This is a genomic window from Streptomyces sp. LUP47B (genome assembly GCF_001746295.1).
In the GTDB taxonomy this organism is placed as follows: domain Bacteria; phylum Actinomycetota; class Actinomycetes; order Streptomycetales; family Streptomycetaceae; genus Streptomyces.
This window is the reverse complement of sequence record NZ_MJAH01000033.1, coordinates 1-57,671: the sequence shown is the minus strand read 5'-3', so window position 1 is coordinate 57,671 and position 57,671 is coordinate 1. Positions and strand designations below refer to the sequence as shown.

General features: G+C 72.4%; 38 protein-coding genes and 1 pseudogene (1 of these 39 running past the window's edge). 16 read left to right on the top strand and 23 right to left on the bottom strand.

Annotation, left to right across the window (positions count from 1 at the left end):
- The 11 genes from BFN33_RS47735 to zapE all read right to left on the bottom strand — a co-directional run.
- A protein-coding gene (locus BFN33_RS47735; protein WP_069766492.1) for a peptidyl-tRNA hydrolase crosses the window boundary here: on the bottom strand, positions 1-606 show its 5' portion. It extends 111 nt beyond the left edge of the window; 606 of the gene's 717 nt are visible here — the first part of the coding sequence; it begins with the start codon at positions 604-606; its stop codon lies off the left edge, out of view.
- Positions 607-622: 16 nt separating this feature from the next.
- Positions 623-802 (bottom strand): hypothetical protein, encoded by a 180-nt coding sequence (locus tag BFN33_RS47730; RefSeq protein ID WP_069766491.1) that lies wholly within the window; start codon positions 800-802, stop codon positions 623-625.
- 212 nt (positions 803-1,014) lie between these two features.
- Entirely contained in the window at positions 1,015-1,836 is an 822-nt protein-coding gene (locus BFN33_RS47725) for a polysaccharide deacetylase family protein (protein WP_069766490.1), read from the bottom strand.
- Between the two features lie 60 nt (positions 1,837-1,896).
- Complete coding sequence (locus BFN33_RS47720) at positions 1,897-3,414, bottom strand: FAD-dependent oxidoreductase (RefSeq protein ID WP_069766489.1); 1,518 nt, start codon at positions 3,412-3,414, stop codon at positions 1,897-1,899.
- A 21-nt stretch (positions 3,415-3,435) separates the two neighbouring features.
- Positions 3,436-4,332: a PPK2 family polyphosphate kinase gene (locus tag BFN33_RS47715; protein ID WP_069766488.1), complete on the bottom strand. Its 897-nt coding sequence runs from the start codon at positions 4,330-4,332 to the stop codon at positions 3,436-3,438.
- An 86-nt stretch (positions 4,333-4,418) separates the two neighbouring features.
- A complete protein-coding gene (locus BFN33_RS47710) occupies positions 4,419-5,786 on the bottom strand; it encodes a PhoX family protein (protein WP_069766487.1) in 1,368 nt (455 codons plus the stop codon).
- Between the two features lie 100 nt (positions 5,787-5,886).
- Complete coding sequence (locus BFN33_RS47705) at positions 5,887-6,663, bottom strand: slipin family protein (protein ID WP_069766486.1); 777 nt, start codon at positions 6,661-6,663, stop codon at positions 5,887-5,889.
- A 100-nt stretch (positions 6,664-6,763) separates the two neighbouring features.
- Entirely contained in the window at positions 6,764-8,254 is a 1,491-nt protein-coding gene (locus BFN33_RS47700; protein ID WP_069766485.1) for a SulP family inorganic anion transporter, read from the bottom strand.
- Positions 8,251-8,829: a carbonic anhydrase gene (locus tag BFN33_RS47695; protein ID WP_069766484.1), complete on the bottom strand. Its 579-nt coding sequence runs from the start codon at positions 8,827-8,829 to the stop codon at positions 8,251-8,253. The genes BFN33_RS47700 and BFN33_RS47695 overlap by 4 nt, the downstream gene beginning before the upstream one ends.
- Positions 8,830-8,931: 102 nt before the next feature.
- Positions 8,932-9,324, bottom strand: a complete 393-nt coding sequence (locus BFN33_RS47690; RefSeq protein WP_069766483.1) for a hypothetical protein — start codon at positions 9,322-9,324, stop codon at positions 8,932-8,934.
- Between the two features lie 193 nt (positions 9,325-9,517).
- A complete protein-coding gene (zapE, locus tag BFN33_RS47685; protein WP_069766482.1) occupies positions 9,518-10,600 on the bottom strand; it encodes a cell division protein ZapE in 1,083 nt (360 codons plus the stop codon).
- A 73-nt stretch (positions 10,601-10,673) separates the two neighbouring features.
- On the opposite strand from zapE, the gene BFN33_RS47680 reads away from it, so the two are divergent.
- The 7 genes from BFN33_RS47680 (at position 10,674) to BFN33_RS47650 (ending at position 25,691) form a co-directional block, all read left to right on the top strand.
- Entirely contained in the window at positions 10,674-11,468 is a 795-nt protein-coding gene (locus BFN33_RS47680) for a pyrimidine reductase family protein (protein WP_069766498.1), read from the top strand.
- A gap of 154 nt (positions 11,469-11,622) precedes the next feature.
- Entirely contained in the window at positions 11,623-12,096 is a 474-nt protein-coding gene (locus BFN33_RS47675) for an indole-3-glycerol phosphate synthase (protein WP_176742660.1), read from the top strand.
- Between the two features lie 71 nt (positions 12,097-12,167).
- Complete coding sequence (gene murC / locus BFN33_RS47670) at positions 12,168-13,559, top strand: UDP-N-acetylmuramate--L-alanine ligase (RefSeq protein ID WP_069766481.1); 1,392 nt, start codon at positions 12,168-12,170, stop codon at positions 13,557-13,559.
- A gap of 13 nt (positions 13,560-13,572) precedes the next feature.
- Positions 13,573-13,980, top strand: coding sequence for a peptide-methionine (R)-S-oxide reductase MsrB (msrB, locus tag BFN33_RS47665; protein WP_069766480.1), 408 nt, complete (start codon positions 13,573-13,575; stop codon positions 13,978-13,980).
- Between the two features lie 207 nt (positions 13,981-14,187).
- Positions 14,188-22,272, top strand: a complete 8,085-nt coding sequence (locus BFN33_RS47660) for a type I polyketide synthase (RefSeq protein ID WP_069766479.1) — start codon at positions 14,188-14,190, stop codon at positions 22,270-22,272.
- Between the two features lie 392 nt (positions 22,273-22,664).
- On the top strand, positions 22,665-24,140 hold the full coding sequence (locus BFN33_RS47655; protein WP_069766478.1) for a tryptophan 7-halogenase: 1,476 nt from the start codon (positions 22,665-22,667) through the stop codon (positions 24,138-24,140).
- A 78-nt stretch (positions 24,141-24,218) separates the two neighbouring features.
- Positions 24,219-25,691: a glycoside hydrolase family 3 N-terminal domain-containing protein gene (locus BFN33_RS47650; protein WP_069766477.1), complete on the top strand. Its 1,473-nt coding sequence runs from the start codon at positions 24,219-24,221 to the stop codon at positions 25,689-25,691.
- 87 nt (positions 25,692-25,778) lie between these two features.
- Here BFN33_RS47650 and BFN33_RS47645 read toward each other — a convergent pair whose 3' ends face one another.
- Positions 25,779-27,041, bottom strand: coding sequence for a cellulase family glycosylhydrolase (locus BFN33_RS47645; RefSeq protein ID WP_088245545.1), 1,263 nt, complete (start codon positions 27,039-27,041; stop codon positions 25,779-25,781).
- 15 nt (positions 27,042-27,056) lie between these two features.
- Here BFN33_RS47645 and BFN33_RS47640 point away from each other — a divergent pair, with 15 nt between their 5' ends.
- Together BFN33_RS47640 and BFN33_RS47635 are read left to right on the top strand one after the other, a co-directional pair.
- Entirely contained in the window at positions 27,057-28,133 is a 1,077-nt protein-coding gene (locus BFN33_RS47640) for an N-acetylglucosamine kinase (RefSeq protein ID WP_069766476.1), read from the top strand.
- Positions 28,130-30,346, top strand: coding sequence for a glycoside hydrolase family 3 N-terminal domain-containing protein (locus BFN33_RS47635; protein WP_069766475.1), 2,217 nt, complete (start codon positions 28,130-28,132; stop codon positions 30,344-30,346). Before BFN33_RS47640 ends, BFN33_RS47635 begins: the two co-directional genes overlap by 4 nt.
- On the opposite strand, the gene BFN33_RS47630 is transcribed toward BFN33_RS47635, so the two are convergent.
- The 6 genes from BFN33_RS47630 to BFN33_RS47605 all read right to left on the bottom strand — a co-directional run bounded on the left by BFN33_RS47630 (position 30,310) and on the right by BFN33_RS47605 (position 39,566).
- Positions 30,310-31,191 carry a carbohydrate ABC transporter permease gene (locus BFN33_RS47630; RefSeq protein WP_069766474.1) on the bottom strand — a complete coding sequence of 294 codons (882 nt, stop codon included), beginning with the start codon at positions 31,189-31,191 and terminating at the stop codon, positions 30,310-30,312. The genes BFN33_RS47635 and BFN33_RS47630 overlap by 37 nt on opposite strands.
- Complete coding sequence (locus tag BFN33_RS47625) at positions 31,188-32,210, bottom strand: carbohydrate ABC transporter permease (protein ID WP_069766473.1); 1,023 nt, start codon at positions 32,208-32,210, stop codon at positions 31,188-31,190. Before BFN33_RS47625 ends, BFN33_RS47630 begins: the two co-directional genes overlap by 4 nt.
- Positions 32,210-33,583: an extracellular solute-binding protein gene (locus tag BFN33_RS47620; protein WP_069766472.1), complete on the bottom strand. Its 1,374-nt coding sequence runs from the start codon at positions 33,581-33,583 to the stop codon at positions 32,210-32,212. Before BFN33_RS47620 ends, BFN33_RS47625 begins: the two co-directional genes overlap by 1 nt.
- A gap of 117 nt (positions 33,584-33,700) precedes the next feature.
- On the bottom strand, positions 33,701-34,360 hold the full coding sequence (locus tag BFN33_RS47615; protein WP_069766471.1) for a malonyl CoA-ACP transacylase: 660 nt from the start codon (positions 34,358-34,360) through the stop codon (positions 33,701-33,703).
- Positions 34,357-38,571 carry an NEW3 domain-containing protein gene (locus BFN33_RS47610; protein WP_069766470.1) on the bottom strand — a complete coding sequence of 1,405 codons (4,215 nt, stop codon included), beginning with the start codon at positions 38,569-38,571 and terminating at the stop codon, positions 34,357-34,359. The genes BFN33_RS47615 and BFN33_RS47610 overlap by 4 nt, the downstream gene beginning before the upstream one ends.
- A 110-nt stretch (positions 38,572-38,681) precedes the next feature.
- Positions 38,682-39,566: a MurR/RpiR family transcriptional regulator gene (locus BFN33_RS47605; protein ID WP_069766469.1), complete on the bottom strand. Its 885-nt coding sequence runs from the start codon at positions 39,564-39,566 to the stop codon at positions 38,682-38,684.
- Positions 39,567-39,685: 119 nt separating this feature from the next.
- Between BFN33_RS47605 and BFN33_RS47600 the strand changes: the two genes are divergently transcribed.
- Positions 39,686-40,450, top strand: coding sequence for a sugar isomerase domain-containing protein (locus tag BFN33_RS47600; protein ID WP_069766468.1), 765 nt, complete (start codon positions 39,686-39,688; stop codon positions 40,448-40,450).
- 96 nt (positions 40,451-40,546) lie between these two features.
- On the opposite strand, the gene BFN33_RS47595 is transcribed toward BFN33_RS47600, so the two are convergent.
- Both BFN33_RS47595 and BFN33_RS47590 read right to left on the bottom strand, forming a co-directional pair.
- Positions 40,547-43,606, bottom strand: coding sequence for a beta-N-acetylglucosaminidase domain-containing protein (locus BFN33_RS47595; protein WP_069766467.1), 3,060 nt, complete (start codon positions 43,604-43,606; stop codon positions 40,547-40,549).
- A 47-nt stretch (positions 43,607-43,653) separates the two neighbouring features.
- Positions 43,654-44,694 (bottom strand): lysylphosphatidylglycerol synthase transmembrane domain-containing protein, encoded by a 1,041-nt coding sequence (locus tag BFN33_RS47590; RefSeq protein ID WP_069766466.1) that lies wholly within the window; start codon positions 44,692-44,694, stop codon positions 43,654-43,656.
- A 495-nt stretch (positions 44,695-45,189) separates the two neighbouring features.
- Between BFN33_RS47590 and BFN33_RS47585 the strand changes: the two genes are divergently transcribed.
- From BFN33_RS47585 to BFN33_RS47560, 6 genes are all read left to right on the top strand, one after another.
- Complete coding sequence (locus tag BFN33_RS47585; RefSeq protein ID WP_069766465.1) at positions 45,190-48,516, top strand: BTAD domain-containing putative transcriptional regulator; 3,327 nt, start codon at positions 45,190-45,192, stop codon at positions 48,514-48,516.
- 140 nt (positions 48,517-48,656) lie between these two features.
- The gene (locus BFN33_RS47580) at positions 48,657-49,322 is read left to right on the top strand and encodes a M15 family metallopeptidase (RefSeq protein ID WP_069766464.1); all 666 of its coding nucleotides are present in this window, start codon (positions 48,657-48,659) and stop codon (positions 49,320-49,322) included.
- Positions 49,323-49,408: 86 nt separating this feature from the next.
- Positions 49,409-49,978: an RNA polymerase sigma factor gene (locus BFN33_RS47575; protein WP_069766463.1), complete on the top strand. Its 570-nt coding sequence runs from the start codon at positions 49,409-49,411 to the stop codon at positions 49,976-49,978.
- Positions 49,979-50,102: 124 nt separating this feature from the next.
- On the top strand, positions 50,103-51,239 hold the full coding sequence (locus BFN33_RS47570; RefSeq protein WP_069766462.1) for a C40 family peptidase: 1,137 nt from the start codon (positions 50,103-50,105) through the stop codon (positions 51,237-51,239).
- A gap of 140 nt (positions 51,240-51,379) precedes the next feature.
- Positions 51,380-54,244 carry a SpoIIE family protein phosphatase gene (locus BFN33_RS47565; RefSeq protein ID WP_069766461.1) on the top strand — a complete coding sequence of 955 codons (2,865 nt, stop codon included), beginning with the start codon at positions 51,380-51,382 and terminating at the stop codon, positions 54,242-54,244.
- A 169-nt stretch (positions 54,245-54,413) separates the two neighbouring features.
- Positions 54,414-55,640 (top strand): molybdopterin-dependent oxidoreductase, encoded by a 1,227-nt coding sequence (locus tag BFN33_RS47560; protein WP_079141424.1) that lies wholly within the window; start codon positions 54,414-54,416, stop codon positions 55,638-55,640.
- 292 nt (positions 55,641-55,932) lie between these two features.
- On the opposite strand, the gene BFN33_RS47555 is transcribed toward BFN33_RS47560, so the two are convergent.
- From BFN33_RS47555 to BFN33_RS47545, 3 genes and pseudogenes are all read right to left on the bottom strand, one after another.
- Positions 55,933-56,700, bottom strand: a complete 768-nt coding sequence (locus tag BFN33_RS47555) for a bifunctional 2-polyprenyl-6-hydroxyphenol methylase/3-demethylubiquinol 3-O-methyltransferase UbiG (RefSeq protein ID WP_069766496.1) — start codon at positions 56,698-56,700, stop codon at positions 55,933-55,935.
- 68 nt (positions 56,701-56,768) lie between these two features.
- Positions 56,769-57,377: a DUF2064 domain-containing protein gene (locus tag BFN33_RS47550; RefSeq protein WP_069766459.1), complete on the bottom strand. Its 609-nt coding sequence runs from the start codon at positions 57,375-57,377 to the stop codon at positions 56,769-56,771.
- A pseudogene (locus tag BFN33_RS47545) lies at positions 57,374-57,671 on the bottom strand (glycosyltransferase); the annotation flags it as partial. The pseudogene BFN33_RS47545 and the gene BFN33_RS47550, both read right to left, overlap by 4 nt.

Here is a 57,671-nt window from a genome sequence, read left to right as displayed (position 1 = left end):
CGCGGGATCCGCGGCCCGTACGGCGAGCGGGAACCCGGCGTCCCGCCAGGCGGCCCGCTCCTCGTCCGACAGTTCCCACCAGGCCAGTTGGGCGCCGTGACCGGCCTGAGCCATCGCCTTGCCCGCCGACATGTCGAGGTCCGGATTGAGCCACAGGACGGGGGCCGTCAAGTCCGCGGCCGCCGGCGGTTCGGGGTCGTCGAGGTCGGTGCCGGAGACCTGGAGCCTGGCCAGATCCTTCGGCCAGCCGTCGAGCGGCACCGGCGGGAACACCCGTACCTCCGCCGACTTCCCCGTCACGGTGATGCCGGGCAATCCCTCGGCCCGCCGCCATTCGGCGCCCCGGGCCCGTCGTACGACCTTCCGGATCCGGGCGTCCTGCCAGTCCCGCACCACCTCGGCCCACTCCCCGTCGCCGACGGAACGCTCGTCGCTGAGCAGGACGAGAACGGCGCGGGCGGCGGTCTCGAGAGCGTCGGTGCGAGCGGGCGGATCCGACTTTTCGATGCGGACGACCAGGGGCAGCACGAACTGGGGTGCCTGGTCGCGCGCGGTCGGCTCGGAACGGAAGGGGCTGTCGGTCGAGGGCGTCACGTCGTGGCTCACCCGGACAACCCTAAGCTCACCCGGAGCAGGCCGTGCGCTGAGCCTCCTGCCACTCGCAGACCGGGCACAGGGTGATCCCCTTGAACGACTCCGGATACTCCGTCGGCTTCCGGCACAGCACGCATTCCGCGTACGGCGGCCCGTCGGTGACCGGGGGCTTCGGCACGTTGCCGATCGTGCAGTAGTCCTCGCTCATACCTCCAGCCTAGGCCCTCTCGTTTGGATCAGCTCGGCGTCGCGGGCCCTGGCACGCACTCCCCAGAGGGGGTGCCCCCAGCGGCGTTGTCGTCGGTCGCCGACGCTCCGCGTCGACTCCCTCCTCCGCCTTGTAGTTGCACGCACCAGACCCCGCTCGGGTCGGCCCGCAACGCACCGCCCCTCGTAGCCGACCGATCCAAACGACAGGCCCTAGGACCCGATCAGCTCGGACACCTTCACGAACCGGAACCCCCGCGCACGCAGCTCCGGCACCACCGCCCGTACCACCCGCTCCGTCGTCGGCGCGGCACTGCGCGTGCAGTGCATGACCACGACCGACCCCGGCCGCACCCCCTCAAGCACCTGTCGGGTCACGGCCTCCGCGTCCGTCGCGAACGCGTCCCCGCTCACCACGTCCCACTGGACGGCGGTCACCCCGACCGGGGTCAGCGCCTTCAGTGCCCGCCGGTCGTAGCACCCGCCGGGAAAGCGGAAATACGGTCGCGCGTCCAGCACCCCCACCCTCCGGAACGCCGCGTACGCCCGCTCCACATCCGCCCGCATCCGGTCTCCGGAGACCGTCGGCAGCCCGTAGCAGTCGTCCGTGAAGGCGTAGTGGCTGTAGGAGTGGTTGGCGACCTCGAAGAGCGGGTCCCGACCGAGGGAACGGGCCTGCTCCGGATACTGCTCGGCCCACCGCCCGGTCATGAACACGGTGGCCGGCACCTTCAGTGCGCGCAGGGCCGCGATCAGCCCGGGGTTGTCGAAGTGCTCGCCTGCTGCCGCCCGCGCCCCCTGGTCCGCCGTCATGTCGGCGTCGAAGGTGAGCGCGACGGTCCTGCCGTGGGTACGGGAGCCGTTCTTGAAGACGGGGGTCAGACCGCCGGGGCCGGGGGCGAGAGTCGGGGGCGCCGAAGGAGCCGTGATGGTCGCGGAAGGTGCCGGGCGGACGGGCTGTGCGGAGGCGGCGCAGGCTGCGAGGGCGGCGCCGAGGGCACACGCGGCGGTGATTCGTCGTACAAGAGTGATCACCGTATGAAAATAGGGCGAACTGTCCTATTTACGTCTCACCCCGGCCGCAACGTCACCCGCTCAGATGTCCCGCTGCTCCAGCGGCTTGGTCGCCGGCCCCTGGATGACCTTGCCGTTCGTGTCGAAGCGGGAGCCGTGGCAGGGGCACTCCCAGGCGTCCTCGGCCCCGTTGAAGGAGACCAGGCAGCCGAGGTGGGTGCAGCGCGGGGAGACGGCGTGCAGGGCGCCCTCGTTGTCCCGGTACACCGCGAGACGGTCGCCGTTCACCCGGACGACCGCGCCCTCGCCGGGCGGGAGCGACTCCAGCGGGGGTGAGGGGCGCAGCCGGTCGCCGACGAAGTGGCCTGCCACCTTTGCCTGTGTCTTGAGGAAGGACGGGGCCTCGCGGACCGTCGAGCGCAGGCGGCGCGGGTCGTACAGTTCGCTCCACGCGCACTTCTCGCCGTTGATCTGGGCCGTGAGCAGACGGCTCGCCATGATCCCGCCGCTGATGCCCCAGCCGCCGAAGCCGGTGGCGACGTAGGTGTGCTTGGCACCCGGGTGCAGGGGGCCGACGAGCGGCACAGTGTCCGTGGGGTCGTTGTCCTGGGTGGCCCAGGCGTGGCTGAGGTCCACGTCGGGGAAGTGCCGGGAAGCCCAGGCACCCAGGTGGTCGAAACGGCTCCGGGTGTCGCCCGTGCCGGGCGTGAAGTGCTCGCCCGTGACGATGAGCAGGCGCCGGTCGGCGTCCCAGGGAGCCGTACGGACCGAGCGGGTGCCCTCCTCCGGTGTGATGTACATACCGTCCGGATCCCGTTCCCCGTCGATCGTCCCGGCGACGACCAGCTCGCGGCGCGGGGAGAGCCGGGTGAACAGCAGGGCACGGTCGAAGATCGGGTAATGCGTGGCGACCACGACGTCCCGGGCGGTCACCGTGGCCCGCGTGTCGGTCGTCAGGCGGCACGGCTCGCCCTCTTCGAGGCCCAGGACGGCGGTGTGCTCGTGGACGGCCGCGCCCGAGGCGACGAGGTCCTCGGCCAGGGCCAGCAGGTACTTGCGCGGATGGAACTGTGCCTGCCCGGTCACCCGCACCGCGCCCGCCACGGGGAACGGCAGCCCGGTCTCCGTCACGAACGAAGCCGGCAGCCCCGCCTCCCGGGCGGCGGCCGCCTCGGCCCGCAGTTCGTCGACGCGGCTCGGGTCACAGACGTAGGTGTAGGCACTGCGCTCTTCCCAGTCGCAGTCGACGCCCAGCTCCTCCGCGATCCCGGCGGCCCGCTCGATCGCCTCGCTCTGTGAGCGGGCGTACAGCCGGGCGCCCTCCGGGCCGCGGGTGCGGCGCAGCTTGTCGTAGATCAGCGTGTGCAGGGCGGTCAGTTTGGCGGTGGTGTGCCCGGTGACCCCCGCGGCCACCTGCCCGGCCTCCAGGACCACCACCCGGCGCCCGGCCCGCGTCAGTTCCCACGCCGTGCTCAGCCCGGCGATGCCGGCGCCGATCACGGCCACGTCGACGTCGAGGTTTTCGGTCAGCGGCGGCCGGGATCCGCCGGGTGCCGTCTCCAGCCAGTACGAGCCCTTGACGTGTCTGTTCTCGGTCATGCGCCCCGAGTACCCCGGGATTCACGGTTCGAGCAGCCGCCTGCGGGCTTCCTCCACGTCGAAGTCCGCCTTCGGATAGCGCGGGTCCAGCTCCGACAGGTGTTCGAGGAGGAGTCGGCTGACCGCCCAGTTGCGATACCACTTGCGGTCGGCGGGGATCAGGTACCACGGGGCGTGCGGTGTCGAGCAGCGTTCCAGTGCCAACTCGTACGCCTGCCGGTAGGCGGGCCACAGGGCGCGCTCGTCGATGTCCGAGACGTGGAACTTCCAGTGCTTGTCCGGGCGGTCGAGGCGCTTGAGCAGGCGGTCGCGCTGTTCGTCGTACGAGATGTGCAGGAAGCACTTGATCACGGTGACGCCGTCGCGGGCGAGGGACTTCTCGAAGCGGTTGATCTCGTCGTAGCGGCGCTCGATCTCCTCGGCCGGGGCGAGGGCGCGGACGCGGGCGATGAGGACGTCCTCGTAGTGCGAGCGGTCGAAGATGCCCAGCTCACCGGCTTGTGGGAGGGCCTTCTTGATGCGCCAGAGGAAGTGGTGCGCGCGTTCCCTGGGGGTCGGTGCCTTGAAGGCGTGGATGCGGCAGCCGGACGGGTTGAACAGGCCGATGACGTGCTTGACCGTGCCGCCCTTGCCGCTGGTGTCCATGCCCTGCAGCACCAGCAGGACGCGGCGCCGGTCGCCCGCCGTGCTCGCCGCCCACAGGCGTTCCTGCAGGTCGGCGAGCGGGGTGGCCAGATCGGTCATCGCGGTCAGGCCCGTCTGCTTGTCACGGGGGCCGGCCGGGACCTGCCGGGTGTCGTAGGAGGTGAGGTCCATCGGCTTGCCGCCGGGTACCCGCAGCAGCTCACGCAGGGCGAGGTCGTCGCCGGTCGTGGAGCCCTTCACCGGCCTACGGCCCTTCGAGTCCTTCTTCGGCATGGGGCACCCCTTCCGGTCCGGGTCCGGGTCCGGCCCCTCGATCCTGCGCCGGGGGACCGGGGCGCGCCAGCCGTCGTGCGGGGCGGCTACCGGCGCCAGGGGCCCGTCACCGCGAAGGTCGTCCCGGGCGTGTAGCAGTTGACGTACATCGTCTGCCCGTCGGGGGAGAAGGTGACGCCCGCGAACTCGCCCCACTCCGGCGCCTCGGGCGTACCGATGTTCTGCCGGCCGCGGGCCATGGCGTACACCTCGCCGTGCCGCGTCACGCCGAACACGTGCTGGGCGCCGCTGCCGTCCTCGCACACCATCAGACCGCCGCTGGGCGCGAGGCAGATGTTGTCCGGGGACTCGCCGGGCAGCTGGACGTCGGTGTCCGGGCCGAAGACGATCACCAGGGTGAGCCGGCGCGCCGAGGGATCGTAGCGCCAGATCTGCCCGAAGTGGTCGGCGGCCGAACCGTCGGCGCTGTGCGCGAACGACGAGACGAAGTAGACGCTCGTCCCGCCCCAGTAGCAGCCCTCCAGCTTCTGGGCATGGGTGATGCCCTTCGGGCCGAAGTCCTGGAGCCGGACGGGCGTTTCGCCGGCCAGCGGGTCCGGTACGTCGACCCACTCGATGCCCTCGAAGCAGGCGCCGGTCTCCTGGATCGCGGACAGGTCGGGCACGCCGGGCACCCGCATCGCCTGGAGCCGGCCGCCTGCGCGCAGCGAACCGAGGCCGCCCTCGGGCCGGTTGGGCAGGAAGCGGTAGAAGAGGCCGAAGGGCTTGAGGAAGGCGTCCTCGGTCTCGTAGACGATGCCGCGCTTCGGGTCGATCGCGATGGCCTCGTGCTGGAAGCGGCCCATCGCGGTCAGCGGTACGGCCCCGGAGCGGTGCGGGTCGACGGGGTCGACCTCGAAGATGAAGCCGTGGTCCTTGGTGTAGCCGTTGGTGCCGGCCTTGTCCTCGGTCTCCTCGCAGGTCAGCCAGGTTCCCCAAGGGGTGTGGCCGCCCGCGCAGTTGACGGCGGTGCCGGCGATGGCGACCCGCTCCGACAGCACGTCGTTGCGGGAGTCCAGCGTGAGGGCCGTACAGCCGCCCTTGCCCGCCGGGTCGTAGGTGAGGCCCTCGACGGTGGGGACGGCGATGGCCGCGGTGGGGCGGTTCTCGTGGTTGCGGACCAGGTGGACGCGCCCGTGTCTGCCGGGCAGGGCGGTCATGCCGTCGTGGTTGGAGGGGACCTTGCCCTCGCCGGAGCGGAGCGGGTCGCCCTCGCGGGACAGGACCTTGTAGCGGAAGCCCTTCGGCAGGTCCAGCAGGCCCTTCGGGTCCGGGACGAGGGGGCCGTAGCCGGTGTGGCCGAGGGACTGGGCGGCGGCGGTGCCGGCGAAGAGCTCGGAGAGGGCGCCGGTGAAGGCGATGCCCACACCCAAGGCGCCGGAGCGGGCCAGGACCTGACGTCGTGTTGCGGACATGGCGGAGCAACCTTCCTGCTGGCGGACAGGACTGTGACTTCGCTGTGTCTATCACCTGGGTCGGCCCGCGGGAACCACGCGCGTAGCGTGTCCCCGCCCGTCACTTGCCGATCGGGCGCTCCTGCGCCCTCTCCAGGAAGCGCAGCAGCTCCACCGGGAAGGGCAGGACGAGCGTCGAGTTCTTCTCGGCGGCCACCGCCACGACCGTCTGCAGCAGCCTGAGCTGGAGCGCGGCGGGCTGCTCCGACATCTGCTCGGCGGCCTCCGCGAGCTTCTTCGAGGCCTGGAGTTCGGCGTCGGCGTTGATGATCCGGGCCCGACGCTCACGGTCGGCCTCGGCCTGCCGGGCCATCGACCGCTTCATCGCGTCCGGCAGCGACACGTCCTTGATCTCCACGCGGTCCACCTGCACGCCCCAGCCGACGGCCGGGCTGTCGATCATCAGCTCCAGGCCCTCGTTGAGTTTCTCGCGGTTGGACAGCAGGTCGTCCAGCTCGCTCTTGCCGATGATCGAACGGAGCGAGGTCTGGGCCATCTGGGAGACGGCGAACTTGTAGTCCTCGACCTTGACCAGGGCGCTCGCGGCGTCGACGACCCGGAAGTAGACGACCGCGTCCACGCGCACCGTCACGTTGTCCCGGGTGATGCCCTCCTGGCCCGGCACCGGCATCGTGACGATCTGCATGTTCACCTTGTGCAGCCGGTCCACGAACGGCACGACCACCGTGAACCCGGGCTCGCGCACCTCACCCGCGAGCCGCCCGAGGCGGAAGACCACCCCGCGCTCGTACTGCTTGACGACCCGGGCCGCCGCCGTGAGGTAGACGAACCCCGCGGCACCGGCCGCCACGGCCGCCGTCAACAGTTCCTGGAGCATTCCGACCTCCTCGTCCAGAGGTCCGTATGTCTGCTCCTGCAACGATATGCCCGGTACCTGGTCCGGGGCCACGATCGGCCCCGGACCAGGCGGGGGAGTGCTACGGAGCGGTGGCCTTCACCAGCACGGGCTCGGTGACCCGGACCGGTTCGGTGCCGACCGCGCTGTGCCGCTCGGCCCAGTTCTCCAGCGCCGTACGGCAGGCGTGGTCCAGGTGGTGCAGACCGGAGAGGTCCAGCTCCACGGGCCGGTCCTGGGGCAGCGACTCCAGGCTGTCGAGGATCTTCGGCAGCCGAAGGAAGGTCGCGTTGCCCGACAGATGCGCCTGGATGGGGCCCGCGCCCTTGTCGACGATCTCCAGCTTGAGGTGCGAGGCCTCCCAGGCGGTCTTGACGACCGACAGGGCCAGACCGATCAGGACGCCCTCGAACATGTTCACCGCGACGATCGAGACCGCCGTGACCACCAGGATCAGCGCCTCACCGCGGTGGCCCCGCCACAGCGACACGATCTCCCGGAAGGGGATCAGCTTGAAGCCCGCGTGGACCAGGATGCCGGCGAGCGCGGGCAGCGGGATCAGCGCCAGCGTCGAGGGCAGCAGGGCCGCGAACAGCAGCAGCCACACGCCGTGCATGACCCGGGAGGCCTTGGTCCTCGCGCCCGCCTGGACATTGGCGGAGCTGCGCACGATCACCGCGGTCATGGGCAGGGCGCCGAGCGCGCCGCAGACCGCGTTGCCCGCGCCCTGGGCCATGAGCTCCTTGTCGTACTCGGTGCGCGGGCCGTCGTGCAGCCGGTCCACCGCGGCGGCGCTGAACAGGCTCTCGGCGGAGGCGATCAGGGTGAAGGCGATGATCGTGCCGAAGATGGCGGGGTTGGCCAGTTCGCCGAAGGCGTCCATCCCGGGCGGCTGGATGGAGCCCAGCAGGCCGTTCACCTCGACGGTGGCGATCGACAGGCCGAAGACCTGGGTGACCAGGGTGGCCAGAAGGACCGCGGCGAGCGCGCCCGGCACGGTCTGCGCCTTCTTGGGCAGCTTCTTCCACAGCACGAGCACCGCGACGGTGCCCGCCCCGACGGCGAGCGAGGCGAGCGCCGTGGTGCTGCCGAGCGCGTCGACGGCGGCCCCGGGCAGCCCCAGGATCTTGTCGATGCCGGTGGTGGGCGCCTTCAGCCCGGCGGCCGAGTACAACTGGCCGGCTATGAGCACGAGGCCGATGCCGGCCAGCATGCCCTCGACGACCGAGACGGATATCGCCCGGAACCAGCGCCCCAGCCTCAGGGCGCCCATGGCGAGCTGGATCAGTCCGGCGGCCAGCACGATCACACCGAGGGCGGGCAGCCCGAACTCCTGCACCGCCTCGAAGACCAGAACGGTCAGACCGGCGGCGGGACCGGACACCTGCAGGCTGCTGCCCCGCATGAATCCGGTGACGATGCCGCCGACTATGCCGGTGACCAGGCCGAGTTCGGCCGGAACACCGGAGGCGACGGCCACGCCCACGCAGAGCGGGAGCGCGACAAGGAAGACGACCAGGGAGGCGGCGAAGTCCTGCCGCAGGTGAGGGAATTTGGTTATCACGGCGATCACAGGCCCTCGAACGCGTCGGACTCGGTGCGGTGAACGCGGACCGCGCCCGTGTGCACCTCGTAGTACCAGGCGTGCAGGGTCAGTTGTTCTTCCGCCAGCTTCTTGTCGATGAAGGGGTACGACCGCAGGCGCAGTACCTGGGCGAGGACGTGGCTCTGCACGCCCTCGGTGACGGCCGGGTCCTCGGCCGCGCCCATGGGACGGGGGGTGGCGTGATGGAGCCAGTCGCGCACGGCGGGTACGGCGTCCAGGTCGTCGCCGCGCACCAGGGCGCCGACGGCACCGCAGTGCGAGTGTCCGCAGACCACGATGTCGCGGACGCCCAGCACCTCCACGGCGTACTCGATGGTGGCCGCCTCGCTGGTGGGGTGCTCGGAGGCGTACGGGGGGACGATGTTGCCCGCGGTGCGAAGCTCGAAGAGCTCGCCCGGGCGGGCCCCGGTGATCAGGGCCGGCACGACCCTGGAGTCCGAGCAGGTGATGAACAGGACCTGGGGGGACTGGCCTTCGGCCAGCCTGGCGAACTCCTCAGGGCGCTGTCCGAACGTACGGGCGTTGTCGATGAGGGGCTGCATGTGGTGACTCCTCCTGGCGCGCAATGGGGACGCGTCGGGCTTACCTGGCGCGCAATGGGGTGCGCGTCGGCTTACATGACAGGTGGGGGAACTGCTCTGCCGTCAGCAGCGGAACACTTGAAGTGCCGCCGGAGCGTGGGCTGTCGAGGGTCTCGACAGGGGGAAATCGCCGGTTGCGGCCCGCTCGGGCGCGGCCGCCGGCTCCTGAGCCGACAGCGGACGCTCGGGCCCCTCGGGGGCGAAGTCGACGGCGCGGTGCCGGTCGCGGGTGCGCAGGGGACCGGTCGGGTCCCCGACGTGGTTGCAGTGTCGCTTGCCCGAGGCTTCGGCGCGGGCCGCCTTGCCGGAGAGCGTGGTTCCGGTCTGGGCTTTGGCCTTGGTCTGACGGACCGTGTGCGCGGTTGCGAATTCCTCGGTAGACGCGAAGAAGGGGAGCGCGAGAAGGACGGCGGTGAGGACCGCCAGCGCGGCCCGTACCGTCGCACCTCGGAACATGCGCCCCCCTCTCGGCAGTTCAAACTTCTAGTCCAGACCAACCATTGGTCAACGACTGGTCAAGAAACACCTTAGCCCGGCAAAGTTGTTTGCTGGGTTAACTTAGCGTTTCCGGCTGAAGAGAGGCTGAAGCGCGGCGGGTCGTGGCGCGAACCGGCTCTTGATCTTGCGTATTCGAGGCGTTAGAAGCGCCTCAGGCGCCTTCGACCAGGCCCTTCGCGTCCCGCGCCAGCGCGGTGAGCCGGGATATCGCACGGAAGTACTTCTTGCGGTAGCCGCCGTTCAGCATCTCCTCGCTGAACAGCCGGTCGAAGGGCAGCCCGGAGGCCAGCACCGGCACCTCGCGGTCGTAGAGGCGGTCCGCGAGCACCACGAGCCGAAGTGCCGTCGACTGGTCCGGGACCGGCTGGACGTCCGTGAGGCACACCGCCTTCAGGCCGTCGGTCAGGGCGCCGTAGCGGCTCGGGTGGACCTTGGCGAGATGCGCCAGCAGGCTCGGGAAGTCGTCGAGCGAGGCGCCCTCGGTGGCGTACGCCGCCTTGCGGACCTCCTCGTCGGCGAACGGCGCCGGCGCCTCGGGCAGCCCGCGGTGGCGGTAGTCCTCGCCGTCGATGCGCAGCGGGTGGAAGCGGGCGGCGAGGCCCTGGATCTCGCGCAGGAAGTCGGCGGCCGCGAACCGGCCCTCGCCGAGCTTGCCCGGCAAGGTGTTGGAGGTGGCGGCGAGCGCCACGCCCGCGTCGACCAGCTTGCCGAGCAGGGTGGAGACCAGGACCGTGTCGCCCGGGTCGTCCAGCTCGAACTCGTCGATGCACAGGAGGCGGTGGCCGGAGAGCGTCTGGACCGTCTTCTGGAAGCCGAGGGCGCCGACCAGGTTGGTCAGCTCGACGAAGGTGCCGAAGGCCTTGAGGGAGGGTTCGGCGGGGGTGGCGTGCCAGAGCGAGGCCAGCAGGTGGGTCTTGCCGACGCCGTAGCCGCCGTCGAGGTAGACGCCGCGCGGGCCTGCCGGGGTCTTGGCCTCCTTGCCCTTCCCGAACGCCTTTCCGAGACCGAGGAAGCCGCGCTTGCCGCCGCCGACCGCGTGTGCGCCGGACAGGCCCGCCGCGAAGCCCGCGAGGACCCGGACGGCCTCGGTCTGGCTGGGCTGGTTCGGGTCCGGGATGTACGTGTCGAAACGCACCGAGTCGAACCGCGGCGGCGGCACCATCTCGGCGACCAGCCGGTCCGCGGGGACGTGCGGCTCACGGTCGCACAGGGAGAGCGGGGCGGTGTCGGCCATGGAGCCGAACCCGGACGCGGCGGGGGAAGTAGACACGGTTCACCATGCTAAGGGCCGTGCCACACTGCACGACATGCGACGCCTGTTCCCTGTGACCGACGAGACAGCGACCCGGAGCCCTCAGGGGGCCGACCACGAGTGGGGCCTCGCCGAGCTGGCCGCCGCCTACGCGTATCCCGAACTCGGACCCGGCCCCGCGACCCCGGAGGTGTGGCTGCGCGCCAACATGGTCTCCACGATCGACGGGGCCGCCCAGCACGACGGCCGTTCGCAGCCCATCTCCACCGCGACCGACATGCGGATCTTCGGGACGCTGCGGGCACTGGCGGACGTGGTGATCGCCGGTGCCGAAACGGTCCGCCAGGAGGGGTACCGGCCCGCACGCGTGCGGGACGAGTTCGCGGAGCTGCGCGAGGCGGCAGGGCAGGGCCCGGTCCCGGCGATCGCGGTGGTCACCGCGAGCCTGGACCTGGACTTCTCCCTCCCGCTGTACACCTCGCCCCTGGTGCCCACGCTGATCCTCACGGGCGCCGCGGCCGCCCCGGACAAGATCGCCGCGGCCGAGAAGGCGGGCGCGCGCGTGGTGATCGCCGGGGACGGCGTCGGCGTGGACCCCGCGCGCGCGGTACGGGCGCTCGCCGAGCTGGGACACACCCGGCTGCTGACCGAGGGCGGCCCCCGGCTGCTCGGCCAGCTGGTGGCCGCCGGAGTGCTCGACGAGCTCTGTCTGACCCTGTCCCCGATGCTCACCGCGGGGGACGCGCAGCGGATCGCCGGGGGGCCGTCGGTGGCGGTGCCGGCGCGGTTCGCACTGGACTCCCTGCTGGAGGAGGACGGGTTCCTCTACAGCAGGTACCGCAGGGCTTGACCGCCCGGATGCGGATTCGACCGGTACCGCTGATGTCGCCATCGGTGGAACCTGTCGTTCCGCTTGGCTTTCCGACGGGCACACTGAATCCGGCAGTACCCGTGCGATCGCGGGGCAGGATGGTTTCCGCAGAGGACAGAGAAGGGGACGCCCGGTGTTCACAAGCGTTTTGATGATCGAGAAGGCCCTGACCTCCGCAGACGTGGAGTTCGTCACCACCTTGCACGGTGACGAGTCGGTCGCGTTCCATGTGCTGCTCCAGCCGCGGGGTGATCAGGCCGACCGCCTGCTGCGGGCCATCGACGACGTGGCGCTGGGCGAGCTGGACGAGGCTGTACGGGAGCGGGAGACGCCCGAGGGTGAGGCCGCGAAGGGCGTGGGGGAGCGGGCCCTGGAGGTCTCCCTGCAGGCGCTCAGGGCATCCGGGAGCGAGGCGGAGGGGCGGCTCATCGAGGACCACCCCCTGGACGCGCTGAAGTCCCTGGTCGACGAGATCGGCGCGGACGAGGTGATCGTGCTCACCGATCCCCACTACGTGGAGGAGTTCTTCCACCGGGACTGGGCGTCGAGAGCGCGGCACAAGGTGGGCGTGCCGGTGCTGAAGCTGTTCTCCCACAGCAAGGAGTAGGCGGTGGGCGCGGTCGCCGTAGGCAATAAGCTGGGGCCTTCGCCGTAGCCGTACGCACAGGGAGACACCACATGGCCCCCGGCCTTCCTACCGCCATGGACCGACCGCACTTCATCGGGATCGGTGGGGCCGGGATGTCGGGGATCGCGAAGATCCTCGCGCAGCGCGGCGCGAAGGTGGCCGGCAGTGACGCCAAGGAGTCCCCGACCGCCGAGGCGCTGCGGGCGCTGGGCGCGACCGTGCACATCGGGCACGCGGCGGAACACCTGGCGTCCGACGCCACCTGTGTGGTCGTGTCGTCGGCGATCCGGGCCGACAACCCGGAGCTGGCGCGGGCGGCCGAGCTCGGCATCCCCGTGGTGCACCGGTCCGACGCCCTCGCCTCGCTGATGGACGGCCTGCGGCCGATCGCGGTCGCGGGGACGCACGGCAAGACGACCACGACCTCGATGCTGGCGGTCTCCCTGTCCGAGCTGGGCCTGAAGCCGTCGTACGCGATCGGCGGCGACCTGGACGCGCCCGGCTCGAACGCCCTGCACGGCGAGGGCGAGATCTTCGTCGCCGAGGCGGACGAATCCGACCGCAGCTTCCACAAGTACGCCCCCGAGGTCGCGATCGTCCTCAACGTCGAGCTCGACCATCACGCCAACTACGCGTCGATGGACGAGATCTACGCCTCCTTCGAGACCTTCGTGGACCGCGTCACCGAGGGCGGCACGCTGGTGATCTCGGCCGATCACGAGGGCGCGCGGGAGCTGACCCGGCGCGTCACCGCGGGTGACGTGAGGGTGGTGACCTACGGCGACGCCGAGGACGCCGACGTGCGTGTGCTGTCGGTCGTCCCGCAGGGGCTGAAGAGCGAGGTCACCGTCGAGCTGGACGGCTCGCCGCTCACCTTCACCGTGTCCGTGCCCGGCCGCCACTACGCGCACAACGCGGTGGCCGCGCTGGCGGCCGGCGTCGCGCTCGGTGTCCCGGCCGCCGAGCTGGCTCCCGCGCTGGCCGCGTACACGGGCGTCAAGCGGCGCCTGCAGCTCAAGGGCGAGGCGGCCGGGGTGCAGGTCATCGACTCCTACGCCCACCACCCCACCGAGATGACGGCGGACCTGGAGGCCATGCGGGCGGCGGCCGGTGACGCCCGCATCCTGGTCGTCTTCCAGCCCCATCTGTTCTCGCGGACGCAGGAGCTCGGCAGGGAGATGGGCGAGGCGCTCGCGGCGGCGGACGGTTCGCTGGTCCTGGACATCTACCCGGCCCGCGAGGACCCGATCCCCGGGGTGACGAGCGAGCTGATCATCGACGCGGCGCGGGCCGCGGGCGCGGACGTGACGCCGGTCCACGACAAGGCGGACGTGGCGTCGGTGGTCGCGGGAATGGCGAAGGCCGGTGATCTCGTTCTCACCATGGGCGCGGGTGACGTGACGGACCTCGGCCCGCTGATTCTGGACCGTCTCGCCAAGTAAGGGGCTGAGCTTCATGTCGTACGACGTCGAAAAGCCGGACGAGCAGTGGCGTGCGGAGCTGACCCCGGCCGAGTACGCCGTACTCCGCCAGGCCGGCACGGAGCCCGCCTTCACCGGCGAGTACACCAACAGCAAGACCACGGGCGTGTACTCCTGTCGCGCCTGCGGGGCCGAGCTCTTCACCTCCACCACGAAGTTCGAGTCCCACTGCGGCTGGCCGTCCTTCTACGACCCGAAGGACACCGACGCGGTCGAACTGATCCAGGACCGTTCCCACGGCATGGTCCGCACCGAGGTCCGCTGCGCCCGCTGCGGCTCGCACCTCGGGCACGTGTTCGAGGGTGAGGGATATCCGACGCCCACCGACCAGCGGTACTGCATCAACAGCATCTCGTTGCGGTTGACGGCGGACGAGGACTGACCGAGCGGTTCCGGTCAGGTTCCCTCCGGACGCGCCACCGGGCGGTGGGGGCCGCCCGGGGTGACGCCGCTCGTGGTGGGTCTGTCGGCTGCTCGCGTTCGCGGGACGCCGACCGATCAACTCCGGCCACCTGGGCCCTCTTTGTGATGCGGTGCCGGGCACGCGGGCGGGATAGCGTGCGGATTCGGTGATCCAGAGGGAGGCCCGATGCGCGTCGGGGGAGTGGCCGAGGTCCGGCCGGTGGTGGAGTTGCTGGTCGGGAACTCCTCACGATACGGCGGGAAGCTCGCGTTCGCCGACGACCGGCGGGCGGTGAGCTGGGCCGAACTCGAGCTCCGCACAAGGCGGTTGGCGGGTGCCCTGGACGTCGGGCGCGGGGCCAGGGTGGCGTTCTGTCTCGACAACAGCGTGGAGCTGGTCGAGGGATTGCTCGCGACGGTCCGAGCCGCCGCCGTGGGTGTGCCGTTGAACCCGCGCGGCACCCACGCCGAACTCGCGGCGCTGCTCGCGGACTGCGATCCGGAGGTACTGGTCGTGGACCGGCGGCAGTTGGCGCGGATCGCCAGTGTGGTCGGGGAGCGGTCGCCGCGACTGGTGGTGACCGGGGAGGGGCCGGTGCCGGAGGGTGTCGCGCACTTCGACGACCTCGTGGCGGACGGCCGGTCACCCGAACCGCGCGACGATCTCGGTCTGGACGAGCCCGCCTGGCTGCTCTACACCTCCGGCACCTCGGGCACCCCCAGGGCCGCCGTCGCCAGCCAGCGGTCCGCGCTCTGGTCGCCGGTCGCCTGCTATGTGCCCCGGCTGGGGCTGGCGGCGGACGACCGGCTGCTGTGGCCGTTGCCGCTCGCGCACACCTACGCCCACTCGCTCTGTGTGCTCGGTACGACCGTGGCGGGCGGCAGCGCGCGGATCACCGCGGTGCGGGAACCGGCCGCGCTGTTACGGCTCATCGACGAGTTCGCTCCGACGGTGCTGGGCGGAGTGCCGCTCACCTACCAGCAGCTGCTCGACGCCGGACTCGGCGAGGTGCCCTCGCTGCGGGTGTGCGTCACCGCCGGGGCGCCGAGCGAACCGGAGCTGCGGGAGCGGGTGGAGCGGCGGCTCGGGGCGCCCCTGCTCGACGGGTACGGCAGCACCGAGACCTGCGGCAAGATCGCCATGGAGTCGCTGGCGGGGCCGCGGGTGCGGGGGAGCAGCGGGGCGGTGCTGCCCGGCATGGAGGTGCGGCTCACCGACCCCGGGACCGGGGAGGAGGCCGTCGGCGCCGAGGGCGAGATCTGGGTGCGCGGGCCCGGCGTCATGCTCGGGTACCACGACGGGGGCGCGGTGGCCGGGGAGGGCTGGTACCGCACCGGTGACCTGGGACGGTTCGGTGAGCACGGATACCTGACCGTCAGGGGACGCGTGAACGACCGGATCGTCCGCGGCGGCGAGAACGTCGATCCCGTCGAGGTCGAGCAGGTGCTGCGCGGACTGCCCGGAGTGCTGGACGCGGCCGTGGTGGCGCGACCGCACCCGCTGCTCGGCGAGGTCCCGGTCGCCTTCGTCGTACCGCGGGAGCGGGGCCTCGACACGGGCGCCCTGCTGCGGGCGTGCGCCGAGGTGCTCTCCGCGCACAAGGTCCCCGACGATGTCCTGTTCACCCCGGCCGTCCCCCGCACCGCGGCCGGCAAGCCACGGCGGGCCGTCCTCAGGGAGGGCCTCGCCGCCCGCCCGCCCGAGGAGACCCTCACGGGCCTCGCCGACCGTACCCCGGCGGAGCGTCGGGCGGCCCTCACCGAGCTGGTGTGCGCGGAGATGGCGGCGATCGGTGGGGCGGGTGCGATCGGTGGGGCGGCGGCTGTCGACGCGGACGCGGTGACTGTCGACGGGGATGCGGCGGCTCGGCGGGAGGCCGGGGTCCGTGGGGAGGCGGGGGTCCGCGGGGGTTCGACGGTCGGCTGGGCGGGGACGGCTGGTGGGTCGGCTGGGGGTAGTGGGTCGGAGGGCGTCGGCGAGCCGGGCGATTCTGCCGGGTCGGAGGCCGTGGGCGAGCCGGTTGCGTCTGACGGGTCGGCGGTCGGTGGGGCGTCCGTGCTTGCGCCGGCGGCGGGTGGTCGTGAGGTGCCGGTGGTCGCCCCGGCGGCGGGTGGTCGTGAGGTGCCCGTGGTCGCGTCGGTGGCGGGTGGTCCTGGGGCGTCCGGACTTGGCCCGGTGGCCGGTAGTCGTGAGGCGCCCGTCACCGATGCGGCGGCTATCGATCCGCACACCGCCTTCGCCGATCTCGGGCTCACCTCCATGGGCGCGATGAACCTGTGGCATCGGCTCAGTCTCCGTACCGGACTGCGGCTGCCCGCCACTCTGGTGTGGGACCACCCCACTCCCGCCGCGCTCGCCACCCACCTGGACGAGCGTCTTCACGGGGGCTCACGCGAGACGGCGCAGCCGCGCCGCGGGCCCGCCGCGGAGCCGATCGCGATCGTGGCCGTCGGCTGCCGTTACCCGGGCGGGGTGCGCTCGCCCGAGGACCTGTGGCGGCTGGTGTCCGACGGTGTGGACGCCACCGGCGAGTTCCCGGCCGACCGGGGCTGGGACGTCGACGCCCTGTACCACCCCGACCCCGACCGGCTCGGGACGACGTACACCCGACGTGGCGGTTTCCTCACCGACGCGGCCGACTTCGACCCCCTGTTCTTCGGTGTCTCGCCGCGCGAGGCCACGGCCACGGACCCGCAGCAACGGCTGCTGCTGGAGGTCGCCTGGGAGACGCTGGAGCGTGCGGGCATCCCCGCGCCGTCGCTGCGCGGCAGTGCCACGGGTGTCTACGTCGGTCTGATGCACGGCGGATACGGCGGCGGGGCGTCGCAGCACCCGCTGGAGGCGCACCTCGGTGCCGGGTCGGCGGGCAGCGTGGCCTCCGGACGGATCTCCTACGTGCTGGGCCTGCGTGGCCCGGCCCTGACCGTCGACACGGCCTGCTCGTCCTCCCTCGTCGCCATGGACCTGGCCGCCGCGGCGCTGCGCGCGGGCGAGTGCACCCTCGCGCTGGCCGGCGGGGTGACCGTACTGGCCAGTCCGAAGCCGTTCGTGGTGTTCAGCCGGCAGCGGGGGCTGTCGGCGGACGGCCGCTGCCGGTCCTTCGCGGACGGCGCGGACGGCACCGCTTGGGCCGAGGGAGTGGGCCTGGTGCTGCTGGAGAGGCTGTCCGACGCCCGGCGCAACGGCCACCCGGTCCTGGCGGTGCTGCGGGGCTCCGCCGTCAACCAGGACGGCGCGTCCAACGGCCTCACCGCCCCGAACGGCGAGGCCCAACGGGAGCTGATCCGGCTGGCGTTGGCCGACGCCGGACTCCGTACGGCCGACGTCGACGCCGTCGAGGGCCACGGCACCGGGACCGCGCTCGGCGACCCCATCGAGGCGGGCGCCCTGCTCGCCACCTACGGTCAGGACCGCGACCCGCAGGACCCGGTCTGGCTGGGCTCGGTCAAGTCGAACTTCGGGCACACCCAGGCCGCGGCCGGGGTGGCCGGTGTCATCAAGATGATCGAGGCGATGCGCCACGGCGAACTGCCCAGGTCGCTGTACGCGGAGCAGCCGTCGCCGCACGTCGACTGGTCCGACGGGGCGGTACGGCTGCTGGACCGGGCCAGGCCCTGGCCGCAGCGGGACCGGCCGCGCCGGGCGGCGGTCTCCTCGTTCGGGATCGGCGGGACCAACGCGCACGTGATCATCGAGGAGCCGGAACAAGCCGAGGAGGAACCCCGGAACATCCGCTCCGGAAGCCCGCGCACCGCCGCCGCCTGGCTCGTCAGCGGCAGCGACGAGGCCGGACTCCGGGCCCACGCGAGGGAGTTGGCGGCAGCTCTCGCCGACGTGGAAGGTGACGCGGCCGCCCTGGATGTCGCCTACTCGCTCGCCACCACCCGGACTCCGCTCCAGCGCCGCGCCGCCGTGCTGGCCGCCGACGCCGGCGGACTCCTTGCCGGGCTCCGGGAGTTGGCCGACGGCGCCGACAGCCCCGTACTGCGCAAGGGCACCGCGCGCGGCACCTCCAAGGTCGCGCTGCTCTGCGCCGGCCAGGGCGCCCAGCGGACCGGCATGGGAGGTGAACTGGCCGCCGTCTTCCCCGCGTTCGCCAAGGCGTTCACCGAACTGTGCGACGCCTTCACCCCGTTCCTGGACCAGCCTCTGCGCGAGGTGATCGACGACCACGGCGGCGACCTCCTGCACCGCACCGACTACGCCCAGCCCGCTCTGTTCGCCTACGAGGTCGCGCTGTACACCCTTCTCGCCGACTGCGGGGTACGGCCGGACTTCCTGGTCGGCCACTCGATCGGCGAACTGGCCGCCGCTCACATCGCGGGCGTCCTCTCGCGGTCCGACGCGGTACGGCTGGTGGCCGCGCGGGGCCGACTGATGGCCGGACTCCCCGCGGGCGGCGCGATGTTCGCCGTACGGGCGCCCCTGACGGACGTGCTGAAACGGCTCGACGAAGTCCCCGGTGCCCCGGTCGCCGTCGCGGCGGTCAACGGCCCCGAGTCCGTGGTGCTGTCCGGTGCCGAGGAGGCGGTGTCCGCGCTGGCGGCTCGACTCGGGCGGACGGCGACCAGGCTGAAGGTCAGCCACGCCTTCCACTCGCCGCTGCTCGCCCCCATGCTGGCGGAGTTCCGCAAGGTCGCCGAGTCGGTCACCTTCCACCGCCCGTCCCTGCCGGTGGTGTCGATGCTGACCGGCGGCCCGGAGCCGGACGCGATCCGGACCGCCGAGTACTGGGTACGGCAGGCACGCGAGACCGTACGGTTCGCCGACGCGGTGCGGTGGCTGGCGCGGGCCGGGGTGACGGCGTACGTGGAGGCCGGACCGTCGGCGGCGCTGATCACGGCGGCCGAGGAGTGCGTCGAGCCGGGCTCAGGGGCCCTGTTCACGTGCGGTGCCGAGACGGCCGTGGCCCTGGCGGAGCTGCACGTCCACGGCGTGCCGGTGGACTGGCGGTCCGTGTACGCCGGGACCGGCGCCCGGCGGCGGCCGTTGCCGACGTACCCCTTCCAGCGGCAGCGCTACTGGCTCGACGTGCGCGGCAACGGCGGCGGCAACCGGAAGCTGGTAGGACCGCCGCAACCGGACGCCGACGGGCCCCGGACCCGGTACAGCGGTGTGCTGTCCACCGCCCGGCAGCCCTGGCTCGCGGACCATGTGATCGGCGACCGGGTGCTGGTGCCCGCGACGGTCTTCGCCGAGCTGGCGTTCCGGGCGGCCGGGGCAGGCGTGGCGGCGGGCTCGCCACGGCTGTCCGAGCTGGTCCTCCATGAGCCGCTGGTGCTGCCCGCGTCGGAGCAGGTGCCGATCCAGGTGGTCGCGGACGCCCCCGATCAGGAGGGGAACCGCCCGGTCACCGTGTGGGCACGAGCCGGCGAGACGTGGGTCCGCCATGCCGAAGCGTCGGTCGCCGCGGCCGGCACACCACCCACCGCTGCTCAGGACGTCACCTGGCCGCCCGCCGGTGCCGAGGAGTTCGCCGTCGACTACGCGCGGCCCGCCGCGTACGGCCACCACTACGGCCGGGCCTTTCGCGCGGTCACCAGGCTGTGGCGGCGCGGCGCCGAGACGTTCGCGGAGCTGGCACTTCAGCCGCAGGAGGCGGCGGAGGCCGGCTCGTACGCCCTGCATCCCGTGCTGTTCGACGCGGCCCTGCACGCCGCCCTGCCGGCCGAGGGGCCGGGCGAGGCGCGGGTCCCGCTCGCCTGTACCGGAGTGACCGTGCACGCGACCGGCGCCACCGCCGCGAGGGCGCGTCTGGAGCGGCTCGGACCCGACGAGGTACGGGTGACGCTGACCGGCGTGGACGGGCGGCCCCTGGCCACCGTCGAGTCACTGGTGACCCGGGCGGTGAAGGTCCGGCCCACCGAGCTGTACAAGGTGGACTGGCGGCCCGCCACGGAAGCCGGACACACCGACACCGCGTACGAACTGCTCGACGCCGCGCACCTGCCGGCCGGATCCCGCGAGGACATGCCGGGCCGGGCCCGGGACCTCGTCACGGCCGTCCTCGCCCGCGTACGCGACTGGGTCGCCGACCCCCGTCCGGGCCGTCTGCTGGTACTCACCCACCACGCCACCGGGGACGACCCGGACCCGGCGCAGGCCGCGGTGGCCGGGTTCCTGCGCAGCGCCCAGTCCGAGCACCCCGGCCGGATCGCTCAGGTCGACCTCCGCGGCGGCACCGCCACGCCCGCGGAACTGGAAGCGGCCCTGCGCACCGGCGAACCCCAACTCGCCCTGCACGAAGGCACGGTACTGGTGCCCCGGCTGGTCACCGCCGGACCTGCGAGCGCCCCGCCACCCGCCCTCGATCCCGACGGCACCGTGCTGATCACCGGTGGCACGGGTGCGCTCGCCGCGAGCCTCGCCCGGTATCTCGTTGCCGAACACGGGGCACGGCACCTGCTGTTGGCGAGCCGCGGCGGCCGTACTCCCGACTGGGCGGCCGAACTGTCCGCGGAGGTAAGGGTGGTGGCCTGTGACGTGAGCGACCGGGCGGCCGTCGACGCGCTGGTCGAGTCCTGCAGCCCGCCGCTGACCGGTGTGTTCCATCTGGCCGGAGTGGTGGCCGACGGTGTGGTGGACGGCATGACTCCGGAGCGGGTGGCCGAGGTGCTGGCGCCCAAGGCGGACGCCGCCTGGCATCTGCACGAGGCGACCGAGGACCTTGGGCTGGCCGCGTTCGTGCTGTACTCGTCGGCCGCCGGTGTGCTGGGCCGGCCGGGACAGTCCAACTACGCGGCCGCCAACGGCTTCCTCGACGCGCTGGCCGAGTACCGGGCCGCCCGTGGGCTGCCCGCGCAGTCCCTCGCGTGGGGCCCTTGGACCACCACGGACGGCGAGGGCATGGCGGGCCGGATCGCGCCGCACCTGTCGGACGAGGGCGGAGTGCCCGCGGTCACCGAGCTGACGGGAGTCGAACTGCTGGACTCCGCGCTACGCACGGCCGAACCGGTGCTGGTGCCCGTCCCGTTCGCCCGTGCCACGGCGAGCGGCTCGACCCTGCCGCCGGTGCTCGCCGACCTGCTCCCGGCGCGCCCGGCACCCGTCGCCGTGGCACGGGCGGCCGACCAGGCTCCCGGTGCCTGGCGCAAGCGGCTCGCGGCGACTCCCGAGGCGGACCGCGCCGATGTGCTGGCGGATCTGCTCCGCGCCGAACTGGCCGCGGTGCTCGGCTTCCCGGACGCGGAGGCGTTCCCGGCCGACCGGGAGTTCGGACAGCTCGGCTTCGACTCGCTGACGGCCCTTCAGTTCCGCAACCGGCTCAGCGCGTTCACGCGGGTGCGGCTGGCGCCGACGGTCGTCCTCGAGCATCCGACGCTGGAGGGGCTGTCGGCGCACATCCTCGACGCGTTGGGGGAGGCGGGCGCGTTTCCGGAGGAGCCGGAGGGCACCCCGGTGACGGAGACAACGGATCAAGTAACGCCGTCCGCCTACCGGTTCAGCACCCTCTATCACCGCGTCCTGGGGGAGCAGGGTCCGCTGGAGGCGATGACCCTGCGGTACGTCGCCTCGTACGCCCTGCCGTCCTTCACCGCGGCCGAGCGCGCCCGGCATGCAGTCGGACCCGTCCGGCTCGCCCGAGGCGGCACCGGAGGAAGGGCCGCCGCGCTCGCCTACATCCCGGACTACCTCGCACCTTTCCAGCGCGTCCCGGCCGGACTGGCCCGGCAGTTCGACGGGGAGCGGGACCTGTACCTGCTGGAGCACCCCGGATTCGGGGCCGGCAGGGCGGTGCCGGACTCGATGGAGACGCTGGCGCGAGCGCACGCCGACGCGGTGCGGGAGATCGCCCGGGGAGGGCCTGTGGTCCTGGTCGGCTATTGCGCCGGCGGGGTGATCGCGCACGAGGTGGCACGCCGGCTGGCGACCGCCGGTGAGCCGCCGGCCGGTGTCGTCCTGATCGACTCCCACGCGGGCGTGCTCCAGCGCGGTGACGCGCGCGCACTCGCCCTGATGGCGGCCGGTGCCGCCCTGCCGGAGGACGTGGTCGCGGAGTTCGACGACTCGTTGCTGATCGCGGGCGGTGGCTATGCGCGGGTCCTCGAGGGATGGCATCCCGAGCCGGCCCCCGAGTCGTGCCCCGTGCCGACGCTGCTGCTGCGTGGCCGCCCGACCGCCGAGATGCGGAGGATCGACCCCGCGGGGGACTGGCTGCCGCACTGGCCGCTGCCCCACGACACCGCGGACGTCCCCGGCGACCACTATTCCGTCGTCCACCAGGACGCCGACGCCACGGCCACGGCGATTCGCGCCTGGCTGCCCGCGTAGGCCCACCACGATCGGCGTACGGCCACGATCGACGAGCGCCCACGACCGACGAGCGCCCACGACCGACGTAAGCCCACGACCCCGCGACCGCCCACGACCGACGTAAGCCCACGACCCCACGACCGCCCACGACCCCGCGACCGCCTACGTTCCCGCGTAAGCCCTCGACCCACGAGCGCCCACGATCCCACGTACGCCCACGACCCACGACCGCCGACGACTCGCGAACGCCCACGATCCCGCGTAAGCCCTCGACTCGCGACCGCCCACGATCCCGCGTAAGCCCTCGACCCGCGACCGCCCACGACCCACGACGGCCCCCGACCCACGACGGCCCACGACCCGCGACCGCCCACGACCCGCGTCACCCCGACCGAGAACTGGAGTTCCCGATGGACCCCGAGTACGACCTGATCGTCGTCGGTGGTGGGCCGGCCGGCTCGACCGCCGCGGCCGCCGTGGCGATGCGCGGGCACCGGGTGCTACTGCTGGAGCGGGAGACCTTCCCTAGGTACCAGATCGGCGAGTCGCTGCTGCCGGCGACCGTGCACGGTCTGTGTGGCATCCTCGGTGTCGCCGAGGAGGTCGCCGAGGCCGGGTTCACCCTCAAGCGCGGCGGCACACTGCGCTGGGGGCGCGATCCGAAGCCGTGGCAGTTCTCCTTCTCCATGACGCCCCGGCTGCCCGAACCCACGGCGACCGCCTTCCAGGTGGAACGCTCCCGGTTCGACGAGATCCTGCTGCGCAACGCCGCCCGCGTCGGCGCCGAGGTGCGTGAGGGCAGCACGGTGCGCCGGATCGTCGCCGACGACGAGCGGGTGCGCGGGGTCGAGTACACCGACGGTGACGGCAACGCCCGTACCGAGTACGGCCGTTACCTCATCGACGCGTCAGGCAACACCAGCCGGGTGCACTCCGGGGTGGGCGGGAAACGGGTGTACTCCGACTTCTTCCGCAACCTCGCCGTGTTCGGGTACTTCGCGGGCGGACGCCGGCTCCCGGAGCCGAACAGGGGCAACATCTTCTGTGCCGCGTTCGACGCCGGCTGGCTCTGGTACATCCCGCTGCGTGACGACCTCACCAGCGTCGGCGCCGTGATCTCGCCCGAGCACACCGCGGCCGTCCAGCGGGATCCGCGGGCTGCCTGGCAGGACATGATCCGGGCCTGCCCGGAGGTCGCCGAGCTGCTCGACGGAGTGCCGGCCGCGACCGAGCCGCCGTACGACCGGGTGCGGGTGCGCAAGGACTGGTCGTACTGGAAGAAGTTCTTCTGGACGCCCGGCATGGCGCTCGTCGGGGACGCCGCCTGCTTTGTGGACCCGGTGCTGTCGTCCGGCGTCCATCTGGCCACCTACGGCGCCCTGTTGGCGGCCCGCGCGGTCAACTCGGCACTCGACGGCAGTGTGCCCGAGGAGCGTGGCTTCACCGAGTTCGAGGCGCGGTACCGGCGTGAGTACGGGGTGTTCTACGACTTCCTCATCGCCTTCTACGACATGGAGCGCAACGACGAGTCCTACTTCTGGTCCGCGAAGAAGGTCACGAAGGTCGACAGCACCGAGGTGGCGGCCTTCGCCGAGCTGGCGGGTGGACTCGTCTCGGGTGACTCGGCGGTGCTGGGGCCGGAGCGGCTCGGGGACCACTGGAGTGCCGCGGCGGCCGAACTGGACGGCGCGGTGGGCGGGTTGGCGAACGCTGACGACGGGGTGAACCCGCTGCTGTCCACGCGGGTCGTCGGCGAGACCTTCCGGACCGGCAATGATCTCCAGGAGCAGGCGCTCTACGGCGGCCCCCTGGACGACACCGGTACGGCGGGCCCGGGTCACCTCGTCGCCTCCGCGGACGGGCTGGGCTGGGAACGGCTCGAGTGACGGTCCGCCCGCCGGGCGATGAATGACCGAACCATTGGTATGTTGACTTTCGGCTGGACGAGCCAGAGGATTCCAGGGGTGACCCCTACCGAGCGTCAGCCTGTCCGCACCGCCCTGCCCGTCGACCTCGACGAGGCCGCCCACCGCTGTCTCGTCGCCGGCTTCGAAGGCACCACGGCCGTCCCCGACACCCTGAAGCGACTCATCGACCGCGGCCTCGGCGGAGTCATCCTGTTCACCCGCAACGTGCGCGACGCGGAACAGGTGCGCCGGCTCACCGACACGCTGCGGGCCCTGCGTCCCGACCTGCTGGTCGCCATCGACAACGAGGGCGGCGGCATCGGGCACCTGGTCGCCGCGGGCGCCCCCGAGGTCCCCGGCTCCTACGCCCTCGGCGTCGTCGACGACCCGGACCTCACCGCCCGCTGCGCCGACGCGCTCGCCGGACATCTGGCCACGCTGGGCATCACCGCCTCCTACGCCCCCGTCGCCGACATCCAGCGTGAGGCCGGCAACCCGATCGTGCGCACGCGGGCCTTCGGTACCGAGCCCGAGCTGGTCTCCCGGCACCTGGGCGCCTGGATCGCGGCCACCGAGGCGCGGGGCGTCGCCTCCTGCGCCAAGCACTTCCCCGGGCACGGCGGCACCCTCACCGACAGCCACCACGAACTCGCCGTCGACCCGCGCCCGTACGACGAACTCGACCTCGGCCCCTTCCGGACCGCGATCGCCGCGGGCGTGCCGATGCTGATGAGCGCGCATGTCGTCTTCCCGGCACTGGACCCCAACCGGCCGGCCACGCTCAGCCGGCGCATCCTCGGGGATCTGCTGCGGCACGAACTCGACTTCGACGGGGTGCTGGTCAGCGACGCGCTGGAGATGAAGTCGATCGCGGACCTGTACGGGGAGGCCGCGGGGGCGCGGATCGCCCTCGCCGCCGGAGCGGACCAGGTCATCGTCGCCGTGGCGGATCTTGCGGTGAGCCTGGAGTGCCGGGACGCCGTGCTCGAGGCGCTGCGGGACGGGGTGCTCGGCGAGGAACGGGTCCGGGAGGCCGCGGGGCGGGTTCAGCGGCTGGTCGAGCGGTATGCGACGCCGGCCGACGAGATCGCCGTATGGGACGAAGGGGCGGGGCTGGAGGCGGCTCGGCGGGCCGTGCGGGTACCTCCGGTGGGTGTGCGGGGGGCCCATGTCGTGGACCTCTTTCCGGCGCCGCATCCGGCGTTGAACTGGGGTGGAGAGGATCTGCTGACCGAGGTGCTGGCCATTGATCCGACGGCTACGGGGACGGCGGTCGCGGGGGAGCCGGTCGATCCCGCCGCGCTCGTCGACGTGATTCTGGCCAAGGCCGGGGAAGCGCCGCTGGTGGTGGCCACGTCCGATGCGGGCCTGTATCCGTGGCAGGCCCGCATGCGGGACGAGCTGGTGGCCCGGCGGCCGGGGGTCGTGCGGGTGGCCACGGGGCTGCCGGAGGAGGGGGCGTTGTGTTCTTACGGGCGGGGGAGGGTCAATTTGCGGGCGGTGGCCGAAGTGCTGGCCGGAGCGCGGTGATTCGTCTGCGGGCCGGTGGGGGCTGGTCGCGCCCACGCGGCGGAGCCGCACATCGACACAGCCCCGCGCCCCTAAGGGCGCTCACCTTCACGGTATGTGTATGAGCTCCTTGACTCCTCTTGCCGCCAGGTAGCCCTCGTCCTCCGCCCGTTCCGCCAGGATCACCGCCGGGCGCACACCCTCCTGGCGCAGGTTCATCCACGCCTCGAAGTAGGCCCCGCCCGGCCCCGACACCGAGCGCGTGGACGGCGTGCAGTCCAGGACCAGGGCCGTGTCGCGGGGATCCGGTGTCGAGGGGCCGGCCCGAAGTTCCGTCGCCGTGGCCGCCACGGCCTCCGCGATCGGTTTGGGCCGCCCGTCGGAGTCGAACAACCCCAGCGTGTACTCCAGCTCCGGGAAGTCCGCCAGTGAGCGGTCCACGTCGTGGGAGCACCACCACGTCACGCCCCACAGGTTCTCGCAGCCCGACGCGTTCAGGATCGTCTCGCGGGCGAAGTGCGGGGCGTCGGCGGCCGGGATGTGGGGTTCGGGGGCGCCGGTTTCCTGGACCCAGACCGGGCGGGCCGGGTCCTCGGCGTAGGCCTTGGCCAGTTCCGTGCCGTATTCGGCGAGGTGCAGGACCTGGGGGGAACGGGGGCCGTAGAGGCTCGCGCAGCCGCCGGAGAAGACCCAGGGGTGGACCGTGGTGAGGTCTCCCTTGCGGGCCGAGGCCTCCGGGGTGAAGGGGTGGTCGTCGCCGTACCAGGCCGCGTCGTACGCGGAGTGGGTGACGAGGCCCTCGGAGCCCAGACCGTCCCGGGCGGCGGCCAGCAGGGTGTCCAGGTAGTGGTCGACCTCCGCCACGGTCGCCGGGTTGTGCTCGACGAGGTTGTTGAGCTCGTTGCCCAGCTGGAGGCCGATGAGGTTCGGACGGCCTGCGAGGGCGCGGCCGAGGGTGCGGAGCAGGTCGGCCTGGGCGTCGATCGCCTCCGGGTCGGTGAAGACGTTGCGGTGGTGCCAGCTGCGGGTCCACTCCGGGTAGAAGTCGAAGCTCGACAGATGGCCCTGCACGCCGTCCACCAGGACGTCGAGGCCCGCCTCGGCCGCCAGATCGACCAACCGCGTCAGCTGGTCCACGGCCGCGGTGCGGATCAGCGTGCGGTTGGGCTGCAGGAGCGGCCAGAGGTGGAAGACCCGGACGTGGTCGAGGCCGAGCCCGGCTATCTGTGCCAGATCCTCGCGGGCGCGGCCCGGATCGAAGTCGTGCCAGGCGTGGAACCAGCCGTGGCGGGGTGTGTAGTTGACGCCGAAGCGGAGCGTGGGAATGGGATCCTCCTCGGGCCGGGCCCTTGTCCTGCGCGAATGTATCAATCACCATAGTCGTCGATGGGTAATGATTTGAACCACGAATTGCGCGACGGTCGCGATCTGGTCGTCGGCCTCGACGCCGGCGGCACCCGCACCCGCGCGGTCCTCGCCGCCGCCGACGACGGTCGCGTGCTGGGCGAGAGCACCGGCGGCCCGGGCAATGCCATGACCGTGCCGGTCCCGCAGCTCACCGACCACCTCGCCGAGGCGCTCGCCCGGGTGGTGCCCGAGGGTGCGCGCGCCCGGGTCGTGGCCGTGACCGGCGGTTTCGCGGGCGCCACGGCGGCCTCAGCGGAGGACCCCGGCACCGCCAGGGCCCGCACGGCCCTCACCGAGGCCCTGGGCCGCCTCGGCATCCCGGCCGGTCGGGTGGGCGTCTGCAGCGACATCGAGGCCGCCTTCGCCGCCGCCCCCGGCACCCCCTCCGAGGGCCTCGCCCTGGTGGCGGGCACGGGCGCGGTCGCCATACGCATCACCGACCGTCACGCCACGACCACGGTGGACGGCGACGGCTGGCTCCTCGGCGACGAGGGCAGCGGCTTCTGGATCGGCCGCAGCGCGGTCCGCGCGGCCCTGCGCATGGCCGACGGCCGCGGCCGGCCGACCGTCCTCGCCGGCTGGGTCGGCCGCACCCTGGGCCTGCCGGTCGACGTCCTCCCGAAGGGCTCAATCCCTTCGTACGACCATGGCGGCACCGCCCTGCCCAGCGGTACCGGAGCCCACCCCACCGGCGTCCCCGGCTGGGAACGCGCCCGGCGTGAGGACTTCCGCCGCCATCTGCTGCCCGCCGTCATGGCCGATCCGCCGATCCGGCTGGCCCGCTTCGCCCCGCTGGTCGCCGACGCGGCCGCCGAGCAGGACGCCGTGGCCAGGGCGATCCTGAGCGAGGCGGCGGACCACCTGCTGGAGACCGTACGGGCGCTGGAACCACGCCCCGGCGAACGGATCGTCGCCACGGGCGGCCTCCTCGGTCCCCAGGGTCCGCTCACGACCCCGCTGGCCGAGCGGCTCCACACCCACGGCCTGAGCCTCGACTGGGTGGCCGACGGCTGTCCAGGCGCGGTCGCCCTCGCACGGCTGGCGCACCCGTCATGAGCGACGCCCTCTACCGCGACCCCACCGCACCCGTGGACGCCCGCGTCCGCGACCTCCTGTCCCGGATGACCCTGCGCGAGAAGGTCGGCCAGCTCAACCAGCGCATGTACGGCTGGGACGCCTACCGCCGCACCGGTGACGGCGGCTTCGAACTCACCGAGGCCCTGTACGCCGAGACCGACCGCTTCGAGGGACTCGGTGCCCTCTATGGCCTCCAGCGCGCAGACGCCTGGTCCGGCGTGGATCACGGCAGCGGACCCGGCGTCGCCGACGGAGCCGCCCTCGCCGAGTTGGTCCAGCGGCATGTCGTGAGCCGGAGCCGGCTCGGCATCCCCGCACTCCTCGTCGAGGAGGTCCCGCACGGCCACATGGCCCTCGACGGCACGGTCCTCCCGGTCAACCTGGCGGTCGGCGCCACCTGGGACCCCGACCTCCACGAGCGCGCCGCCGCGCACGCCGCCGCCGAACTCCGGGCCCGCGGCGGCCACGTGGCCCTCGTCTCGGCGCTGGACATCGTCCGCGACCCGCGCTGGGGCCGTACGGAGGAGTGCTTCGGCGAGGACCCGTACCTGGCCGCCCGGCTGACGGAGGCGCTGGTCCGGGGAATGCAGGGTGTCCCGGGCGACGGCGTCTTCGCCGCCGACAAGGCCCCCGTCGTCCTCAAGCACTTCGCCGGTCAGGGTGCCACCGTCGGCGGCCGCAACTCCGCCGAGTCGGAACTCGGCCTGCGTGAACTCCACGAGATCCACCTCCCAGCCGCCCGGGCCGGTGTCCGCGCGGGCGCCGCCGCCGTCATGGCCGCCTACAACGAGGTCGACGGGATGCCCTGCTCCGGCAACCGTGCCCTGCTCACCGGGCTGTTGCGCGAGGACTGGGGCTTCGACGGGCTCGTCATGGCGGACGGCCTGGCCGTCGACCGGCTGGCGCGGATCACGGGGGACAAGGTCTCCGCGGGTGCTCTCGCCCTCGACTCCGGTGTGGATCTGAGCCTTTGGGACGAGGGCTTCACCCATCTGGAGGAGGCGGTCGAGCGAGGACTCGTCAAGGAGACCGTTCTCGACGGCGCCGTCGCCCGCGTCCTGCGCCTCAAGTTCCGGCTGGGACTGTTCGAGCAGCAGCACACGACGGCCTCCCCGCCGGCCGGCGGCGAGGAGCTCAGCAGGGAGGTCGCGCGGGCGGCCGTCACCCTCCTGCGCAACGACGGCGTACTTCCCATCGGCGCGAACGTCTCACGGGTCGCCGTACTGGGCCCCCAAGCCGCCACCACCGCCCACCAGTTGGGCGACTACACCGCCCCGCAGCGCCCCGCCACCGGCAGCAGTGTCCTCGACGCCCTGCGCCGGCTCGCCCCGCCCGGCCTCGACATCCGGTACGCCCCCGGCTGCGCCCTCACCGGCGCCGACGTCTCCGGGATCCCCGAGGCCATCGCCCAGGCCGCCGCGTCCGACCTCGCCGTCCTGGTGCTGGGCGGCAGCAGCGCCCGTACCCCCGAGACGGAGTTCGACGCCAACGGGGCCGCGCTCAACGCCGTGTCCGAGATGACCTGCGGCGAGGGCGTCGACCTGGCCGGACTGGGGCTGGGAGCAGCCCAGTACGCGCTGCTGGACGCCGTCGTGGCGACGGGCACACCGACCGCGGTCGTGCTGGTGCAGGGGCGCCCGCACGTCCTGCCGGACACCGCGCCCGCGCTGCTCACCGCCTGGTACCCCGGCCCCTGGGGCGGTGAGGCGATCGCCGAGGTGCTGCTCGGACTCGCGGAACCGGCGGGCCGCCTGCCGGTCTCGGTACCGCGCTCGGCGGCCCAACTCCCCGTCTACTACAACCACAAGGACACCGAGTACGGCGGATACGTGGACGAGAGCGCCGAGCCGCGGTACTCCTTCGGGCACGGGCTGTCGTACACGAGTTTCGCCTACGGCGAGCCACGCCTCACGGGACGCACGGTCGAGGTGGATGTCACCAACACCGATCGGCGGTACGGGCGTTCGGTGGTCCAGGTGTACCTACGCCGCCTGATCACCCCCTTCTGGCCGCGCACCCTCGAACTGTGCGCGTTCGAGGGTGTGGCTCTTGCTCCGGGCGAGCGCCGTACGGTGACCCTGTCTCTCGAAGGCCTCAGCGGCACGGTCGAGATCAGGGTCGCCGCGTCCGCACGCGAGGCGCTCGAAGCCCGGGGTCAGAGCTTCACGGCCCCCGCCGACACGCCCTTGTAGAACCACCGCTGGGTGATCACGAACAGCACCAGCACCGGGACCACGGAGATCACCGAGCCGGCCATGACCATCCGCTGGTCGTAGCCGAAAGACGAGTTCTGCAGGCGTGAAAGCCCCAGCGTCAGCGTCATGTTGCTCTCGGAGCGCAGCACGATCAGCGGCCACAGGAAGTCGTCCCAGGCGCTGATGAAGGTGTTGATGACGACGACCAGGATCGCGCCCCACGCGGACGGCAGATACAGGTGCCTGAAGCGCTGCCACTCGTTCGCGCCGTCGAGCATGGCCGAGTCCTCGATCTCGCGCGGGACCGCGAGGAACGCGCCGCGCATGAGGAGGACGTTGATGGCGCCCACGAACCCGGGCAGCCACACGCCGGCCAGGTGGTCGACCAGGCCCATGTCCCGGATGCTCAGGAACAGCGAGACCATGATCGACTCGAAGGGGAACATCATCGAGGCGATCAGGACCACCCAGACCGCCTTGCGGCCCTTCCAGCCGGGCTTGGAGAGCATGTAGCCGGCGGTGGTGGAGAAGACCAGCTGGCTGGTGACCGACAGGGCTACCACGATCAGGCTGTTCCTGATGTACGTGCCCACCGGCACCTGGTCGAAGATGGTCCTGTAGGCCCGCAGGGTCGGGTGGTGGGGCAGCAGGGTGGCGTTGGCGCCGAAGACGTCCTCGCCGGTGCTCTTCAGGGAGGCGAGGAGCTGCCACAGCAGCGGGCCGACGGTGAGGCCGAGGACCAGGAGGAGCAGCAGATAGCGGACGACGAGCTCGCGGGGGCGGCCGTAGTCCCGCCAACGCGGCGTCAGGCGGCGGCGCTTGGGTGCGACAGCGGTCGTCATGCCTCGTCCTCCTTCGTCAGGCGCTGCGCCAGCAGGGTCAGTCCCAGCGTCAGCAGGAACAGGGCCACGCTGACGGCCGAGCCGTATCCCGCGTTGCCGGTGATCGGGTCCAGGCCGACGTCCCGGATGTAGAAGGGCAGGGTGCGGTCGGCGCCACCGGGTCCGCCGGTGGCGCTGCCGAGCATGTAGATCTCGGTGAAGACCCTGAGCGATCCGATGCCGGTGAGGGTGCCGACGAGCATCATGGCCTGCCGTACGCCGGGCACGGTGATGTGCCAGAAGCGCCGGGCCGCTCCGGCGCCGTCCATGGCGGCGGCCTCGTGGAGCTCCTTGGGGACGTTCCCGAGGGCGGCCAGGTAGAAGACCATGTACCAGCCGAGGCCCTTCCACAGGGTCAGGCCCATCGCGGACAGCAGGATCAGCCAGGAGTCCGACAGGAACGGGACGGCCGACCTGATCAAGTGGGCTTTCTGCAGCCAGGTGTTGACCAGTCCGTCGTCGGCCAGCAGCCACTGCCAGCTCAGCCCGACGACCACGCTGGAGGCCAGCACCGGTGTGTAGAAGGCGGACCGGAAGAAGCCGATGCCCGGCAGGTTCTTCTCCACCAGCACCGCCAGCAGCAGCGGCAGCAGCACCATCAGCGGTACGACGATCAGCGCGTACAGGATGCTGTTGCGGGTCGCCAGCCAGAAGTCCGAGTCGTCCAGCATCCGCGTGTAGTTGTCGAGCCCGACGAACCTGTACGCGCCGCCCAGCGGCTTGGCGTTGGTGAACGACAGCAGCATGGTGTTGAGGAACGGGAACACCCCGAAGATCACCGCGCAGGCGATCGCGGGCGCGGTCCACAGCCAGGGCAGCCACCAACGGCGGTACATGGCGGCGCCGTTGGCGCCCGGGGCGGGGCCCGGCAGGACGGCCCTGGCGAGCCGGCGGGCGCGGGACGGGGCCGGGCCCGGCGGGGAGACCTTCGCCTCCGCACCGGGCACGGACACCGGGTTCGTGGTGTGCGTCGCCGCCATCAGCTGCTCTGCTTCAGCATCTCGTCGGCCTTCGCCTGGGCGTCCTTCACGGCGTCCGCCGCACTCTTCTTGCCCTGCATGGCCAGCTGCACCTGGGCGACGATGGCGTTCTGCATGGCCGAGGAGATGTTGGTCTGGTAGGCGGTGGCCGTCTTCAGCTGCTCGGCGACCAGCTGGCGGGCCTGCGCGAACGGGTCGTCACCGGTGACCTTCTGGAAGAACGGGTCGTCCAGCGAGGCCGAGGTGGTCGGGAAGATCACCACCTTCGGGTCCTTGCACCAGGCCGTCTGGTTCTCGGCGTTGGTGAGGAACTCGGAGAACGCCAGCGCCGTGGGGGCGTTCTTGCTGGTCGCCGCGGTCGCGATGTACTGCGGGGCGCCGGTGGTGTGGCCGAGCGCGTCGAAGGGCTGCTGGCCGACCGCGGTCTTGTCGTAGACCGAGGGGCTGTTCTGCTGCACGAAGCGCACGAAGCTCGGGTTGGTCGAGCCGTAGGCGACCTTGCCCTGGCTGTAGAGCGTGGAGGGGTCGTTGCTGGAGGACAGCGAGTCCTTCGGCATCGCGCCCTCCTTGTACAGCTTGGTCATCCACTCGACCCACTGGACCGTGCGCGGGTCGTCGGCGAAGACGGCGGACTTGCCGTCGGCGGAGAGCGTCTTGATGTTCATCTGGTCCCAGTCGGCCGGGATCCGCCACACCGGGTTGGCCATCGTCGCGTAGAACTTGCCCTTGGCCGCCTTGGCGACCTTCTCGTAGTCGGCGAACAGCCCGAACACGGTCGTCGGCGGCTTGGCCGGGTCGATGCCGGCCTGCTTCAGCAGATCGGTGTTGTACGTCAGGAGGATGCCGCCGGTGTACCAGGGCAGGACCGTGTGGACCGACGCGCCGGAGGGGTCCTTCATGACGCTGGACTTCCAGAAGGCCGGCACGAAGGGCTTGGCGGCGTCGGGGTCCTTGACGCCCACGTTCAGCAGGTAGCCGGCCTTGGTGAGGGAGGTCGCGGTGGGGGAGTCGACATTGAGGACGTCCGGCAGGGTGCAGGCCTGGGCGTCGGCGACGGTGCGCTGGCCGAACGTCGAGTCGCCCGGGTCGTCGATCCACTTGACCTTGGTGCCGGGGTGGGCCGTCTCGAAGTCCTTGATCACTCCGTTGAAGAAGTCCCCGAAGTCCTTCTTCAGGTTGGTGGTCTGGAAGGTGATGTCGCCCTTGACCTCGCCGGTGAGCTTGCCCGACCCGACGTTGCCCTTGTCGACCTTGCAGCCGCCGGCGGTGGAGTCACCGCTGTCGGATCCGCCGCCGGACAGGCCGCAGCCGGCGGCCGTCAGCGACAGAACGGCGAAACAGGTCAGGGTGCGGGTCAGTCTCTTTGCACGCATGTCATGCCCTCCACGGCTGGTTCAATGAACCAACTCCGACTCCGATTGATGAAAAGGTGGACCAGAATTCATCGGAGGTCAATGGTTTCCCGTGTTGCGTTTAGGTTCCGTACGAGATCAGTGCCGGTGTTCGTGGTCCGGGTGGGAGGGATCGCCGGGGTGTTCGTGCCCGTGGGCGTAGGTCACGGCGGCGCGTGCCTGGTCCAGCCAACCGAAGAAGGCCTTGCGGGCGGCCGCCTTGTGGAGCTCGCGTGAGATGCCTTCGCGGACCTCGTCGTAGGGCAGCGTGTCGCCGGGCGCGGCCTCGTCGAAGGGATCGACGCCACGCCTGAGGGCGTCCGGGGTGAGGAAGCGGTCTCGGTTGCGGTCGTAGTAGTCCCGTACGGCGGTCTCCGGGACCGTCTGTTCGGACTCCAGGGCGGCGAGGAGGGCGCGGGCGGCGGGGGAGTGGGCGAGGGCTGCGGCGACGATGCTGCCGAGGTCGGCGACGTCTGTCTCGGCGATGGCCAGGACGGAGGCGGGTGACACCTCTTCCGGTACTTTCAGGCCTCGGTCTGTGCAGGCTCTTCGGGCGAGTTCGTCGGTGACGACCACCTGGGTTGCCCAGCGGCGGCGTTGTCTCGCGGCAGAGGGTGCCTCTGTTTGTCGTCGGGCGGGTGCGGGTTCGTTGTGGTTGGTCGCGCCGTTCCCCGCGCCCCCAGAGGGGGTTTTCAGAAAGGAGTTCACCCGTTCTGTCGGGATCGGGTCGCCGTCCACCAGTGCCGCGTGTTCCGTCACTCCGTCACCTCCAGGGTGATCGCCCTCGTGTACGCCACCCGGCCGTGCCACGCCGCCTTCGCCAGCAGCCAGTACGAACCCGGTGGGATCGACGAGCCGTCCACCTCGATGACCGTCTCCGCCTGCTCCCCGCCCGGCACCGTGAAGTCCCGCAGTCCTGGGCCCACGCCCCGCCACGTGCCCCACGACGACACCGCCCACAGCTGGCCGCCGACCGGGCCCCGTGTGGTGTTGTGCAGGCTCACCGGAACCTGAGCCCGCTCACCCCTGCGCACGGTGACCCGGTCGGCGTTCAACTCGCACGTCAGCCCCTGGCCGGCGGGCGGACCGCCGGGTACGTCGAGGCCGACGACGTCCTCGTAGTGCTGACCGCCGTACGACAGCCGGGCCGTGAGCCAGTGGCGGCCGGGCTCGGCGTCCGGTGACGGTGTCACCGTCACCTCGGCCAGCGAGAACCCGCCGGGGCCGAGCGCGTACGGCAGTTCGGCGGGCTCCGCGGACCAGCCGGGCGGCACCTCGAAGACCACCGTGCCGTTCGTCGAGGTGTCGGTGAGCTCCGAACTGATCCGGACCGTCGCCGTGACGGGGCCGGAGGCGGTCAGCGCCGTGGGGGAGAGGTAGACGGAGACGGGCATGTTGCCGCGTGGGGCGGGCCCGGAGTTGTGCAGCCAGTAGCGGGTGTGGACGGGCTGGGCGGGCTCGTGGGCGGCGACACCGGGGTCGGCCGTCGGCTCGGGAGCCAGTGGGGGCGTGGCCAGGACGGTGGCCACCTCGAAGCCGGTCAGCTCCGCCTCCAGAGCCCCCTCGCCGTCCGGTATCAGCGACTCCCCGGGCCTTTCCAGTACGTCAGCCCGCGCGCCCTCCGTCCACGCGACCGGCCCGCGCACCCGTGCCCGCACCGGCCTGCCGTTCACCTCGTGCACGCGGACGACGACCCCGCGCCCCGGGTCCGCCGGCGTCGTGCCGCCCCGGGCCAGCGGCGAGCCCAGCGGCTTGAGGGCGTCGAGGAGCACCTCGCGGGCGGGCTCGACCGCCAGCAGGGAGGTCTTCCTGGGCAGGAGCGGAGACGCGCCCTCACCGCGCACCCGGGCCGTGAGCGGATGGTTGAACTCATGGCCGCGGGCCGGGAGTCCGAGGTCCCGCCAGTCGCCCTCGCCCGCCACGACGGCGTACTCGAAGGTGTGCGACCAGCGCTGGAGCTGGAAGCCCGAGCCGTCGGGGGTCGTGCGGCGTGGCGGGTCGATCCAGACGCCGGACGGCCAGCCGGTGCAGGAGCGCATCAGGGACATGTAGAGGTCTCCGGAGGAGGTGACCACACAGCCCGGCGTGCCGCGGTTCAGGACGGCGAAGCCGCGTCCGTCCCAGGCGTCGCCCGGCGGCAGGGCCTCGCCGCCGCCCGGCGCCGTGGCCGTGACGGTGAAGTCCTCGAGGTCGGCGATCAGCACGTCGACCGCCTTCGCGTCACCCGACGGGTCCGCGCCCGCGATCACCAGCAGCGGCAGGCGTTCCAGGTCGCGCACGTCGGCGCCCGGCACCCACTCCTCGCGCAGCGAGGCGCGCGGTGCGACCCACACGGCCGCCACGCCCCGCTCGGCGACCTGGCGGCGCAGCTCGCGGTCGGCGGCCGGGTCCATGGCGAGTGCCTCGGCGACCAGGGAGTTGCGTTCCGGGCCGCCGACGGCGATCCGGATGTCGGGGAGGTTGGAGTCCACCTCCAGGTCTCCGTAGCGGGGGCCGCCCGCGATGGTCGAGGTGGCGGTGACGCCCGCGCGGACGAGGGCCGCCGCGAGCGGGGTGCCCAGCTCACCGGCCTCGTCCCAGTCGGCGTACACCAGTTCCGCGACACCGATGGCCCGACTGCCGAGCGGCGCTCCGGAGTCGTCGTGCAGGAGGACCCGGGCCGTGGACGCCAGGGCGAACCAGGTGTTGGCCGGGTTGTCCAGCGTCCACGGGAACCGCTCGCTGTCCACCTCCACGAAGCCGAAGCCGCGTCCGATCACCGCGTCGGCGACCTCGTGCACGGGCAGCCCGCCCCGTACGTCGGACGGCCAGCGGACCCGGATCAGGCGGTCGGCGCCGTCGTAGCCGTCGATCGTCGTGGAGACGTCGAGGCGGTCGACGCCCGCCCAAAGGGTCAGCCGCTGGGTGTACTTGAAGACGCCGAGGTCGGCGCGGACGGTGATCCGGGAGCCGGCCGGGGAGTGCTCGACCTCGATGTCGGCGGTCACGTCACGGCCGCGGGCGGTGGTCGTGCCGGTCGGGGTGAGGTGCCAGGGGCCCTCGCCGAAGCGCGGGTGCCTCGGGAACTCCTCCTGAACGACGAGCTCGTTGCCGATCTCCCCGGCGGGCAGGAGCTCCCGGCCGCCCTCGGCCACCGCCCGCAGACTGCTCACGGCACCGCCGCGGGCCGCGTCGACCGTCACCTCGTAGAACTCGTTGCGGATGGTCGTCCCCTCGCCGGGGGCCCACCCGGGGAGGGAACCGGCCGCCAGGGGAAGGGTCTTGAGGCCCATGCCGGGCACCTGCGGGACGACGACCCGCAGGGTGCCGTCCCGCTCGCGCACGGCGGGCAGCGGCTGGAAGTCGTCGCCGACGGGCACCAGGCCCGGGTCGTCGACGGTGAGTACGTCCTGCCGTTCCCAGGTCGTCGGGTTGAAGACCACCAGGTCCGGGCCGGTGCCCGGCTCGACCCGGTCGGCCAGCGCCTTGGTGGCGTCCGCGTGCACGGTCTCGGCGAGATCGGCCAACTCCCGCCAGCCAGTGAGGAGATCGATGTACACCTGGTCCGACTCGGAGCCGGTGACGGCGTCGTGGTGGGCGCCGTAGACGAGCTGGCGCCAGGCCTTGTCGAGGGCCGCGTCCGGATAGGAGTGCCCGGTGACGAGCGAGGCGAGGGTCGCCCAGGCCTCCGCGTCGGCGAGGAGGGTCTCGCCGTGGCGCTGGGCCTGCTTGGTGTCGATGTAGGAGACGTCCTTGCCGGTGTAGATCGGGTTCATGTCCCGGGTCTGCGGCGAGGCCCTGCGACCCTCGGCGTCCAGCTCCGCGCGCACGGCGGCGAAGAAGTCCCGGGGGACGGCACTGATGAACCGGGGCCAGACGTAACGGGCGTTCCAGTCCCGGTGGATGTCCATGACCCAGCGGCACGGCGGTGCGTAGTCCCCGCCGACCGGGAGCAGCACATTGCGCGTGAGCGCGACCTTCTTCAGCCCCTGGAACAGCTTGAGGGCGGCGGCCTCCGCCTCGGGCAGGGCGGGCGCGCTGTCGATCGCCCAGCCGGCGGCGTAGTGATTGACCATGTACGCGGTCAGCAGCCCGCGTCCCGAGGGGGCGATCCACTCGAACTCGGCCGGGAACTGCATCCGTCCGGGATCGCGCGGCTCCTCCCCGAACACGGACATCGTCGGCCCCCACTGGTGGTGCGGCCCGCGCGCCCACGAACTGGAGGTCACTCCCGCGTCCGCCATCAGCCCCGGGAACTGCGGATCGTGCCCGAACGCGTCCAGCTGCCAGGCGGTCTGCGGGGACGCCCCCATGACCCCGCGCTGGAACCCGTCGCCGTACAGCGCGTTGCGTACGGTCGCCTCGGCGCCGGTGAGGTTGGTGTTCGGCTCGTTGTACGTGCCGCCCATGACCTCGACGCGTCCGGTGCGGATCAGCTCCCGCAGGAAGGCGCGCTCCTCCGGGAAGGCGTCCCAGTAGGGCTTGAGGTAGTCGACCTCGGCGAGCACGAAGGTGTACGCCGGGTCGCGCCGGGCCAGATCGCTGTGCGCCCGCACCAGGCTCATCCCGGAGTCGCCGCGGTAGCCGAAGGGGCGGGCGGGCAGGCCGGTGGCGGCGGGGTCGTCGACGACGTCCCAGGTCTCGGTGTAGGCGCCCTGGGTGTTCCACCAGACGGGGTCGTAGTGGAAGTGGCTGACCATGAACATGGTCCAGCCGGGCTCGGCGACCGTGAACTCGCCGGTGCCGTGCGCACTCTCGTCGCCGTCGGTCGCGGTGACCGTGATCGGTCCGCCGTCGCCTGTCACGGGTATCTCGGCGCGCACGGTGCCGTTCTCGCCGACGGTGACGACCGTCTCTCCGACGCCGCGTCCCTCGACGGTGACGTGGACCGAGCGACCCGGAACGTGCTCGATCCCGGCGGCCACCACCTGGAGCGGCCGCTCGGGTGTACCGACGAACAACTCGGTCGACTCAACAGCGGTGACACGCATGGGGCTCCTACGAGATGACTCGGGGGAGCCCCATCCTGGCACTGAGAGGATGATTCAAACAACCATCCTTGAGTTATGTCGGTGGTTCATCCATGCAAGATCGGCCACGGTCAACGCGTACGGCGAGCCCTCACCGCGTGCTGCGGGCTGATGTGCTCGGTGAGCGCGAGGGAGGCGCTGGCCCGCTGGTAGCCGACCTGGCCGACGCGGACGTAGAGGCAGTCGATGATCATCAGGACGGAGTGCCGGCCGCCGATGCTGCCGGTGCGGAAACTGGTCTCCGAGGTCGAGGAGATGAGCCGGATGTCGGCGGCCTTGGCCAGCGGGGAGCGCGGGTCGGTGGTGATGGCGACGGTGGTCGCGCCCCGCTCCTTGGCCATCTCGAAGGGCTCGAGGGTCTCGCGGGTGGCACCGGAGTGGGAGATGCCGATGGCCACGTCGGCGGGGGTGAGCAGGGCCGCGGAGGTGGCCGCGCCGTGCACCTCGGTCCAGCCGCGGACCTGGCAGCCGATGCGGAACAGCCGGGTCTCGGTCTCCTGGGCGACCGCGCCACTGCCGCCGACGCCGTACACGTCGATGCGGCGGGCCTTGGACAGGGCCTGGGCGGCGCGTTCCAGGGCGTCGAGGTCGATACGCTCGATGGTCTGCTGGATCGCGCGCAGATCCGCGCTGCCGACCACCTGGACGACCCGCTCCAGGCTGTCGTCCGGGGAGATGTCGGGACCGATCTCGGCCGAACCCCAGTCGGAGACCTCGCCCCGGCCGCGCTCCTGGGCCAGTTCGATCAGCAGGTGCTGGTAGGACTCGAGGCCGATGGCGCGGCAGAACCGGGTCACCGTGGCCTGCGAGGTCCCGGTGCGGCGGCCCAGCTCGGCGGCCGAGCAGTGGGTGACGGCGGCCGGATCCTCCAGGATCAGCTCGCCGACCTTCCGCAGGGAACCGGCCAGCCGGGGCAGCTCGGTGCGGATCAGGGTGGTGACGTCGGTCGGAGGCATGGAAAGAAGGTATCAGCCACCCTTAGGGCCACTGATTGAATACCAGGACCGCATAGTGGTTTATTGATTCATCGATGGGTGGTTGTATGGTGGTTCAATCCATCAGTGGGGAGTGTCGCGTGTCCGTCGAGTCAGTCAGCGCCCAGGGCTTCTCCGAACAGAGCCTGGACGTCCTCCGTAACGTCACCGAGTCCGCCCGGGAGGACGTGCGCCGCGCCGCCGAGCTGATCGCCGACTGCATCCGCGCCGACGGTGTGATCCATGCCTTCGGCACCGGTCACTCCCAGGCGATGGTCCTGGAGATCGCGGGCCGCGCGGGCGGTCTCGTGCCCACGAACCGGCTCCAGATCTCCGACCTCGTCCTCTACGGCGGTGCCGACCCGAGCGTCCTCGACGACCCGCTGCTGGAGCGTGAGCCGGGGGTGGCCGTCCGTCTCTACGACCTGGCCGCCCCGCAGGCCCGGGACCTGTTCGTCATCATCTCCAACTCCGGCGTCAACAACGTCATCGTGGAGATGGCGCTGCATGCCAGGCAGAAGGGGCACAAGATCCTCGCGATCACCTCACTGACCCACACGGCGGCCGTGCCGGCCGGGCACGCGAGCGGGAAGAAGCTCGTGGACCTGGCGGACGTGGTGCTGGACAACGCGGCGCCGGTCGGGGACGCGTTGCTGTCGTTGCCGGGGGGTGGGGCGGTGGGGGCGCTGTCCACTCTGACCGGTGTGATGCTGGTGCAGATGGCTGTGGCGGAGGCTTCGGGGCTGCTGCTTGCCGCGGGTCAGCGTCCGCCGGTTTACGTGTCGGCCAACGTGCCCGGTGGGTTCGAGGGCAACCTCGAGCTTGAGAAGCGGTATGCGGGGCGGGTTCGGCGTACGGCCAGTTAGTACTTGGGCGGCGGTTTGCGGGGAAGCTGCGGGCCGGTGGGGGCTGGTCGCGCCCGCGCGGCGGTAGCCGCAGATTCGACTCAGCCCCGCGCCCCTTCAGGGAACCAGCGCCACCGCCAGTGGATAGGCGCCCGTGCTGAAGGGGGGCCCTGCGGTCCCCGAAGTGACGTCGATCGGTACCAAGGCGTTTCCGTCCGCCGTCGTGACGTAGGCCGTGCTGCCGTTCCAGTTCAGGGCCACGTCGAACGCCGACTTTCCGACGGTCACCTGCCGGCCCGGTGCGCCGGTCACCGTGTCGACCGGGGTGACGGTGTCTCCGTTGCTCGGGCTGACCCACAGGGTCCGGCCGTCCGGTGAGAGGGCGAGGCCGTATGCCTGGCCGGAGACCAGGAAGGTCGGTTCGGTCTCGTTCGTCGTCGTGTCGATCGGAGTCACCGTCGAGCCACCGGAGTTGGAGACGTAGACCGTCCTGCCGTCGGGGGCCGCCACGACGTTGAAGGGGCTCGGGCCGACCGGGATCGCCGGGCCCGCCCTGCCGGTGGCGAGGTCGACGGGGCTCACCGTGTTGTCGTGGATGTCCGCCACGTACAGGGTTCTGCCGTCGGGCGTGATCGCCATGTTCTCGGGCCCGTCGCCGACCGGGACCGGGGTGCCGGTCCTCAGGGTGCCCGTGTCGATCGGCTGCACGGTGCCGTCCGTGTAGTTGGCGACCCAGAGTGTGCCGCCGTCCGGGGTGAGCGCGAGTCCGGCGGGGACCTTTCCGACGGCGACCGTGGTGGTGACCGTGCCACTCGCCACGTCGATCACGCTGACCGTGTCGGAGCCCTGGTTGGCGGCGTACGCGGTCCGCCCGTCCGCGCTCACGACGACCTCGCCGGGGTTGTCGCCGACGGCGATGTTCCTGGTCGTGCCGGAGGACAGGTCGATGGAACTCACCGACGCGCCACTGAAGTCGGCGGTCAGGGCGCGGGGTGTGCCGGTGCCGTCGGTGACCCGGACCGGGAGAGCGCGGTCCAGGATGCCGGTGCCCGACACGACGACGGAGTGGACGCCCTCGGTCTTCCCGGTGAGGGTGACGGTGACCTTGGCGTCCGGGGTGGTCGCCGTGCCCTCGGAGGGTGAGGCGGTGACGCCGTCGGGCACGTCGAGCTTCCAGCTCACGGTCCTGGCCTGCGCGTCGGAGAAGTCGAGGGTGACCGTGGCGGAGGCGCCGGGCCGGACCGACACGGAGCTGGGCGAGAAGGCGGCGTCCACGCCGGGATCGGGGGCGTTCTCCAGCATCGTGGTGTAGAGGAACTGGTCCATCACACCCGGCGACACCTGCTGCGGAACGGCGTCCAACTCCTTGCGTTCCTGCTGGAGTTGCTTCCAGTACGTGGCGACCGCGTCCGCGTCACCGCGCTTGTGGGCCAGCAGCAGATCCACGGCCGTCCCGCCCGCGCCGCCGTAGCGGCCGAGTTTGTCGAGCCAGGGGGAGGTCTCGTCGAGGAACCCGGGGTTGTCGAGCCGGGCACGCAACTCGGCGGGAGTGGCGGCCATGTCGGCGAAGTAGGCCTTCAACCGGGTTGCCGCGCGGTCGAGTCCGCTGTCCTGCTGGTAGGCCTTGCGGAAGGCGGCGATCAGCCGGGTGAGGGTGGGGGACTCGGTCGCGTCGAGCTCGGAGGAGTAGTTGTTCTCGGCGAAGATCCGCAGCCACTTGGCGGCGCGGGGTCCCGCCAGGTCCTGGACCGAGGCGGCGAACGCCTTGCGCGGATCGTAGGCGGTCGGGTTCCACAGAAAGGCGGCCGAGGTGAACAGGGCGATCCGGCTCGCCTCGCCCTGGACCATCGGGTTGGCGGTCACACCGGTGGCGGCGCTCGCCACGCCGGGTTCCCGGCCGGTGTAGGGGCCGAGGAGGAGACGGCTGGTGACGTAGTCGTTGACCGGGTAGTTGTCCCAGACCAGGATCGGATGGCCGTAGACCTCGCGGGCCTGCTTCACCTGCTCGGTGGTGATGGTGGGCGCGATGACGCCGACGCCGGTCCACTCGACGACCACGGACGGATCGAGCTGCTCCCGAAGGGCCTTCTTGTACGGGGAGTCGGCGAGGTCGGAGTACTCGGTGGGGACCATTTCCAGGGGTTGAAGTCCGGTGTGGTCGGCGGAGAACCGCTTCCACGCGGTGTTCAGCAGATGGGCCTGCGCGGCACCCGCCGCACCACCGCCCGTGCCGAACTCCTGCTCGTCCTCGGGGCAGTTCCACTTGGTGTAGCTGATGTCGTCCAGCGGTATCGCGAAGGAGCGGACGCCGATGGCGTACAGCGAGTCGAACTTGGCCGTGAGCGCCTCGATGTCGGCGTCCGACGAGTAGCAGACCGACAGGCCGGGGGAGAGGGCGTAGGTGAAACGGACGTGATTGGCGTCGGCCCGGTCGACCAATTCCCTCAGCCGGTCCAGCGCCGCGGCCGGGTACTCGTCCCGCCAGCGGGCGCGCAGGTAGTCGTCGTCCTTGGGGGAGTAGACGTAGACGTTCTGCTTCGTCCGCCCGTAGAAGTCGAGCTGGGCGAGTCGCTCGGCGTGCGTCCAGGGCGTGCCGTAGAAGCCCTCGATGACTCCGCGGAGGGCGGCGGTGGGCCAGTCGCGGATCTTGACCACGGGCAACTGGTTCCTGCCGGCCAGGAGTTGGCGCAGCGTCTGGGCGGCGTAGAAGGTACCGGTCGTGTCGACGCCGGAGAGGGAGAGGAGGGCCTGGCCGTGGCTGCGGCCGGAGGCGAGGACGTAACCGCCGGGGGCCAGACCGGACGGGGAGGCGGCGTGGAGCTGTTTCAGCGTCCGGGCGGTGGCGCTGTTCTCGCCGGGACCGCCGACGTAGACGGTCAGGGCGGCCGCGGGCGGCCGGTCGCCGGCGTCGACCGTCGTGATGCGGTCGGCTCCGGCGGCTCGCAGAGCCGCCTCGACGACCCGTCTCGCGGACGGGTCGGTGTGGGGGCCGACGACCTCGACGACCCGGCGGGGGACGGGGAGCCGGCCGCTTCCGGCACTCATGCTCTGCGGAGTCGGCCAGACCTGGGGCGCGGGCTGCCGGGGCCCGGCAGCGGCGGGCGCCGCCGGGGCCGCGAGGCCGAGGGCCAGAAGCAGGACGGCGGCCGTATGTCTGAGACTGACGAATGAAGCCACCCTGAAATGCTATGGATGTTGAATGAAGCATTCAATGGGGCGAACGTTCAAAGAACCTTCCGGTGCACGAGGGCCGACATGCAGAGCACTCCGGGCAGCAGGGGCAGCCACACCGTCAGGACGCGGTAGCCGATGAGGGTCGCCGTGCCGAGGCTCACGGGGACGCCATAGACGGCGAGGGTGAAGACCATGGCCGCGTCCACCGGACCGATGCCGCCGGGCGCCGGCACGGATCCGACCGCGCTGCTCGCGGCGAGGTACGCGAACGCGACCTGCGCCCAGGACAGCGTCACGCCGAGCGAGGCGCCGACCGCGTGGATCACGCTCGCCTGCAGCAGGGGCGCGGCGGCCGCGCCGCCCCACAGGGCGAGGATCCGGCTGGGCATGGTGTGCAGCCGGCGGGCGTCGGTCAGGGCGGTGCGCACGAACGTGACCGCCGGGCGGCGCAGCGGGCGGACCAGGGTCAGCACCAGGAGTGTGCCGCCGAGCCCGAGCCCCGCGGCTACCAGGGGCAGGAACAGCATGCGCCGGTCCGGGACTAGCTCACCGAGCCGCAGCAGACCGGGCAGGGCGACCAGGAAACCGATCAGGACGAGCGTCTTGGCGATCGGCCTGACCAGCGCGTACAGGGCGAGTGAGGCGGTGGCGCGGCCCAGCGGGATGCCCTGCCCCTGAAGGAAGCGCAGGGTGACGGCGTGCGCGCCGAGGCTCGCCGGCAGCACGTGGTTGGCCGCGCCTGCGGCGAACTGCGAGGCGACCAGCAGCCCCGACGGCAGCCGCTCGGGCAGGGCGCCCTGCCGGACGACGGAGGCGGACACCCAGCCCAGGCAGGTGTAGAAGAGCCCGATGAGCAGCCACCAGGGGTCTGCGGTGGCCAGCCGCGCGGTGCCGTCGTACAGGGCACGCCAGTCCAGCGCCGCCCAGGTGCCGATGAGGAGGACGGGGAGCAGGGTGAGCAGGCGGCGGGTGAGACGGGTCAGGGAGCGGCGGGAACCGGCGGGAGCGGGAGCCGGAACACTGATCGGGAGCGGGGCCGGGGCGGAGGCGGGGAGCGGCCCCGGGGGACCTTCGAGCGGAAGCAGGGACACGGCGCACGTCGTCCTTTCGCGTCATGCCCCGTGCGGGACACGGGGCATGACGGAGGCAAGGCGATGCAGAGGGGACGAAGGGAAACGTTCCCGCTCGGTGTGACGTTCAAATGTCCGGCAGTCGAAGGGGCGCGGGCGGGTGGGCGAAACGGGGTGGGGCGTCGGCGCCGAAACGGTCAAGCGGCGGCGAGAACCCCGGTCATTGAAGTCGCCCCCAGAAATTTCGGAGAGCCCTCATACGAACGCCCCCGACCAGCCGTCCCTCAGGTGAGGGGCAGCTCTGGGCACCGCCGAAATCCAGCCAACCGCCGTCCGGGGGAAGCCGTGCGCCCGGCTTCCGTGCGCCGGGCGCGACCCGCTGTTCAGGGCCCGCCGCCGGGCGGCCGACTGGCCGGATCCGGCCAGGTCCGCCCCGATCTCGTCGTCCGGCGGCACCGCCCGTCGATATCGTCGAACACGCATCCGTGGGGCGGGCGGTACGGCGATCGGGGAACGATGCTCCAGGTACGTCTTCTCGGTCCGGTGGAGGTGTGGGAGGGGAACCGACGGGCCCCGCTCGGCGGGGTCAGACCCCTGGCCGTACTGTCCGCACTCGTCGTCCATCTGGGCGAGGTGCTCTCCACGGAACGGCTCGTGGACTGTGTCTGGGACGAGCAGGCGCCCGCCACCGCCAGCGCCCTCGTCGCCACCCATGTCTCGGCGGTGCGCCGCGCGCTCGCCCGCGTCGGTGAGGCGGAGGTGATCCGCACCCGGCCGCCGGGATACGTCGCCGACCTCGACCCCTCCCAGGTCGACGCCCGCCGCTTCGAGGAACTGCTCGCGTCGGGCCGGGCCGAGGCCGCCCGGGGCCGCTCGGCCGAGGCCGCCGAGCTGCTGTCCGAGGGATTGGGGCTGTGGCGGGGGCCGGAGGCCATGGAAGGGCTGGGCCAGTCGTTCGCCCGGATCGAGGCGGCCCGGCTGGGCGAACTGCGGCTGGTCGCCCAGGAGGAGTCCTTCGGCCTCCAGCTGGAGCTGGGCCGCGCGGACCGCACGATCGCGCCCCTGCTCGCGCACGTCGCCGCCCACCCCCTCCGGGAACGGCCGCGCGGCCAGCTGATGACCGCCCTGTTCCGCACCGGACGGGTCTCCGACGCCCTGCGCGCCTATCAGGAGGGCCGCGAGGTCCTGCGCGAGGAGCTGGGCATCGACGCCGGGCCGGAACTGCGGGCGCTGCACAAGGCCGTACTGACCAACGACCCGTCGCTGCTCGGTCCCGGCCCCGGGGCCCACGGCTCCTCGCTGCTCGCCACGGACTCCGGGTCCCACGCCTATTCGCCGCACGGTACTCGCCCCGGGCCCGACGCCGCTGTGCCACACGACACCGGCCCCGGGCCTCACTCCGCTGTACCGGACGGCACCCGCCCCGGCGCCCAGCCCGCCGCACCGCACCGCCCCGGCCCCCAAGTTTCCCCGGCGCACGGCACCGGCTCCCGGCCGCCGGTCCAGGACCCGGACGGGATCACGGCGGACCGGCGGCGGGCCACGGACCCGGCGGCCGCCGGCCGAAGTACCGCCCCGGGCATGCCCGCGCGGCCCGCGCCCTCCCATCTCCCCCCGGACATAGCCGACTTCGTCGGCCGCTCGGACCAGATCGACTGGGCCGTCTCGCTGCTGGGCCGGGTCGACGACCCCGGCCGTACCGCCCCGCCGATCGGGGTGATCTCCGGACGCTCAGGAACGGGCAAGACCGCCCTCGCCGTCCACGTCGGCCATCGCACCGCCGAACTCTTCCCGGACGGCCGCCTGTTCGTGGACCTGCGGGCCGCCGACACCGCCCCGCTGCAACCGGCCGACGCCCTCGCCCGGCTGCTGCGGGCCATGGGCGCCGAACCGGCGACGCTGCCGAGCTCCGTCGAGGAACTGACGGGGCTGTACCGCACGTACACCGGCCACCGCCGCATTCTGCTGATCCTCGACAACGCCGCCGGCGAGGCGCACGTACGGCCGCTGCTGCCGCCCGGCCCCGGCTCCGCGGTGCTCGTCACGAGCCGGCGCCGACTGGTGGCGCTGGAGGGCGCGGCCCACCTCGATCTGACCGTCCCGGACGAGGAGGAGGCACTCGAACTCCTCAGACGGGTCGCCGGGGCGGACCGGGTCCACGCGGAGCCGGCACAGACCGCCGAGATCGTCGCGCTGTGCGGGCGGCTGCCGCTCGCCGTGCGCATCGCCGGAGCGCGGCTCGCGGCCCGGCCGCACTGGGTGCCCGGCCGGCTCGCCGCCCGCCTGCGCGACGAGCGCCTTCGGCTCAACGAACTGCGCGCCGGGGACCTGGAGTTGCGCACCAGCCTCGAACTGGGCTACGCCGACCTCGATCCGCAGGAGCGGCGCGCCCTGCGCCGGCTGGCCCTGCTCGACCTGCCCGACTTCGCGGCCTGGATCGCCGCGCCCCTGCTGGACATCGGCACGGAGGAGGCCGAGGAGGCCGTCGAGCGGCTGGTGGACTGCCACTTCATCGACGTGATCGGGGTGGACGGCACCGGCCGCAGCCGCTACCGCATCCACGACCTGGCCCGGGAGCACGCCCGCGAGCGCTGTCTGTCGGAGGAGAGCGCCGAGGAGCGGGCGGCTGCCGTACGGCGCCTGGTCGCGTGCTGGCTCGGACTGGCCGGGAAGGCCGCCGCGCGGGGCCCCGGCGGCACGGCACGCTACTTCCCCGAACCGGCCGCCGTACGGCCCCTCGACCCGCTCGATCCGCAGGCCGAGGAGGATCTGCTCAGCCGCCCCGCGGCCTGGTTCGCCGCCGAACAGACCGGTCTGCTGGCGGCGGTGGAGTACTGCGCCGACCACGGGATGGACCGCGCCGCCCGGGACCTCGCCGGCGCGCTGATCGCGAGCTCGGTCGCGCTGTACAACCAGTTCGACGCCTGGTCCCGCTCGCACACCGCGGCGATGGCGGCGGTGCGGCGCAGCGGCGACGGCGAGGGCGAGGCGTGGTTGCTCACGGGGCTCGGTCAACTGCGCTACGAGCAGGACGAGTTCGAGGAGTCGTACGCCTACTACCGCGATGCCCTGCGGCTGTTCGAGGCGCAGGGCGGCGGGCCGCGGGGGACGGCCCAGGCCCTTCTCGGCATGGCCACGGCCCGGCGCGAACAGGCCCGCTACACCGAGGCGTCGGAACTGCTCGACGCGGCGCTGGAGCGGTACGGGCGGCTCGACGACCGCGGTGCCCTGGCCCGGGTGCTGTACGGCCTCGGTTACGTCCACCGGGAACAGGGCGGGGGCCCCGCGGCCCGTGAGGCCTTCGCGCAGGCCCTGGAGCTGTACCGCGCGGAGGGCGACCGGCACGGAGAGGCGCTGATCCTGCGCGCGCTGGCCCTCTGCCACCGGGCCGAGGGGGAGTACGAGGCCGCCGAACGGTTGCTGCGGGGCGTGCTGCGGATTTTCGTCGGCCTCCACGACACGTTCGGCGTGATGTACACGGAGCAGTCGCTGGCGAAGGTGGAGCTGCGGCTGGGCCTCCTGGACGAGTCGCGCGAACGGCTCGGGCGGTGTCTGGAGCTGGCGCGGGAGCGGCAGGACCGGTTCGGCGAGGCACTGGTGCTGCGGACGCTGGGGGAGTGGTGTCTGGCGTCCGGTGACGCCGGCAGTGCCCGGGGGCCGCTGGAGCGGGCGCTGTCCCTCTGGGAGGCGTTGCGGCTGCCGCTGTGGCGGGCGCGGACCCTCTGGGACCTGGCCGAGGTGTGGGAGGCCGACGGGGAGGCGGGGGCGGCTTCGGGGGCCCGCGCCGAAGCGATGGAGGTGTTCCGGGAGTTGGGGGCTCGGGAGGCGCGGGAGCGGGCGTAGGAGCGAAGGGGGCGCGAACCGGCTGCGAACCGGGTGCGAGGTGGCTGCGGCGATTTCGCGGATGTCGCTGCAGAACCCATGGTCCACCGCTTGCAGGCGATCTGCAGAGCATTTGCAGAGGACTCCGCGACGCTCCTCTCGTGACAGACATCATCACGCTCGCGGATCCCAGGGTCGCCGCGGTGACGCACGACGAGTGCGGGGAACCGCTCGTCGATCTGCGGGACGACGGCCGGTTGCGGCTCGATGCCCGGCAGGCCGACGACGAGGGGAGCTACGCCCATCTGCGGGCCGGCGCGCTGCACCGGCTGGTGCGGGCGCAGCGGCTGCTGCCCGCGGGGATCCGGTTCCTGGTGGTGGAGGGGTACCGGCCGCCGGACCTCCAGCGCCGGTACTTCGAGCAGTACGCGGCGACCATGCGGCAGGCTCACCGGGACGCGGCTCCCGAGCGGATCCGGGAGCTGGCGAGCGCGTACATCTCGCCGCCGGAGGTCGCGCCGCACGTCAGCGGCGGCGCGGTCGACCTGACCCTGTGCGACCACGCGGGCCGGGAACTTCCGCTCGGCACGGAGGTCAACGCCACCCCGGAGGAGAGCGCGGGCGCCTGCCGCACCGACGCTCCCGGCATCGACGCCGAGGCACGCGAGTACCGGGCCCTGCTGCGCCGGGTGCTCACCACGGCCGGGTTCGTCAACTACCCGACCGAGTGGTGGCACTGGTCGTACGGCGACCGGTACTGGGCCCTGCTGCGCCGCGTGCCGGCCGCCCGCTACGGCCCCGCCGACCCGCCCCGCCCTCCGGCCTGACCACCGGAGCGGGACAGCGCACGAAGAACACCACGAGGGGATCACCGCAAGGGATCGCCGCGAGGATCACCGCAAGGGGGAACGACATGCACAGCCACGCCACCTGTCCGCCACCGCCGCGCGAGGCCGACAACCGGACGAGCCGGGACAGCGGTACGAGCCCGGACAACCGGATGACACCGGGAGACTTCGACGCGTCCTTCACGGCCGACATGCCAAGGCTGCGAAGGCGGCTGCTGGCACTGACGGGCAATCCGCACGACGCCGACGACCTGCTCCAGGAGACCTATCTGCGGCTCTCCCGGCGGGCCCGCTCCCAGACCCTGACGCGGCAGCAGCATCCGTACGCCTACACCTGCGCCGTCGCCCTCAACCTGCTGCGCGACTCCTGGCAGCACCCCTCCCGCCGCGAGCGCACCACGGACGAGCTGCCGGAAGCCGGCTGGGACGGCGGACTCGCCTCCTACGAGGCCTCCGCGACGGCGCTCGCGCTGCTCGGCGTGCTCTCCGAGAAGGAGGCCGCCGCGGTGATCCTCGTGGACCTGGAGGGACTCACCCACGACACGGCCGGGGAGCGCCTCGGCGCCCACCGCGGCACGGTCCAGCGCAACCGCCTGCGCGGCCTCGCCAAGATGCGTGCCGCTCTCCACAACTAGGGCCGGACCGGCCCTGGCCGGGTGGCACTCCCCCACGGGGGTGGGGTGTGCCACCCGGGTCCTTGCGTCTCCCACCGGTGTCACCGGCCCCCCGCTGACGCCACCTCGACGAAGGAAGAGTCCCTTGAAGACCATCAGTACGCGCCGTCGGACCAGCGGCGCGCTCCTGGGCGCCTCGGCGCTGGCGCTCACCGCGTTCTTCTCCGCCCCGGCCCACGCCGCCCAGGACGCCACCTGCGGTGTCCTCGCGCCCGGTGCCTCGGCCACCGCGCAGGCCGCCGTCGACGCGGCCTGTTCCCAGATCGGCGTCTGGTACAGCTGGGGCGGCGGCCACGCGGCCACACCCGGCGCCAGCTACGGCTACTACGACGGCTCCGACCCGGACAGCCTCCACGACGGCGAGCGCAAGGGCTTCGACTGCTCGGGCCTGATGCGGTACGCGTACTACCGGGCGACCGGCAAGGACCTGCTCAACGGCACGGCCGACGACCAGTTCCACAGCTCGCAGGCCTCCGCCCGGTTCTCCGCAGGGCAGGGCACCGCCCCGCTGCTGCCGGGCGACCTGATGTTCTGGGGCAGCGGCCACATCCACCACGTCGCCATGTACCTGGGCGGCGGCCAGATGGTCGAGGCGTACGAGTCGGGCACCCACATCAGGGTCACGTCCGTGCGCACCGGCGGCGACTACGCGGGCGCGATCCGGATCAACGGTTCCGGCACCCCCGTCCCGCCGCCCGCGAACGGCGGCACGGTCTTCGAGACCTGGGGCACCGGTGTGCGCACGCACAGGACGCCGAGCGTGGGCTCCGCCGTCGTCGACACCTTCGCGGGGCCCACCCAGGTGTCGGTCCAGTGCCAGCAGCACGCGGAGACCGTGACCGCCGAGGGGTACACCAACGACGCCTGGGCCAAGCTCGCCGACGGCTCGTGGGTGACCAACATCTACATCAAGGGTCCGGCGTGGCTGCCCGGCATCCCGGACTGCGGCGGCAGCAGCACCCCGCCGCCGTCCGGTGGCAGCAAGGCCTTCCAGACCTGGGGCACCGGGGTGCGCACCCACAGCGAGCCGAACGTCAACGCCGGCGTGGTCGACTACTTCGCGCAGCCGACCACGGTCAACGTGGTCTGCCAGAAGCACGCCCAGGAGGTGACGGCCGAGGGCTACACCAACGACGCCTGGTCGAAGCTGACCGACGGCTCGTGGATGACCAACATCTACATCAAGGGCCCGGCCTGGCTGGACGGCGTGGCCACCTGCTGACCCGTCCCCTCGGGTGCGTGTCCCGCGCACGACAGGTGTTGTGATGCGCGTCACAAGGGGTCTACGGTGTGAGGGCCTGGAGGGCGCCGGGGGCCGAGCCGAGCGGCGGTGAGCGACCGGGCCGCCTCCGGGTGAGGGAAGTGATTCCGTTGTCCGTCACCTGGGACGACATCGGCGGGCTGGTGGATGCCCACGAACGATTCCTGACCGGTGCCCGGGTGGACGCGGACGTCCGGGGCGCGGTGCTCGACTCCTGGAAGCGGTGCAGGTCGGTCGGTCTCGAGCCGGACCGGCTGCTGGTGCCGTACGCACCCGGTCTGGCCCTCGACGACACCCTCCTGCGGGCCGCCGAGCCGGTGCTGCAACGGCTCACCGGCTCGCTGTCCGAGGTCGGTATGACCATCGCGCTCTGCGACGGCCAGGGCCGGATGGTCCAGCGGCTCGGCGGCGACCGGCTGTTGCGCGGGCGGCTGGACGACGTGCGGTTCGCCCCGGGCTTCGACGCCTCCGAGAAGGTCGTCGGCACCAACGGTGTCGGCACCGCGCTGGCCGAGCGCGGACCCGTCTACGTCGTCGGGCGTGAGCACTTCGCGGACTGCCTCCAGCCCTTCGCCTGTGCGGGCACGCCGGTGCGCAACCCGCTCAGCGGGCACATCGAGGCCGTACTCGATCTCACCTGTCTGCGGGACGACGGCGACCCCCTCATGCTGCGGCTGGTCCGCGAGGCCGCCCGTGACATCGAGGCACGGCTGCTGGAACAGGCCACCCAGCGGGAGCAGGCGCTGCTCGCCGCGTACCGGCGTGCCGGGCGGGACGCCGACGGGTGGCCGCCGCAGCCCGCGGGCACGCGGCCGGGGCGGTACGGCGAGGGGGCGGGCGCTCGCCTCGGGCGGATCGATCTGGCCGTACTGCGGGAGAAGGCCGAGGCGCTCATCGCCGCGCCGCACCGGACCCTCGACGAGGTGATGCTGTCGGGCGGCCGCAGCGCCATGTTGCTGCGCCGCCAGGTGCGGGGAGCGGCGGGGGAGACGGGAGTGGTGGTCGAGGCGCGGATTCTCGGCGGAGCGGGGATGGGGCCGATCGGCCTCGCGGGGCCGGGGACCGCCGACGGGCCGGCCACCGTGAACGAGGTGGTGCCGTTGCCCAGGACCACCCCGCCGCCGCTGCCGAAAAAGAAGAAGCGGGCGGCCACCACCGCCCTGCCCGGTTCGCCCATGTCACCGACCGTCCCCACGCTCCTCCTCCCCTCCCCGCAGCCCTTCGCCGCCGAACCCGTGACCGACGACCGGCTGCTCCTCCTGGGCGACCCCGGCGTGGGCCGGCTCGCCGTACTCGCGCGCGGGCGCCTCGAGTTGCTGCACGAGGCCGGGATCAGGATCGGCACCACGCTGGACGTCGCACGGACCGCGGAGGAGCTCGCCGAGGTGGCCGTACCGCGGTTCGCCGACTTCGCGTCCGTGGATCTCCCGGACCCGGTGCTGCACGGCGAGGAGCCGGGACCGCTCGGCGCGGACACCCCGCTGCGCCGGGTCGCCGTGGGCAGCGTGCGCGAGGAGCCCGACCTGTACGGCGTCGGCGACCAGGTCCGCTACGTGCCCTCCACCCCGCAGTCCCGCAGCCTGGAGACCGGGCGGGCGGTGCTCGAACCGGTGCTCGCGGAGGCGGGCGGCTGGCTCGCCCAGGACCCGGCGCGGCTCGCCCGGGTGCTCACCGCCGGCATCCACTCCCTGATCACCGTGCCGCTGCGGGCGCGCGGCACGACCCTCGGCGTGGTCAGCTTCTACCGCTCGGGACACCCCGCCCCCTTCGAGGAGGACGACCTGTCCCTCGCCCAGGAGCTGGCCGGACGCGCGGCGATCTGCATCGACAACGCGCGCCGCTACACCCGCGAGCACAACACCGCGCTCGCCCTCCAGCGGAGCCTGCTGCCGAAGGGCCGCCCCGAGCAGAGCGCCGTCGAGGTCGCCTACCGCTATCTGCCCGCGCAGGCCGGTGTCGGCGGCGACTGGTTCGACGTCATCCCGCTGTCCGGGGCGCGGGTGGCGCTGGTCGTCGGAGATGTCGTCGGCCACGGACTGCACGCGGCCGCCACCATGGGCCGGCTGCGCACCGCCGTGCACAACTTCTGCTCCCTGGACCTGGCGCCCGACGACCTCCTCGCCCACCTCGACGACCTGGTGGGCCGCCTGGACCGCGGCGAGGGCTGGGCGGTGGACAGCGGTCAGGCGGACTCCGGCATCGTCGGGGCCACCTGCCTGTACGCCGTCTACGACCCGGTGTCCCGGCGCTGCGCCCTCACCCGCGCCGGGCACCCGCTGCCCGCGGTCGTCGGCCCCGACGGCACCGTCGAGTTCGTCGACCTGCCCTCGGGACAGCCGCTCGGACTCGGCGGCATGCCCTTCGAGACGGTGGAGCTGGAACTCGCCGAGGGCAGCCAACTGGTGCTCTACACCGACGGGTTGATCGAGGACCGGCACCAGGACATCGACGCCGGGCTGGAGCGGCTGCGTACTGTCCTGGCCGGCGCCGACCGGTCACCGGAGGAGACCTGCGAGGCCGTGCTGGACGCGCTGCTCCCGGCCCGCCCCAGCGACGACGTGGCCCTCCTCGTCGCCCGCACCCGCGCCCTCGGTCCCGAGCGGGTGGCCCAGTGGGAGCTGCCGAGCGACCCGGCGGTCGTCTCCCGCTCCCGCGCCGCGGTCACCGAACAGCTCGCCGCCTGGGGGCTGGAGGAGCTGTCGTTCACCGTCGAACTCGTCGCCAGCGAACTGGTCACCAACGCCATCCGCCACGCCACGGGCCCGGTCCAGCTACGGCTGCTCCGCGACCGCGCCCTGATCTGCGAGGTCTCCGACGGCAGCGGCACCTCCCCGCGGCTGCGCCGCGCCCGCACCGAGGACGAGGGCGGCCGCGGCCTCTTCCTCGTCGCCCAGCTCACCGAGCGCTGGGGGACCCGCTACACCCCCGAAGGAAAGGTCATCTGGACCGAACTTCCGCTGCCGTGAAGGCTCACCACCCCGTGAGCAGGCGAGCACCGACACCCCAAGGGGGCGCGAGGAACTGCGCGACCAGCCCCCGCCCCGCCGCACCCGGACGGCTGACATGCGACGGCGTCAGAGTTTCGTCATGGTTCGCAGGCCCGTTTCCCGGGTGGCGCGGGCCTACCGTCGGGGCATGGCACGGTCTCCCTTCGCACCCTCCTTCTGGCGCAGCCCGCTGCGTGGCCCCTGGCTCACCTCCGTCCTCGGGGTCGTGCTCCTCGGCGGCATCACTCTGCTGTTCGTGACCGGGCTGCTGTCGTACGCCGCCTACAACCCGGACCTCTCGCCGGTGAACGACAAGACCCCGGACAAGGGCGTCCTCGGCTTCTACCTCTTCTCCTGGCCGACCGACCCGCACTGGCTGTACCGGCTGAACCAGGGCGTCCACGTCACCCTCGGCATCACCCTGATCCCCGTCCTGCTGGCCAAGCTGTGGTCGGTCGTACCGAAGCTGTTCACGTTGCCGCCCGCGCGGTCGCTCGCGCACGCCCTGGAACGGATCTCACTCCTGCTGCTGGTCGGCGGTGCCCTGTTCGAGTTCGTGACCGGAGTGCTCAACGTCCAGTTGGACTACCTCTTCCCGGGCTCCTTCTATCCCCTGCACTTCTACGGGGCGTGGGTGTTCTTCACCGCGTTCGTCGCCCATGCCGTGCTCAAGATGCCGCTCGCCTGGCGGAGTCTGCGCCAACTCCGTGAGGAAAAGACCGAGTTGGTGTCGCCGGACCCTGCCCGCCCGACGGTGTCCCGGCGCGGCGCCCTCTGGTTCGTCGGGAGCGGCTCGCTGCTGCTGTTCGCCACCACGGTCGGGCAGAACTTCGACGGCGTGCTCCGCAGAACCGCCCTGCTCGCCCCGCACGGAGGCAGCGATCCGGCCTCCGGACCGGGCGGCTTCCAGATCAACAAGACCGCCGCGTACGCGGGGATCGACCCGGGTGAGACGAGCGAGGAGGCCTGGCGGCTCGTCGTCGTGGGGCGTGCGGGGCGCACCGTCCGTCTCGGCCGTGCGGAACTCCTCCAACTTCCCCTGTACAGCTCGGCGTTGCCCATCGCCTGTGTGGAGGGCTGGTCCACCTCGGATCAGTGGTGGCGCGGGGTGCGGCTGCGGGACCTCGCGGCGCTCGTCGGGTACGAGGACGATCCGCCGGACGTCTTCGTGGAGTCGCTGCAACGGCACGGCGCCTTCCGGCGAGCCGCCCTGCGCGCCAACCAGGTCGCCGATCCGCGCTCCCTGCTGGCCCTGTCCGTCAACGGCGAGGACCTGACCCCCGACCACGGCCACCCGGCCCGGATCATCGTGCCCGCGGCGCCCGGTGTGCTCAACACCAAGTGGGTGGCCCGGCTGACGTTCGGAGACCTGTGATGCGGATCCCTCTCGGCAACCCTCTCCAACTCCTCCTGCTCGTCTGCTCGTTCGCCCTCGCGGGGTATGCGGGGGTGCGGCTGCTCGCGGGGGACTGGTTCGGGGTCGCGCTGTGGTTCGTAGGGGCGGCCGTGGTGCACGACGTGGTGCTGCTGCCGCTGTACGCGGCGGCGGACCGGGCGCTCGTGAAGACGGCGGGACGGCACGTGATGTACGTGCGGGTCCCCGCCGCCCTCTCCGTTCTGCTCCTGCTCGTGTGGTTCCCGCTGATCAGCGGGCAGGTCGCGGACCGCTACGCCTCCGCGACCGGCCTGTCCCCGGACGGCTTCCTGGCCCGCTGGCTGCTGGTGACGGCCGTGCTGTTCGGTGGCTCGGCGGTGGTCTTCGTCGCACGAAGGCGCAGGGACACGAAGGAACGGCCGCCCGCCGTCCACTGATCCACGGGCGCCCAGTCGGTGCGGGCCGCGTGCCGCAGCAGGGCCGGGCTGCCGAGCCGGGCCCACGGGAACGGGTTGCCGGTGGCCCCCCGGGCATCGGTGACCCGCACCTGGACCCGCTCGTCGATGTCCGGGTCGGCGACCGTCTCCGCGATCAACAGTCCGCCGGGGGAGAGGAGTTGGGACATCCGGTCGAGCAGGGCCGGTGGGTCGCCGCCGATGCCGACGTTGCCGTCGATCAGCAGCGCGGTGCCCCAGCGGCCCTCGCCCGGCAAGGACTCGAAGACGGACCGCCGAAGGGCCTGCCCGCCGAGCGCGACGGTCCGTGCGACGGCCGCCTCGCTCACGTCGATGCCGAGCACCCGCCGGCCGCGGGCACCCAGCGCGGCGACGAGCCGCCCCGGCCCACAGCCGACATCCAGCACCGCGCCCTCGCAGCGCCGCAACACCTCCAGATCCACGGCATCCGCGGCCGCGCACCACCGCTCCGGTTCCAGCAGGAGCAGCCATCCGTCGGAGCGACGCAGGAACAGGGGGCCCTGACCGGTGCGGAGGGCCTGGGCATAGGGGTCGGCGGACCAAGTGCCGTCGTCCAAGGGGCCCTTGGCCGCGTACAGCCGCAGGCCACCCGTACCGGGCTCGGCCCCGGCCCCCTCCGCGATCCGTGCCGCGACGTCGACCCCCCGCCCGCTCACCGCCTCGCCCCCGCGAGCCGTCCCAGCTCCGCCGCGAACCGTCCGCCCGGTGCCGCCCTGGCCACCAGCTTCGCGTCGTGCGCCGTGTCCACGTCCCGCAGCGGCGGCAGCTCCCGTACCCGCAGGCCGGTCAGCCGGGCGCGCTGGGCCGCTCCGGTGTGGGGTGTCGACATCGGCACCCCGCGCAGCAGGGACGGATCCGGTTGTGCCAGACCCAGTGCCCAGAAGCCGCCGTCCTCGGCCGGCCCGAAGTACGCCTCGCAGTCGGCGAAGTCCACCGTGAGCAGTTCCGGAGTCACCTGGGGCGTGTCCATGCCGATGAGGAGGGCCGGTCCTTCGCAGCCCGCGAAGGCCGCGGCCAGCCGTTCGTCGAGGCCGCCCGCGCACTGCCGTACGACATCGAAACCCGGTGGCAGCCAGGGGCCCGGCGTGCCCTCCAGGACCAGGACCCGGCGGCGGGCCGGGGTGCGGGCCACGACGTCGAGGGTGTCCGCGAGGGACGCCTCGGCCAGCGCGGCCGCCTCCTCGAGGGTGAACGGCGGGGTGAGCCGGGTCTTGACCCGCCCCGGCCGCGGTTCCTTGGCGATGACGAGAAGCGTGGTCACGCCCGCACCCCCGTCTCCGACTCGGCGAGGACCTGGCTCATGTCCCGCACCGCCTGCCAGGTGCCCCGCCAGGTGCCCGTCACCTTGGAGACGCCGGTGCGCGGCCGGTACGGGACGTCGTGCTCGGCGATGCGCCAGCCCGCGTCGGCCGCCCGCACCACCATCTGCAGGGGGTAGCCGCTGCGCCGGTCCGTGAGGCCGAGGGCGAGCAGCGGCTCGCGCCGGGCGGCGCGCAGCGGGCCCAGGTCACGCAGGCGCAGACCGGTGCGGCGGCGCAGCAGCCGGGCGAGCGCG

Bases quoted from the DNA above. Each gene is read 5' to 3' on its own strand.
- BFN33_RS47730 (WP_069766491.1), bottom strand. From the start codon at position 802: ATGAGCGAGGACTACTGCACGATCGGCAACGTGCCGAAGCCCCCGGTC.
- BFN33_RS47720 (WP_069766489.1), bottom strand. From the start codon at position 3,414: ATGACCGAGAACAGACACGTCAAGGGCTCGTACTGGCTGGAGACGGCA.
- BFN33_RS47715 (WP_069766488.1), bottom strand. From the start codon at position 4,332: ATGCCGAAGAAGGACTCGAAGGGCCGTAGGCCGGTGAAGGGCTCCACG.
- BFN33_RS47710 (WP_069766487.1), bottom strand. From the start codon at position 5,786: ATGTCCGCAACACGACGTCAGGTCCTGGCCCGCTCCGGCGCCTTGGGT.
- BFN33_RS47705 (WP_069766486.1), bottom strand. From the start codon at position 6,663: ATGCTCCAGGAACTGTTGACGGCGGCCGTGGCGGCCGGTGCCGCGGGG.
- BFN33_RS47695 (WP_069766484.1), bottom strand. From the start codon at position 8,829: ATGCAGCCCCTCATCGACAACGCCCGTACGTTCGGACAGCGCCCTGAG.
- BFN33_RS47690 (WP_069766483.1), bottom strand. From the start codon at position 9,324: ATGTTCCGAGGTGCGACGGTACGGGCCGCGCTGGCGGTCCTCACCGCC.
- zapE (WP_069766482.1), bottom strand. From the start codon at position 10,600: ATGGCCGACACCGCCCCGCTCTCCCTGTGCGACCGTGAGCCGCACGTC.
- BFN33_RS47680 (WP_069766498.1), top strand. From the start codon at position 10,674: ATGCGACGCCTGTTCCCTGTGACCGACGAGACAGCGACCCGGAGCCCT.
- murC (WP_069766481.1), top strand. From the start codon at position 12,168: ATGGCCCCCGGCCTTCCTACCGCCATGGACCGACCGCACTTCATCGGG.
- msrB (WP_069766480.1), top strand. From the start codon at position 13,573: ATGTCGTACGACGTCGAAAAGCCGGACGAGCAGTGGCGTGCGGAGCTG.
- BFN33_RS47660 (WP_069766479.1), top strand. From the start codon at position 14,188: ATGCGCGTCGGGGGAGTGGCCGAGGTCCGGCCGGTGGTGGAGTTGCTG.
- BFN33_RS47655 (WP_069766478.1), top strand. From the start codon at position 22,665: ATGGACCCCGAGTACGACCTGATCGTCGTCGGTGGTGGGCCGGCCGGC.
- BFN33_RS47640 (WP_069766476.1), top strand. From the start codon at position 27,057: ATGGGTAATGATTTGAACCACGAATTGCGCGACGGTCGCGATCTGGTC.
- BFN33_RS47635 (WP_069766475.1), top strand. From the start codon at position 28,130: ATGAGCGACGCCCTCTACCGCGACCCCACCGCACCCGTGGACGCCCGC.
- BFN33_RS47630 (WP_069766474.1), bottom strand. From the start codon at position 31,191: ATGACGACCGCTGTCGCACCCAAGCGCCGCCGCCTGACGCCGCGTTGG.
- BFN33_RS47625 (WP_069766473.1), bottom strand. From the start codon at position 32,210: ATGGCGGCGACGCACACCACGAACCCGGTGTCCGTGCCCGGTGCGGAG.
- BFN33_RS47620 (WP_069766472.1), bottom strand. From the start codon at position 33,583: ATGCGTGCAAAGAGACTGACCCGCACCCTGACCTGTTTCGCCGTTCTG.
- BFN33_RS47610 (WP_069766470.1), bottom strand. From the start codon at position 38,571: ATGCGTGTCACCGCTGTTGAGTCGACCGAGTTGTTCGTCGGTACACCC.
- BFN33_RS47605 (WP_069766469.1), bottom strand. From the start codon at position 39,566: ATGCCTCCGACCGACGTCACCACCCTGATCCGCACCGAGCTGCCCCGG.
- BFN33_RS47585 (WP_069766465.1), top strand. From the start codon at position 45,190: ATGCTCCAGGTACGTCTTCTCGGTCCGGTGGAGGTGTGGGAGGGGAAC.
- BFN33_RS47575 (WP_069766463.1), top strand. From the start codon at position 49,409: ATGCACAGCCACGCCACCTGTCCGCCACCGCCGCGCGAGGCCGACAAC.
- BFN33_RS47560 (WP_079141424.1), top strand. From the start codon at position 54,414: ATGGCACGGTCTCCCTTCGCACCCTCCTTCTGGCGCAGCCCGCTGCGT.